We start from the raw sequence: 57671 nt of genomic DNA, 5'->3' as shown, positions 1-57671 counted from the left end.
TGTGTTAAGTCACCTTGACTGATTGTTAAAGCTTTTTCTTTTAGCTTTACAATCGGTTTTATAACGGATTTTATAATAAAGTAAACAGCTATAGCTCCTATAGCAATGGACAGCAGGATTATTAACACTGTCTTTTGTAATATTGGTAATGCGGCTTTATGGATTTCTGAGTAAACTAAATTTCCTCCTATTTTCCATCCAGTCAGTTCATTGGTGACAAAACTCATTACTTTCTTATCATCGTTTAATACATATTCAAAATTTCCTTTGTCTTGTTTATACATATTATCGTAAAAGCTTTCTGCATCACTGCCAACTTCAGATGAGGGATGCGCGATGAATTTTTTATTGGCATCTAAGAGTAGCGCATATCCTTTATCACCGATCTGCACTTGATTTATAAGCTCTTGTAAATACGTTAGTCTAATATCGATTGCCACAACTCCTGATCCATCTTGAACAGTCTGTGAAACCGTCACTACCATATTATTTGTAGTAGAAGAAATATAAGGGTCTGATATAACTACTTTTCCTTTTTGGGTCATTGCATCTTTATACCAATCTCTACTTCGAGGGTCATAATCTGATGCCATCTCGGTATTTGGTTCTTGGATAAATAATCCTTCGTCTGTACCTATATAAATTAGTTCGGTTTCAGGATGTAGCCCCATATATTGACTAAACTTTGTTCGTATTTCAGGATTTCCAGCAGTTCCGTATTGAGAGGCAGAAATATTTTTAGAAAAGATATCTACATCATGCAACTTAGATTGGATGGTATTGTCGATTGAAGCATTTAATAAGTTCAAGTTTTGCTCTATTCCATATAAAATCTCGCTTGTAACTGATTCCTTTGCAGTTGAATAAGACAGATACCCGATAAAAATTCCTGGAATTATTAATATTAATAAAAAAGAAACAAATAATTTTACTTTTAAATTTCTAAAGGGCTTAAAGAATTTTTTCATGTACTAACCTCTCAATTCATTTTTATAAGCATAAGGTTCTATTGTTGAAAAGAAAACTATGCAGCAAGTAATACTTTACTACTTAATAGAGAGGAAAAGGTTGACGATTTTGTGTACATGTTGTGAAAGTTTAATAAAATTATTGTAATTGTAAAAAAGTTTTTTGTCGTTTTTTGTTCTATTTCCCCATTTTTTTTCTTACATTGTTATAACGACATGAAAAGGGAGAAGGTCATGTATGTTAATTGATGGCGTTTTTTCAGGTGGGGGAATGAAGGGAATCGCATTAGTTGGAGCTTATCAAGTAATGGAAGAAAGAGGTTATAAATTCAAACGTGTAGCAGGAACGAGCGCTGGTGCAATTCTTGCCTGTTTTATAGCCGCCGGTTATACAGGAAAAGAAATCGAAGATATAATGTGCGAACAAGATTTTCAAACTTTACTTGATCCTAGAAAAACGATTCTACCAATTCCTTTTATGAAATGGATGAATCTTTATTGGGGACTCGGTTTATATCAAGGAAAAGCATTGGAAAATTGGTTTTTAGAAAAACTAGCAGTTAAAGGGATATATTCATTTTCAGATTTACCCTCGGGAACTTTAAAACTTGTGGCATCCGATTTAACGAATGGGAAAATGATAGTGCTACCAGATGATTTGGAGAGATACGGGGTATCTCCAGAAAGCTTTCCAGTTGCTAGAGCCTTACGTATGAGCTGTGGCATTCCTTTTTTCTTTGAACCAGTAAGACTAAGAGTTGGAACGGGGGATACAATTGTTGTAGATGGAGGGGTATTGAGCAATTTTCCAATGTGGATTTTTGATAATGGAAACAAAGAGCGACCTATTCTTGGCGTGAAGCTAAGCGGTAGTTCAGAGGAAACAAAACCTCACAAAATTAAAAACGGTTTACAACTATTTGAGGCTCTTTTTTCTACGATGAAAAATGCACATGATGAAAGATATATTTCTCGTAAACTTGAAAAGAATGTTATTTTTATCCCTGTGGATGAGTATAGCGCCACTCAGTTTGATCTTGATAGAGAGATGAAAACAAAGTTATTAGAAAAAGGGAGGAAGCGAGCTACACAATTTTTAAAAATGTGGTGATTTATCTTGACCTACAAAATAAGCAGGTTTAATTCTCTTTTGGTAAGGAATAATATGCAGGAAGTTCATTACAAAAGGAGAGAATTATTCATGGCAAAAGACGCAAAAGAGCTGGCAAAAAAGATTTTGAAAGAAAGTTTAACAGGTACAATGGCAACTATTGAACAAAATAAGCCGCACTCCCGTTATATGACTTTTTTCAACGAGGATTTCATTCTTTACACTGCAACAAATAAAAAAACACATAAAGTAGAAGAAATCAAAAAGAATCCAACTACACATATTCTTTTGGGTTACGAAGGAAATGGATTGGGTGATACATTTTTAGAGATTGAAGGCACTGTGGAAGAATCCGTTGATGAAGGTATTAAGAAAAAGGTGTGGAATAATGCATTAAAAGGATGGTTTGATGGTCCTGAAGATCCAAGCCTTGTCATTTTGAAAATTACTCCAATCCAAATAAGAGTGATGAATACAAAAGGTGAAGAGCCTCAAATTGTAGAATTTTAATTCATTGGAAGTATAAAAAAGTAGCTGGAATTAACGTAATCGTTTCCAGCTACTTTTTTTAGGAAGTAATTCTTACTATCTTTTCTTCTTAGGAGTGTTTTTTCGAAGTTCTGCAAACTCTTCGGCAAATTCTTCTTGCACATCGTTTGGTTTTATTTTTTGGTTTTTAGGTGTTTGAGGAAGTGTATCTTTATTTTTACTTTTACCTTGTTTGTTGTCTCTACCCATAAAAATTCTCCTTTCCTTATTCGTTCTATACTAATATGGCATTGGAGTTTTGTTTTAATCATGAAAAATAAAAGCACGGAGAAATAATTCTCCGTACTAATTATTTATATTAAGCTTTGTTGAAAAAAGAAACTAATTGCTTGGGGGTTGGGGCTTGGATTTTGTATGATAGCTCACGATCTCCGCTATTTTCTATACGTGGAATAATAGACTCAATAACATTAAATTTCCAAAAAGAAGGTTTACTCTTTGTGCTCTTTTCTGTTTCAGCAGTCATCATTTTTCTTTGAAAAGGATGAAGCTTTGCCATTAAAAACTTTTCTTTTATGCGAATAAGTAAATATCCTTCATCCGTTTCGGGATCATATTTTTTCATAAGTGATTCACCAAGTTCAAATGTATTGGATTTGTTTTGAACAGATGGTGAAATAACTAATATATTTCCCTTTCGAAACAGGGCGGTATTTGATACTTGTCGAAGTCCTAAATCATTAATTAAGAAATCCAGGTTAACTTGAGATGCTTCACTAGCAACTGACATATTCATACCTCCTCTACTTTTTTTAAACGTCTCTAGTATTAGTATATCCTATTTGACGCATAATAAATTCATTTAAGGGAATATCCTCTTAAGAAAGGTAAGAATTTATTGAATAAGTAGGTAAGATTATTTAGTTTTGTTAGAAACAGCGCCGATATCTTCAAGTCTTTCCATAATTCTTCTTTTACGATAAAGCATTTTACCAGCCTCACTTATATCATTTATAGCCGATCTATTAATAATAGCTCCGAAAATTAGACCTGCAATGGGAATCATTTGAAATAACTTTTTCCATCCGAATTGATCACGAAAAGTGGAAAGAACCTCACGCCAACCTTGTAGTTCCGATAAAACTTCTCGCTTTGCATGTTCATCCTGTCGATCGAACATAGTTAACTGTTTAAGAATTGTTTGCTTTCCGACTATATCGGCAGAGACAAATTGAAGACATTTTATAATAAATAATCGTTCTTTTTTGTCTTGCGGATCATAGCCGTAGCAAATTGCGATATCCTGTAAAGTTTTTAATTGTAAACCTAACAGGATGGGGATATCGATAGTTAATGTGAAAATCCCACCTATACCAGTACTGGCCCCTTGTAGTGTGGCCAAATTCTTTCTATTCCCAGTAAGTTTTTTCGCAGCTTCATCCATTTTGGAAATAGGTAGACCTTCCACATCCTCTAACGAATGTACTTCTAAATCAGGGAAATAAGAAGCAACCTTGGATGTAGAACTTAAATAGCTGCCACCCGTTTGAACATATTGACCAAGCTCGTCAACCAGGATACCAATTTTGTTCTGAATAAAATTGGGTGTCCATTTATCAATTATTTTAAATGGCAGGCGACCGAGCTTTTCCCAAAACCAAAGATCGTTTTGGTCTTTCTCCCAATCTTCCACATGTTCTAATTCCTCTATTAACCATTCTTTAGATTCATGCACTATTCGTCTCGCCTCTTTCTTTGTATACTCTTCTTACGAATGAATGTGCAAAAAGTTTCGAATGTAAATAACTTTATCTACTTTCTCAAAACTTTTTTCCATCTTGTATGTCTAATAGATAAGGACAATTGTAAAGAGGTGAAATTTTGAGCGAAAAAATATTAGTAAAGAAAGCGATTAAGGGTGACGAAGAATCATTTCTAACATTACTCCATTCATACGAAGAAGCGTTATATCGAACCGCTTTTTCGTATTTAAAAAATGAAGGAGATGCACTGGAGGCCATCCAAGAAGTAACCTATAGAGCTTATCGAAGTATAAAAACGGTGAAGGAGCCTGCCTATTTTAAAACTTGGCTTATCCGGATTATGATGAATTATTGTCAGGATGTTATTAAGAAGAACAAAAGGGAAGTTCTGGAGGAAGGAATAATAGATTTGCAAGGTGTGAGGGAAGATTTCACTTTTTTAGAAGTTGAGGAAGCCCTTTTAAATCTATCTGACTATGAAAGAGAATTGCTACATTTGAAATACTTTGAAGACGTCAAAATTAAAGATATCGCCATTATGTGGAATACTCCAGAAGGAACGATTAAAACACGACTACATAAAGCATTGCGCGCATTTAGGGAAAGTTTTGAAGAGAAAGGAGAGATTAAGCGTGTTTAAGGAGGAAAAAAAGAAATTGGAGCAGAGGAAGAAATCATTTGATAAAATCGATATGCCAAAGGACAAGCTATATTCTGCCGTACAAAGCGGATTCGAAAAAGCGAAAAAAGAACAAGTGTTAAAAAGAGCGAAGATAATAAAACGGAGTTCATGGTCAATCGTAATTGCTGCGATCCTTCTCATCTCGTTTGTTACTTCCATCTCGGTATCTCCTGTGTTCGCAAGTAAAGTTGCAGCAATACCCGGGTTGGATCGTATCGTTGCTCTCATACAGCAAGATAGAGGGCTGATTGCAGCTGTGGAAAACGACTTTTACCAGCCTATCAATAAGTCACAAGAAAAAAATGGTATTACAGTTACATTAGATGGGGTAATTGCAGACAAAAAGGGCATGGTTGTTTTTTATTCTGTTCGATCGAAAGAGAAGAATCAACCTTTAGAAATCGAATACATAAAGTTAATGGGTGAAAAATACGGCAATTTGCCCGTACATGATACTACATTTTGGGGTATGGATTCACCGATAATTGAAGAAAAAATATTTAGCTCCATGATGACACTTGAAACTATGGAAAATCACATCGTAGGTGATGGTAATCTCTTATGGACAATTGGTCTGAAGAATGGAAGTCAGGTTGAGAATTTTCAAATTCCGTTTAAGTTTACAAAGTCTAGTGTAGTAAGTAAGACGATAGATTTAAATAAGGAAGTTACAATTGAAGGACAACGAATTATCGTTGAAAAAGTTACAATCAATCCAATTCGTGCAGAAGTAAAATTAAAAATAGATCCGAATAACTCTAAAAAGATCTTTTCATTCGATAACTTGAAATTTACGAATGATATTGGTGATGAATGGATTATTAATAATATCGGAACTTTGTATAGAAATTTAGATGGAACTGAATGGACTATTACACTTCAAAGTCCTTACTTTAATAAATCCGATAATCTAAAATTAGTATTTGGAAAGATAGAAGCAATTAATAAAGATGATGCTTTTATCTTAATCGATACTGAATCAAAAAAGTTTTTAAAACAACCTGTTGAGTCAGTTTTCTCAGATCTAGAAATTGAGAAAAGTAAAGTTAGTTTTATCATGAATGTGAATGGAGATTACAAAATGTTGGTATCCTCAAGTTTTATAGATAATGAAGGAAAAGAATTTTTTATTAAGTATGATTTTACTAATCCAATGCCAGGAAAAAAATATGTAAATGGATTACTGGTGAAAACTTCAGAAAAAGGATTGAAAATGGAATTTGACCTTTCGACAGATTCGATTAAAGGTCCGTTGCGATTCGATCTAAATTCTTACCCATCCTGGATAGAAGGGGATGTGGAAATTGAAATCAATTAATAAAGATAGAGGTTCTGAAAAAAACTGCAGCTACTTGTATTTCTACAAATAGCTGCAGTTATTAAACTTCTATTTTATCTCAATCACATCTCAGTTAACTGGTGTTTCAGTACTAACTGGTGTTTGAGTATTCCCTGGAGTTTCAGTGTTCCCCGGAGTTTCAGTATTCCCTGGTTCCTCAGCATTATCTGATGAATCTAAGTATTTCCAGTTTCCATCTTTATCTTTTTCTAGAATGTAAACAGTAGTATGATCAAGTGAATCTTTTGGGTTAAAAGTTGATTTTTGATGATGAATAACGGATGCAGTACCATCCAAGATGTATTGGACTTCTAAACCTAAAGTTTCGTATTTAACATCAAAGTCCTTAAAGTTTGTAGCTAATCTTTCTTTAAGTGAAGCATAACCAGGGAAATCTAAGCTATATAAGCTAAGTGTTTCATCAAGTTTTTCTGCATTTGCATATTCTGTTGCTTTTTCGAAAAACGCGGTAATTTCTTTTTCTTGCGCTGTGAATTTCTCGTCTTCTCTAATACTGTCGTGGTAAGCATCGTATAGGTCACTAATAATTGACTCATCCTCAATTGCATCTAGTGCATCAAGGAATGCAGAAACTTGAGTTTCTACTGTTTTTTGATCTGCTTTTTTAGTGATTAATTCATCTAATTTATCTAATTCCATTTTTGCAGTGATTACATATTTAGATGATTGAAGTGCTTTTTCACCAGGTGTTTTGTATTTAGTTAAAATTGCATCGCGTGTAGATTTTCCATATACGCGATAAAGTAGAATTGCTTGTTTACGAATCTCGCTCGATAATTCGTGATAACTTTTTTCTGTTACATCAGATGTTGGGTTTTCTTTGTATAACTTGTTAAATTGATTTGCTTTGTCCACAATTTTTTTCCCAGAAGTGATTGCATCAATATATCCCATTGCACGAGTATAGTGAATACCCGCATTATCTTCTAGACGTTTTTCTAACTTAACTTTATCTTTGGCGCTTACACTTGCAATCTCTTTTTTCGCATTTAAGTAAGCGTCTTTTGTTAGGTTGAATATCTTCATATCTGGATACTTAATTTCTTTTGTAAGCTCGTATGAAATTTGCCATTTTAAAGCACCAGCATGCTCTTCTGCTTTTGTTACTAAAGTCTCTGCTTTAGTAACAGATGCAGCTTCTGCGTTAATAAAAGGTGTTAATATACTAGCTCCCACAAACCCAGTCGCTAATACGACAGATAATAATTTCTTCATTCATATTCTCCTGCATAATAATTAGTCTTATATAGTCTATCTTTACATAAGCCTCATTAAGAATATGTTAATTTGAATGGGGTTCCCGGTATTATATGTTGGTTAAATGACCATATATTGGACGCTCTAATATGAAAATATCCAAGGGAATACAATTTATTAATAGTGGATATGCTAAGTATACAAATTTTTGCCGCATTGAAAGGTCCGTGGTACTTTTGAAATTTAAAAAGTTTATAAGAACCACTAAAAGTGGTGACAATGGGAATACACTGTTAAATACAAAAAAGTTTACGAATGCAGAGATTGAAGAGACGATTGAATCGATAAAAAAGAAGACGAGTCAAATTCATGACGTTATATATAAAAAAATACCTACAAACGAAGGCATTGTAACCGTAATTTATAGCAGCTCGCTAGTAGAGAAAATGACCTTGCAGATAATGATTTACATCCCATTAGCGAATCATTTAAATCAGATTCATCAAATAGCTGAAAAAGTGGAAACAACCAATATTCCAGAAATCACGTCAAAAATTATCGCTGGTCAAACACTTTTATACTTTCAACAATCCAACCTATTATTAAGTGTAGACACATACAGTGCACCTACTCGTACAATAACAAATACCGAAACAGAGTCGACAGTTATTGGCCCACAAGATGCATTTACGGAATCATTGGAGACAAATATATCTTTAGTGAAAAGACGTATTAAAAATCCCATGCTGAAAAATGAAGAACATATTATAGGAACAGAAACAAATACGAAAATTTCGATTATGTATGTGGAAAATTTAGTGAATAAGGAGAATCTAGATAATTTAAGAAATCGAGTTGATAAACTCCATTTTCCATCATTTACAGACATCTCTATTTTAAAGCAGCTTATCGAAGATAATCCTTTATCTCCTTTCCCACAATATTATATGAGTGTAAGGCCAGATACTATTAGCTATTATCTTCTCGATGGAAGGATAGCTATTTTTATGGATAATAGTCAAGCAGCAATTGTTTGTCCTACCTCATTTTTCGAAATGTTTGTTTCAGTAGAGGATTATTATAATCGTTGGACCATGGCATCTTTGCTTCGAATGCTACGCTTTTTTGGCTTTTTCTTAACAATTATGATAACACCAATGTATATTTCAGCTTTAACGTTTCATCCAGAGCTTCTGCCTTACGAGCTTTTACTAAATTTACAGGAATCTAGAAGTAGGGTTCCTTTTCCACCGCTGTTTGAAGTTTTGTTTATAGAGCTAATCATTGAAGTACTAAGAGAAGCGGGATCACGTATGCCGGCCAAAGTAGGGCAAACTATTGGTATTGTTGGTGGTATTGTGATTGGAACAGCGGCTGTTGAAGCAGGACTTATTAGTAATATATTGATCGTCTTAGTAGCAACTTCAGCGTTGCTTTCCTTTTTACCACCAATTTTTTTAATGAGTAATACAAGTAGGTTTATCCGTTACATTTTTATCATATCTGCAGGATTATTTGGGTTGTTTGGACAAATGCTTGCATTCGCTTGGTTAATTAATCACTTATTAGTATTAAATTCATTGGGTACGCCTTTTATGACACCTGCAATCCCTCGAAAAGCCGGGGATCTTATGAACAACATTATTAGATTTCCAATTGCTTTTCTAAGAGGGAGAATGGGAATATCAAGATCTCAGAAAAAATGAAATACTGCCAGGGAGTAGAGATGATTTAAATTGGATACAAGTAAGCAAAAAGTTCTTAATAAATTTCATGTTATTTTTTTGGCACAGAGCACGATGATTGGGACTGGTATCTTATCATTACCACAAAGCATTAGTGCTCTAGGTTATAGCCAAGTGTTTATTCCTATATTATTTGGAATAATTGCGAGTTTCACACTATGGATAATGGTTTGGCTAAATTCGAAATATGAAAACGATAGTCTATTTCAGATAAACGAAAAATTATTGGGGAAATGGTTGGGAAAAGCTATTAATCTTCTTCTAGCTCTTCAATTTATTGTTTTTGTTTCGGGAATTATAAACAGTTATATGCATCTTATCCAAACCACCGCATTACCTGAACAGACTATTCCTTTACCTGTCTTCTTATTCTTATTAATACTAGTTTATATCGTGAATGGTGGTATTAAGTCTATAGCTAGATTTTGTATAATGACATTTTTCTTAACGCTACCCATGTGTTTCTTTTTAATTTGGGCTATTCAAAAAGGTGATATTAGCCATATTTTCCCTTTGTTCAATTTTAATGGCAAGGAACTTTTGGATGCGATGAAAAGAGGCTATTTATCTATTCTAGGCTATGAACTAATTATGTTTTACTTTCCATATATTGTGGATCAAAAGAAAGCATTTAAGCATTCATTAATAGGAATTTGGATAAGTATTCTATTCTGCTTTATAACAGTTTTAGTTAGTGTTATGTATTACTCTGAATGGCAGCTTGAGAATGTGGAGTATTCAGTTTTACATTTGTTTAAAGCGGGTGAGTTTTCTTTTGTAGAGAGGATTGATATTATTGGCATTACATTATGGGTATTCCTGATTTTGTCTACTGTAACCGTCTATTTTTGGGCGGCAAAGAAAGGGATAGAGTCTATTCGTAATAAAGAAAAAAAATCTTTCGGGTTTATTATTATTCTTATTATTTTCGGGCTTATTGTCATGCCTGTTTCCACGGAAACGCAAGAAAAACTATTCAAATTGAGTAATTATGCTGGTTATTTCCTATTAGTGTGGCCATTGTTTTTATGTGTTATCCATTTTTTCAAAAAGCGGGTGCAGCGATGAATAAAAATATTATACTTTTGGGTATTGTTATTTTAAGTTTATCGGGTTGTTCGTTAAAGGAAAAAAAAGTACCGTTAGATGATGTTGGAATGGTTGGAATAATGGCATTCGACTATATCGATGAAGAAGAATTGAAACTAACCGTTGCTATACCGCAATCATCTCCAGACGCAGAAAAGGATACGCAAATTTTCTCTGTTTCTACTGATTTAATTTCCAAAGGAATTGTCGATATAGAAGCACTATCAGATAAAAAAATAATATTAAATCAATTACGAGTCGTACTGTTTAACGAAGAATTCGCTCACAAAGGCAACGTGGAAAAAGCAATTCAACACTTGTATAGAAACTCGGAAGTAGGCAATAAGGTACTCATCGCAGTAGTGAAAGATAATGGGGAAGAAATGCTAAAAGAGGAGTATCCAGATAAACCGAATATTAATTTTTATTTAAATGATTTACTACAGCCCAGTATTAATACTGCTTTTAATCCAAATACAAATATTCACGATTTTGTATATACACAAACTAACCCGGTATTTGATTCGATAGTTCCGCTCTTAGAAAAAAAAGATGCGAAAATAGAAATAGAAGGAATTGCTATATTTAAGGGAAAAAGTATGGTACTAAGCTTACCGAAATATGAAGCGCTAATCATTCAGGCTTTACAAGGTCGAAAAAAACTAGCACCTCTCGCTCTCACGTTAGATGAAAAGGGGAAAAATGAAAGATTGCAACTAGATTTGATAAGTAATAAGGTGAAGATGAGGAGTAACAAAAGCTTTAAAAATCCAAAATTAACTATCCATATGAAGATACGAGGAACATTAGTTGAATATAAAGGGGAGAGGGAACAGGGTTTAAAAACTCCTGAGAGTCTAACAAAATTAGAAAAGGATATTAATGAGCAGATCGAAATAGACGTAAAGAAATTTTTAGAGGAATTAATGGAACTTCAAGTTGATCCGATCGGTTTAACAGAAAATTTTCGTATGTATTACAAGGGAAAATGGAGCGAGGAAAATAAGCTAGAGATTCTTAACAAATTGCAATTGGATATACAGGTAGAAACAAATATTATAAGTACAGGAACACTTAAATGATTGTTTAAATGGGGGTGCTCGATTAATCAATAGAGTACTCTCATGTATAGTAGAAAAATTTTATCAAGTTATTAAGTAATATTCAAAACATAGATTGATATTATTGTATAATATTAGTTAGTAGCAATAATTACATACACAATTCAACAGAAGGTAGGCAGTTAATTCTATGGGGAAAAATATGAAAATAGGTATCCGTACTAAAATTATGTCGGGCTATTTATTAGTTATAGCGATGGTTATTTTCGCGTTCTTTCTTGTAAATAATCAGTTCTCTTCTGTACAAGCCGATAAAGATTACATAATGGGTCATGATTTTGACGTAACGACATTGTCCCATGAAATAGAAAAGTATGTGCTTGATATGGTGAGAGGACAGAGGGGTTATATAATTACGGGGGAAGAAGGTTATCTACAGCCGTATTATACAGGCCAAATAGAATGGCAAAATCATTTTGATGAATTATATAGTCTGGTTGATGACCCTGCGCAACAAGAAAAGTTAATGTCAATTAAAGAAAATATTAATAAATGGATTGATACGGTTGGTGAACCGACGATCAATCAAAAGAAACAAGAAAAAAATGGCGTAACTGCTAGTTATTTAGAAAACGATCAAGGCGGGACGACGATAGATTTGCTTCGTAGTCAGTTCGATAATTTTAGGGATATTGAATTTCAGTTTAGACAGCAAAGATCGGATACATTAAACCAAAATATTGACACGTTAATCCAAGGATTAATCACATTAGGATTACTCGTGTTTATAGTGGCTATTGTTATGTCTACATTGGTATCTCGTTCAATTGTTAAAACGATGAAAGAAGTAATAGAAACGATCAAAGGTATAGCAAATTTTACAAATACGAGTGAACTAGACCTATCAAAAAGAATTAAATTGAGGTCCCGAGATGAAATAAGAGAATTAGGAAATGTGACAAATGAATTGCTATCCAATCTTGAGGAAAGAGAAATCTATCAAAGACGAATTAATAATACATTTAATTCTTACCAAGGTATTACGTCCATAGCAGACTTGAGTAAAGCGTTCATCTCTGCAATTTCGGATGAAGCGAAAGCATCTTATGGGGCTATTTATGTAAGAGACTTTAAAAATGAAAAACATCGTTTTGTGAAGAGTGCAACATTTGCAGACGAATTTGAAACAGTGGGTAGGAATTATTTCGAACTAGGACAAGGTTTAATAGGGGAATATGCCTTAAAAAAACGTATGCATATTCTAAGTGATTTGGATGATTTTCAACTGATACCTTCTGCTTTGGGAACTATCCAGCCAAAAGGAATGATTATTGCTCCGATTCTCTATGAGGAAGAAGTAATTGCGGTAATAGAAATACTTAGTTTGACAAACTTTTCTCAATCGGATCAGCAACTTATTGTGGACGTTGTGGAAAATTTTGGAATTACGTTAAACAGTGCTAAGGATCGGGAAGAGATTGAACGTTTACTTACTGAATCACAGGCGATGACCGAGGAATTACGTGTTCAATCAGATGATCTACAAACCCAGTCGGAAGAGTTGCAAATGCAATCGGAAGAGTTACAAACAATAAATGAAAAACTAGAAGAACGTTCAAAAGAGGCAGAGCTAAAATCAGCTGCTTTAAATCAGGCGAAAATAGAATTGGAAGAACAAGCGGTACAGTTAGTTTTAAGTTCCAAATATAAATCGGAGTTCCTCGCTAATATGTCCCATGAACTTCGGACTCCTTTAAACAGTATATTAATCCTTTCTGAATTGATTGCAGAAAATGCGCTAGAACAGTCGAGGGAAGAGGAAGAAAAATTCGCTAAAGTTATTCATACATCCGGTAAAGATCTTTTATCATTGATTGATGACATTCTTGACTTATCTAAGGTAGAAGCTGGGAAAATGGAAATTGTGTATAGCGAAATGAACATAAATGATCTGCCAAATTATTTAGAAACAAACTTTAATCATGTTGCCGAGCAAAAAGATCTTTTGTTTAATATCGTTATGGATTCAAGTATCCCCAATGTATTCTGTACAGATGAAAAAAGGATGCTTCAAATATTAAAAAATTTACTTTCCAATGCATTCAAATACACTGAAAAAGGGAATGTTTTAATAGAAATTAATCATGTAAAAGACGAAGAGTTACAACCTGCATTCGCAAATAAAGAAGAAGATTACTGGATTTCATTTTCTATTAAAGACACAGGAATTGGTATTCCGACAGAGAAGCATCAATTGATATTCGAAGCATTCCAACAAGCAGATGGTGCTACCATGAGAAAGTATGGTGGAACTGGTCTTGGTCTATCCATTTGCCAGGAATATGCTAAGCATTTAGGCGGTTATATTACGTTAGAGAGCAAAGAAGGGGTTGGCAGTACATTTACACTGTATCTACCAAGCCAGTCAGGAAAAGTGTTAAAAGAGAATGAAGCACTTACTTCCCCTCAAGAAGTTGCTGCAACGAGTATCGATGATGTAAATTTACCAATTGAAACACCTAAAATAGATTTACTGCAAGTAGAAAATCAAAATGTATTACAGGGGAAAAATGTATTGATCGTAGACGATGATTTACGTAATATATTTGCGTTAGAAGCGGCATTGAAACAAGAGGGAATGATTGTTTGTTCAGTGAACAATGGGGTAGAATGTCTGGAAATATTAGAAGAGCAACCGTTATTATTCGATATCATCCTAATGGATATAATGATGCCGAATATGGATGGATATGAAACGATGCAGAAAATACGTACAAACGAACAGCTGACGGATGTACCTATTATTGCTCTTACTGCAAAAGCGATGGAGAAAGACCGTAAAAATTGTTTAGAAGCAGGTGCTTCTGATTATGTAAGTAAACCTTTGAATTTAGAGCAACTATTGTCTGTTCTACGTGTATGGGTTTCTAATTAATAGAAATGGATGATCTCATGTATAGTCAAGATGAAAACTATAAAAAAGAACTTGAAGTAGACTTATTATTGGAAACGATTCACCGTTTAGCAGGCTATGACTTTAAACAATATGTACGTGCTTCTATTATAAGAAGAATCGAAAATAGAAGAAATATCGAAAATGCTCCAAATATTACGGTGCTCATTGAAAAGGCGATTCATGAACCTGGTTTTCTAAAAAAAATCATTGAAGGGTTTTCCGTCCCGGTAACAGAAATGTTTCGGGACCCTTCCTTTTTTAAAGAACTTAGAATGAATATTATTCCAATCCTCCGAAGTTATAAAGACATCCGAATTTGGCATGCTGGCTGTGCAACTGGAGAAGAAGTATTGTCTATGGCTATTCTATTGGAAGAAGAAGGGCTACTGGAAAAAACAACAATTTATGCTACAGATATGAGTGAAGTGGCTTTAGAGCAAGCAAGACGGGGAATTGTTCCGTTGAATAAAATGCAAAGTTATACGAAGAATTATCTCAAAGCTGGCGGAATGAAAGAGTTTTCAATGTATTATAAAACAAATTCACAAAACGTGTTTTTTTCGGAGAGGCTTTTAAAAAACGTTATCTTTGCACAACATAATTTAGTAACAGATCAGTCATTTAATGAGTTTCACGTAATCTTTTGTAGAAATGTCTTAATCTATTTCAATCACTCGCTTCAAAATAAGGTCCATGAATTATTTATCCAAAGCTTGGCTTCAGACGGTTTTCTTGGTTTAGGGAATAAAGAATCATTACGGGTCAGTCAATATGCGGATGCCTATGAAGAAATTTCCGACGCAGAGCCAATATATCGAAAAAAATAAGCGGAATGTCCCGATCTGTCTATAATGGAACAGGTGTAGAAAAAAGCGAGCTTTTTCTACACCTGTTTTTTTGAAAAGAGAAGAATGTTTATAAAAATGTAAGATGGAGACTTGTTCAATACTCCTAAATACTACTGATCTCTTGTTGCAGGTAGACACGTTTTGTGGGGGGAGCGATGAACCATCACGACCCCTTCGTGTCTCGAGAGATGTTTCATCTGTCTCCCTAATCCCCCCTAGAGTCGCCACCTGTAACGAAAATCAATAATGAGTAGTACTCTCCATCTTTTTATAAAATGAAAGGGACAACTGTTCTTTTCATATTAGTTCTGATCTTCCTTTGTTTTTATCATTAATAGGCAGATATCATCCTTTTGCTTGGACTGATTAATATCACTAAGTATTGTCTGAAATAGACTTTCTGTATTTTTCCATTCTTGTAGAGTGACTAATTGCAGCTTTTCAATAGTTTCCATTTCATCCACACATTCTGATTCGAGAATTCCGTCTGTGTAAAGCAATAATTGAATATCTTTCTTATAGGAAATGTTGGTTTTTTTTACATGAATCCCGTCAAACAAACCGACGGCACAAGCTCCTCTTTCCGTTGTATGGAGAACTCCATCAATTCGTAAGAACGCTGGAGGATGACCTGCATTTACATATTCTATTTCTTGTTTTTCAGTATCAATTATTAAGTAGATTGCGGTGAAATAATAATTTAAATTATTTTTATTATGTAAAGAGGTCATATAACGATTGAGTTCCTTAATAACGAGTATTGGATCTTCCAGGTTTTTTATAGCATCTCTTAATACAGAAGAGATGAACATACTGACTAAAGATGCGCTAATGCCATGCCCCATCATATCAAAGAGGATGATACCGTATCGATGACTACTAAATTTATGCCAGTGGTACATATCCCCAGAAAGGTTGTCAGAAGGACGGTGGGATACTTGTATACTTAAATGCTCGTCTACTACAGAGTCATTTAGGAGACTACCTTGAACTTGCATAGCTAACTGTAAATCTTCCTTCATCTTCGCTTCTTGTTCATTATTACGATCTTTCTCGTGTTTCAATTTTAAGGCCAGTCGAATTCTTGCCAAAAATTCTAATTTGTCAATTGGCTTAGTTACATAGTCTGTTCCTCCTACATCAAATGCTTCTACTAGATTTTTAGAATCATTTAAAGCGGTTAGAAAAATAATCGGAATCTCTTTTAATCTGTCAACTTGCTGAATTCGTCGACAGGCTTCAATTCCGTCAACTTTTGGCATCATAATATCTAAAAGTATAAGATCAACTTGTGGAACTGGTGCTTTTTCCTCGTCGATTCGCAAGTATTGAAATAGTTCTTCTGCAGAATTTAAAGGATGACACTTATCGTAACCAGCTTTTTTTAGAATGCTTTCAATAACAAATAAGTTTACTGAATTATCATCTACCATTAGGATTGTCATCTCTATATATCCTCATTTCCTATCGATCTCTATTCTTTATATGATAGAGCATTTTAAGAATAACAAGCAACTAAGGAAACCGAAAATACTGTATTTAGTAAATAGTTACTAAATTAGTTAGTGAATAGAAAGTATCATACATAATTTAATCAACTTTCGACTCAGATGGATACTTTAATGCATTCTTCAATATTTTTTGTTGCGCAGCCTCTTTTAAATCAACTTCTAAGACATTTGCAAGCTGTAATAGGTAAATTAAGACATCTGCAGCTTCATCCACAATTGCTTCCTTGTCTTTTTCAATTGCCTCTTCTGCGGAATTCCATTGAAAATGTTCTAGGAGTTCACTAGCTTCTAAAGAGATTGATATTGCAAGGCTTCGTGCATCATGATTGCCACCCCAGCCTCGCTCATTATTAAATTGGAGTATTTCTTTTGTTAATTCTTTCTTCTTGCATTCCTCACTTTGCTAAAAATGTATATGTAGCCATAGATCTAACGTCATTTTTCTTTCCAATCGTCTCTAATAAATTGATTTCTGATTGAATCAAAGCTTTAAATTTAGGCGGTAAATGATTAGCTATCTGGAGTTCTTGTTCATAATCGGCTAATGTTTGCTGGGTTTCCCATTTGCCGTCTTGAAGGTGAGAAGAGTCAATCGTTTCTTCAGCTATGAATTGCCATCCTGCTTTTTCTGCAATAATTTGAATATCCTTTGGAGTAAATAACGTTCGAATATTAGAAATGCTGTTTTCTTTAAAGCATTCATACTGCGCTTGAATCAATACGGATAAAAAGTGGGGGAGTTGATCAGCTTGCTGAATTCTTGTATCCCATTCTGCAAAGCATAACGTATTTCCCCACTTTTTAACTTTCTTCAATATTGTAAATAATTCTTCTGGAGACTTCATATACCAAGAGCTATGCGAAAGCACGATGAAGTCAAAAGCATTTTGGGGAAAGTCTATACCAGGGGAGAGAACATTCGTCTCAAACTCCACTTTTATACGACTACCTACTTCTGATTTCTGAATAAAATTCATGGAATCACCTATAGTAACTGGACTTCCATAACTAGGAGAAGCTATATCGATGGCATGAACAAAGCCGGTATCACCTACTACGTACGCCAAAGCAGCTGTCGTATCTCCTTGTCCACAGCCAATCTCCAACACTGTGCTTCCTTCTTTAATATTCCAAAATTCAATGAGTTTCCATCTATGCTCAGTTTGGACTCGTTGAATTATAGAATTTGCCCCATTTGGTGGCATACAGTCTACAATACTATTTAAAATGTGAATATTCATATAATACCTCCCTGTAAACGAATTGTACCATACACAAACTTGTACGAAACCAGTTCTTAAAATTGGAGAAGGGAGAAGGACAGAAACGGTGCTCATAACGTCCGTCATGAGCAGCATCTCTTTATAAACAATCGGTTATTATGTGGGATAGATTGTCCAGAGCACTTCGAAACGGGAGCTGGCGCTATTCTAAAGTTTATTGTTTGTCTTTGTCCGTAGTGAAATTGAAACACCTATAACAATTACAAAAGCACCTATCAATTGAAATGGTTGAATACTCATTCCTAATATAAAGAAACCGAAAACCATTGCCACGAAAGGCTCTAAATTTAATAATAATGCGGCTTTGGATGCACCAACCTTATAAATAGAGTTATTCCATAAATACGTACATAATCCGTGCATGATAATCGCGGTAACTATTAGTAACAACCAATAGTAGAAAGGAACGGATAATACCATAGAGGTCTTGTTCCAAGGCACAAAAGGAAGTAATCCTACTAAGCCAAAGACGTTGCTGTACCAGGTGATAGTAGAGGGGTGTATTGATTTTGATAATTGTTGTACAAAGACTAAAAACACTGAAAAAGATAACATTGTTAAACTGATTAACATTTCTCCTTTTCCAAAGCTTGGTACAAGGAACGACCCTTTTGAAATGACTAACCACACGCCGATTAAAGCAAAAAATGAGCCAAACCAAAACTGAAATTTCTTTCTCTCTTTAAAGTAATAAGAGGAAATTACTGCTGTGACTATAGGTGATAAAGCGAGGATTAACGCGGCTGTAACAGGCTCTGTATATTGTAAGCTGGAGTAAAAGCTCCACTGGTTTATCGTTATTCCTATAAAACCAACAATTGCTAGCTGGTCTATTCTAACATAGAATTACTTCAACCTATTAATAAGTAGGCAGCTGCCCCAAAGCTAATAGTTTGAGGCAGCATTTAAGCCATCCATCCTTAAGTATTTAAGGAGAATGGCTATAAAATCATAATATAAATATTTACTTTTGTTTACTACATTCTACTTTTAGGAATGCTTCTTTAGATGGGCATCCAACTTTTCTAATGTAGTCGTGAGATAAGAAAGTCTGCTATCTTCCATTCTGTATTCTAATTGGTAATGGTAGTTGTTAGGATCCATTTCCTTTCTCCCGACAATGGAACCGTCTAATCTTATCTCTTCTCCTAAGATTTCTGTTTTTACTTCCAAAATGATGTCTTGACTTGCAGCTAATTTGATATCTGATACAAATCTTAAACGCCGTGAGCCAATTTCTTCTATTAAAATCTCCATCATCCCAATTTCCACTTTTTTGCCACGTATTTGTGTTAGAGTCATGGCTGAACGTAGGGACTCTTTTAGTTGAATCATGAAATCTTTGCTTTGATCGAAAGATTCCTCTTCCATGAGATTCGATTCTAATGGTATTAATTTTCCTTTTCGAAGTAATTTTTCAAATTCAGTTGCTGGGACTGGACGAGAAAACAAGTATCCTTGAATTGTATTACAATTATAGTTTGTTAAAACATGAAGCTGCTCGGTTGTTTCAACGCCTTCTGCGACGACTTCCATATTCAATTGTTGTGATAATTGAATGATCAAGTTGGCAATAAAATTCGAGTCCTCGGTTTCGGAAGTAGTTAAATCATTGATAAATGTACGGTCGATTTTTAGTGTATCGATAAGGCTTTTGAATCTTTTTAAGGTAGAAAGGGAAGAATAGCCTGTACCGAAGTCGTCTAATGCTACTTTTATTCCTAAGTTTTTTAGTTTTTCCAATACAGAAAACACTACTTTTTCATTTTCAAGAAGCGAGGTTTCAGTGATTTCCACTTCCAAATATTTTGAATCTAACTTTGTTTCTTCCAATGTTTCTATCGTGCTAGTAATTAAACTTTTTTCTAAAAAACGATTTGCGGATACATTAATGGATACAGGTATTTTCGGTAAATTAGCGTCTTGCCACAATTTATTTTGCGTACAAGCAGTTCGCTTAACCCAGTTACCAATTTCAATATCAAGACCTGCTTCTTCAGCAATTGGTATAAATTCATCTGGTGAGACAAGCCCCCATTCGGGATGGTTCCACCGTATAAGTGCCTCAGCTCCGATAATATCATAAGTATTTGTACAAACTTTTGGTTGATAGTATAGCTCAAGTTGATTTAGTACGATTGCACTGCGCAGACTTGACTCTAAAGAAAATATTTTATATGTTTGCGCATTTAAAGAAGAGGAATACACTTGAAAATTGTTTTTTCCTAATTCTTTTGCTTTATATAGCGCAGAATCCGCATTTTTCATTAAAGTAAGTGAATCATCCCCGTCTTGTGGAAAGATACTAATGCCGATACTTGTAGTTACAAACAAGTTAAAGTTTTCTACTAGAAATGGTTCTTCAAGTGATTGGATGACATTTTTCGAGTGTTCCGCCGCCTGCTGCATATAAAAGTCAGGTAGAAGTATCCCAAATTCGTCTCCTCCTAAACGCGCAACTACAGCATCTATCGGAAGTGCCGCTTTTAACTTTTCTGCAATTTGGACTAATAATTTATCACCTAAAGTATGTCCAAGAGTATCGTTAATATATTTGAAGCGGTCCAAGTCCAAATACATCACAGCCACTTTTTTATTTAATGTATTGGCAATGATTATTGCTTGTTCTATATTTTCTTGAAATAGCCTCCGGTTAGGTAAGCCTGTTAAAGAGTCATAGTTGACTAAATAGGAATTTAACTTTTCCACTTTTACATAGCTGGTAATATCTTGAGCAATTCCGAAAACTCCTTGAATACTCCCTTCCAAATTGGCTGGTATCATCGTAAGATGGATATCAAGCATATGCCCGTCTTTATGGATAAACTTAGTGTTCATATTTTGAGGAACTCCAGACAGTGTCTTCTGAAATGCTTCTTGATACAGTGGGATATTGCTTGTTGGAAGTAACCGTTCTATTACGAGGTCATTGTGAAATAGATATCCGAGTGTATGCGAAAATACTTTATTTATTCTTGTGAAATTTCCTGATGTATTTATAAAATATACAATATTCGGGTTGTGTTCAAATAATGAGTGGTAGAGTAGATTACTTTTATCCATATTTTCCATTGTTCTACTCCTTTCGATTTTATTAGTATTTATGGATTAAACAGAAAATTAATTCATTAGGTACTTTCGATCACTTGATTCTATACGATATAGGTATATCTAATAATATGATATAAATCATAAAAAATATAGGGAGTAATTCCATTTTTAAATAAAATTAATTTTGATATATTTTTGATAGAAATGACAAAGGGAATAGAATCGCCTGATAAAATAAAAAAACTATTTTTACGTAGATATTATCAGGGACTTTACTCTATTTCCATAGCGAAAGATAAATAGTATATTCTTAATAACTTAACTGGAAAAGGTAGTGAATAGTTTGAAACAGAGTGTTACAGCAAAAGATGTGGCAAAATTAGCAGGTGTGTCGCAATCCTCCGTATCAAGAGTGTATTTCGAAGGGGCAACTGTTTCTAAAAAAACGCGAGAAAAAGTACTAGAAGCAGCTAAAGAGTTAGGGTATAGACCGAACGAGTTTGCTCGTAGTCTCATTACAAATAGAACAAAAATAATTGGATTAGTAATGAAAGGCATTCAAAACCCTTTTTATCCACAAGTATTAAAACAATTCACTACTGCTTTTAAAAAATTGGGATATAGTATCTTGTTTGTATATACGAACAATGATGAGATTCAAAAAGAAGATATTGAAATATTATTAAACTATAATGTTGCAGGGGTTATAATCACGGATGCTACATTATCCTTAAAAGTGACAGAAAATCTAAAAGAAAGCCGAATTCCTCTTGTACTTTTCAATCGTAAAATTGAGGAACAACAATTTTACTCTGTTTGTTGCAATAATTTAGATGCAAGTAAAAAAATTGCTCAATATTTAATCGAAAGAGGATGCTCGAACGTTGTATACATTTCTGGAAATGCAAATACATCTACAAGTAGAGAAAGGGAACAAGGTTTTACCTCTATTCTTAAAAAAAATAATATAGTTTATACGAAATATTCTTCCGATTACACATATGAAGGTGGCTATAAAACAGCGAAAATTATTATTGCAGAAAAAAAGGTACCTGCTGCTTTTTTTGTGGCAAATGATATCATGGCGCTCGGAGTTATAGATGCTTTACGAGAAAGTTCTATTATTGTCCCAAAGGAAACAAAAGTAGTTGGATTTGACAATATAGAAATGGCGTCCTGGCCAACTTATAATTTGACCACGTGGGAACAGCCGATTACTGAAATGGTTGAACGTACAGTAGATTATTTAATGACTGAAATTGATGATTATTCTGGATATGCACAAAATGTTGAAATAGACGGAGAGTTAATTGTGCGAAAAACTACATAATTTGTATTGACTTATAGTAGTTTTTCGAATACTCTTACTTGTATAGGTTTTTGCATACGTATGCAAAAATGAATGTATACGTTTTCAAAGAGAGGAAGGAATATATAATGGTAAAAATTTTAAAAGCAGGTAAATCACAAGAAGAAGTGAGTGCTAATGATTTTAAAGTATCTCAAATTGTATCTGAAGCATTGAAAGATGTAGAAGTACGAGGGGATCAAGCAGTTCGGGAATTATCTGATAAATTCGATAAATGGTCTCCAGAATCATTCAGACTAACTGAAGCTCAAATAAATGAAATCGTTTCCAACGTTCCGGCAGAAGTAATTGAAGACATTAAATTTGCTCAAAAGAATATACGAGCATTTGCAGAGGCACAACTTGCTTCCCTGCATGATGTAGAAGTTGAAAATATTCCTGGTGTTATTTTGGGACATAAGAATATCCCGGTAAATAGTGTAGGTTGCTATATTCCAGGTGGTCGTTACCCAATGGTAGCTTCTGCACATATGAGTGTGTTGACTGCGAAAGTAGCTGGAGTTAAACGTGTTATCGCATGCACACCGCCTATCAACGGGGAAATTCCTCATGCAACAATCGCTGCTATGTCTTTAGCTGGTGCAGACGAAATTTACTTATTAGGTGGAATTCAAGCGATGGCTGCGATGGCAATCGGTACCGAAACGATTGAGTCCGTCGATATGATCGTTGGACCGGGTAATGCGTTTGTAGCAGAAGCAAAACGTCAATTATATGGCCGAGTAGGAATCGATTTATTCGCTGGTCCTACAGAAACCTTGGTAGTTGCTGACCACACTGCAGATGCTGAGATGATTGCAACTGATCTTCTTGGACAAGGGGAACATGGTCCGACTTCTCCAGGAGCACTTATTACTACTTCTGAAAAATTAGCAGAAGAAACAGTAAAAGAAATTGAACGTCAATTAGAAACATTACCGACTGCAGATGTGGCACGCGTTTCCTGGGAGGATTACGGACAAATTCTTTTGGTAGATTCTATCGAAGAAGCACGTATTGAAGCGGATCGTCTAGCATTTGAACATGTGGAAATTTTAACGGAAGATCCAAATTACTTCCTTGAAAATATGACGAACTATGGTTGTCTGTTCTTAGGACCAGAAACAAACGTAGCATACGGAGACAAAGTAATTGGAACGAACCATACATTACCAACTAAAGGTGCAGCTCGCTACACTGGAGGACTATGGGTAGGTAAATTTATCAAAACAGTTACGTATCAAAAAGTAACACCAGAGGCTAGTGCTTACATTGGTGAATACGCAGCACGTCTATGTCAATTAGAGAACTTTGCAGGGCACGCAGAACAAGCATTACTTCGTGTTAGAAGATACGGAAATAAATAATTCGTTAATAGGGGTATTGGGGGAAAGATTATGTTAGGGATGATTGGTTTATTTGGCGGCTTAGCGCTATTGATTTATTTAACGATGAAGGGGATGAACTTGCTTATAGCAGCTCCTCTTATGGCTTTGTTAGTTGGAGTTTTAAATGGCTTGCCACTTTTTCCGCAGCTTGCAGAAGAAGGGGCAGCAAACTTTTTAACAAACTATATGACAGGATTTACTGGTTTCATAGCTTCCTGGTATTTGATGTTCTTAACAGGTGCTATTTTCGGTAAAGTTATGGAGGATAGTGGGGCAGCAGATAGTGTTTCTAAATGGATCGTTAGTAAAATCGGTATGAAACGTGCTGCGCTCGCTATTGTTATTGCATGTGCTTTTCTAACTTATGGTGGAGTGAGCTTATTCGTTGTAGCATTTTCTGTATATCCAATGGCATTAAGTTTATTTAAAGAAGCAGATCTACCACGACGCTTTATACCAGCGGCACTTGGTTTTGGATCTACCACTTTTACAATGACTTCAGCGGGTTCTCCAGAAATCCAAAACTGGATTCCTATTGAGTTTTTAGGAACAACTCCGTATGCTGGATGGGAAGTAAGTTTTATTGTCGCAATATTCATGATGGTATTCGGATACTGGTGGTTGAAAAAAATGATTTCCAAAGCAGTATCTAAAGGTGAGCGTTTTGTTAGTAGAGAGACGGATCCTACTATGGAAGCTCGCAAGGAATTGCCAAATCCTTTATTAAGCATGATTCCATTATTAGTAGTTTTATTAATTTCATTCTTTTTCCATAAATCACTTGGAACTTCTGCTTTAATCATAGCTTTAACTGGTGGTATTCTATCGACTTATTTAATCAACAGAAAGTACTTCCAAAACTTTGGAAAAGCACTTGGAGACGGAGCAATGGGAGCGATTATTGCTATTGCCAATACTGCGGCAGTAGTTGGGTTTGGTGGAGTAGTAAAAGCAACTCCTTCCTTTGAAGCAGCTGTTAACTTTATGACAGATATACCAGGAAGCCCACTAATTGGTGGGGCACTTGCGGTAGCGGTTATTGCTGGTCTTACTGGATCGTCTTCTGGTGGACAAGCAATTGCCTTACCACTTCTAGCACCACATTATTTAGACCTAGGGGTCAATCCAGAAGCATTGCACCGTTCTGTTGCGATTTCTTCCGGGTCACTGGATTCACTACCGCAGGGTGGGTATGTTGTAACAACAATTCGCTCCATCGCTGGTGAGACACATAAAGATGCATATCCTGCATTTGGAGCATTGACGGTAGTAGTTCCTATTTTAGGTGTTATTTTAGCTGTTATTTTGTTCTCATTTGGTTTAGGACTTTAAAAGTCATACCCAGCAAACTTTTTCTTCATTAGTTTGTTGGGTATGTTTCGTTGTACATAAAAATAAAAAAGGGATGTGGATTATATGGAAAACGTATCAATTATCGGTTGTGGAACAATGGGGCATTCGATTGCCCTATCAGCCGCTTGGGCAGGACTGACTGTCAATGTGTATGGGGTAAATGAAAAGGATTTAGAAAATGCGGATAAAGGTTTGCGTAGTAAACTAAAGGTAATGATAGACAATGAGGTTTTTACTGAATCTACTGCGGAACAAATTAAAGGAAGTATCAAGTTATCCACTTCCTTAGAAGAAACAATTGAACAGTCTACATTTATAATAGAAGTTATTCCAGAAGTGTTAGATTTGAAAAAAGAAATGTACAAAAAAATTGAAAGTATTGTCTCTAAAGAAGTAGTGATAGCAAGTAATACATCTGGTTTTAAACCAAGTCTATTAGCAGAAGAGATGCAGTATCCGAATCGTTTTATCGTAACTCATTTTTGGAATCCTGGACATCTTATTCCTTTAGTGGAAGTAGTAAAAGGCGAGCATACAGATGAACAAACAATAGAGCGAGCAATGCAAGTGATGAGAGATATGAACAAGCAACCGATTTTATTGAATAAAGAAATACCGGGTTTCATAGGTAATCGCTTGCAATATGCATTATTCCGTGAAGCACAATCTTTACTAGATGCGGGTGTGGCTACAAAAGAGGACATTGATGCAGCAGTTACGTACAGTATTGGACGTCGTTTACCGGTAACTGGACCATTAATGACGGCAGATATGGGTGGACTCGATGTATTTTCGGCAATTTCCAATTATTTATTCGAGGATTTGAGTACTGATCTGAAGTCGGGTAAGGAACTTACGAAGCTAGTAGAAGAAAATAAGTTTGGAGATAAAAGTGGAGAAGGCTTTTATACATGGGACACTGATTTTTCGGAGCAAAAAAATGCAGAGCGGGAGCAAACACTTATTCATTTTTTAAAAAATGATTTAACAAGAAATGAGGGGAAAAAGTAATGGAACCATTTTTCTCTGAACTTGCACACAAGACGGTAATTGTCACAGGGGGTAGCAAAGGGATTGGAAAAGACATAGCCATAACATTCGCCAAGTTGAATGCAAATGTAGTAATTTCTGGTCGCGACAAAGTAGCCTTGGATGAAACATTAGGTGAACTGCATGTATTTAATGACCAATGTATCGCTGTACAAGGCGATCTGAGTGACATTAAAGCTGTAAAAGACTTAATAGAAACTGCCGCAACCAAATTTGGTGCAGTAGACGTACTTGTGAACAATGCAGGAGTTAATATTGCTAAACCTGCTTTGGAAGTAACGGAACAAGACTGGGATACTGTACTTGACTTGAATTTGAAGTCTGCTTTTTTTGCTAGCCAGGCAGCGGCAAAATATATGCTAGCCCAAAAAAGTGGTAAAATTATAAATATAGCTTCCCAAATGGCTTTTGTCGGTTATTATAAGCGAGCTGCATATTGCTCTAGCAAAGGTGGGCTTGTACAGATGACGAAAGCTTTAGCTGTTGAATGGGCAAAGCATGGGATAAAAGTGAATGCAGTAGCACCAACTTTTATAGAAACAGAGTTAACTGCAAAAATGTTTGAGGATATAGATTTTAAACAAGATGTGGAAAATCGTATTCTATTAGAGGGACTTTCAAAAGCCGAAGATATTTCTGGAGCGGTATTATATTTAGCATCCGACCTAGCTAATTTTGTGACTGGGGAAACGATTAAAGTGGATGGCGGCTGGACTGCTATTTAAGGAGGATATGTAATGGAAGGAAATGTTTTATTTATAACTGGAGCAGCACGTGGGATTGGCTTTGATATTGCGAAGGCATTTTCTGATGCGGGAGCGAGCGTAGTAATTTCCGACTTATCCCAAGAAGCAATAGACGAAGCTGTTGCAAAACTTAATGGGAATGCAAAAGGAATTGTATGTGACGTAACAAAAGAAGAAGACATCCAGCAGGCAATTCAATTTACGGTAGAAACTTATGGCAAAATTGATATTTTAGTAAATAACGCAGGAATGCAACATGTATCGATGATTGAGGAATTCCCTACTGAAAAGTTCGAATTACTTGTGAAAATTATGCTGACAGCTCCTTTTATCGCTATCAAACATGCATTGCCTCATATGAAGGCACAAGGCTTCGGTCGTATTATCAATATGGCATCCATCAATGGGGTCATAGGTTTTGCAGGAAAAGCTGCGTATAACTCGGCGAAACATGGGGTAATCGGATTAACCAAAGTTGCAGCATTAGAGTGTGCGGCTGATGGTATCACGGTAAATTCTATTTGCCCAGGTTATGTAGATACGGCTCTTGTTCGAAACCAATTTGAAGATTTAGCAAAAACTCGTAATATTCAAGTGGAACAGGTGCTAGAAGAAGTACTCTATCCACTGGTCCCGCAAAAAAGATTGCTTGATATTCGAGAAATTACAGATTTAGCATTATATATTGCAAGCGAGTCAGCAAAGGGATTAACTGGACAAGCAATTATTTTAGACGGTGGCTACACTGCACAATAAACCTTGGAAAATACCCTTGAAGTTAATAACTTCAAGGGTATTTTTGTGTTAGTTAGAAAAATGTAGCTCCTAGTTGTAATTTTGGAGCTTTTAGTTGTAAAAACTATAAGTTTAGTTGTAATTCCTATAAATGTTCCTAGATTACGGCCATAAGATTACCAAGAAAAGAGATGTTGAAAAATAGGTCAGTAATATTCATCATCTCTTAAAATAATCGGTTATTATAAAGCATAAGTCTTTTCGAAAACGCTAGATACAGGTTTTGATCTTAAAGGGTGCTTGTGCTTTTCTTAAGTGCGAGCGAGTAGCATCTCCGTAGTTATTTTTATAAGAAAATATACCCCAAGCCGTTCGCACCTTAATATTTCAAGTAAAACGTGATAAACTAAGACTTCAGCAAATTTTTAACTTATTGAAGGACGTGTTTTAATGATAGGTCGTAACGATCCATGCCCATGTGGCAGCGGAAAGAAATATAAAAAGTGTTGTGAGTCTAAAGAGACTATTACAATAGAAGAAGTGCAAACAGAAGAGTTAGAACGAATTTTACAAACGTTTTATGATGAATATCCAGAAAGAAAAGATATACCGGCGTTTGCGGATCTTGTGAAAACTTGGACTGTGCCGTTAAAACAATATCTTGATGAAGAAATGATTGAAGCGATTGTGCTTGATGAATTTTTCTTTCATCATAAGCCAGAGATTTGGAATAATTACTTAGAAAAACAACAGAAGAAAATAGTGCGGCCTTCTACTTTACATGCTATCCGTCGTTGGAATGAACCGCGTGTATTTGTAGGAGAAGTGGTAGATGTTGCTGACGATTATATGACCGTTACGCATATTTTAACTAAGGAAACCATTCAGCTTAGACGAGAAAGTGAAAAACCAGTTCCTGTTGGTGTACATATGTATTGTTTCATCTTGCCAGATGGAACTACGAAAGAGAATCACTTTTTAGCAATATCTAGTCTGATTTTCTTCCCGATAGATTATAATAATGTTTTTGAAGTTTTAATAAGCCGATATGAAACGCAAAATGTATTATCTGCGGAAGAATTTCTAAAAGAAAATGGTACAATGTTGTGGAGTTTACTTGGTGAAAATGGCTATGAAGGTGGGGAATATACCCAGTTCGAAGCAGGTGTTTTACAAGTCGCGATAAAGTTCTTAGAGGAAAATAATCGTGATTATCATAAGCTATTAGAAATTGTAGAAGACTATTTAGTGGAGCAGCAGCCAAAAGCGCGGAAAGAAGTTGCAATTGCCGCAGGTGCCATTAGGTTCGGACAAGAAAGAGGATTATATGAGCCGCTAGAAATGACTATAAAAGAAATAGCGGAATGGTTTAATGTATCCACTTCGTCCTTAAATAAATACTATAACGATTTGAATGCATATTATGAACAGTTAACTAATGCAAATTAAATTACCAAACGCCAAGCAAAAATAGACTTTGCTTGGCGTTCTTTCTGAAAAAATTAATGTACACATCTAACTTTTAATTTTTTTTCGAATTATGATGTGGTATGTCCCGATGTGTTTCTTTGTTTCATCCCTCGTATAGGAGTATTGGTAAAGTTTTCAACCTGCTTTGCTATTTTGTCACGTGAGTTTTTATTTCTTAATAAATATGCAGCTCCCAATCCAAGGGCAGCTAATGCCATTTTGTTTTTGCTCATGGAAAACATCTCCTTTCGTTTTGGATTTCATTATATATAATTCCCCAATTGCATTGAAATAAACTATTTAGAATTTATAACTTCTTATATAGAAGGGATTAAAATAGATTAAATAACAAGATAAGTTTAAACTGTATGGAAATAAGAAATGGGGTGGAAAGCGTTGAGGGAATTTTGGAAAACTCCATTATTTTCACGAATGCTTAAAATATTTGTTCCAATTTTAATATTACTCGTGTTTTATTTTGAATCTAATCAGGCACTAAAAAATCTAGATTTTACCCTTTTAAAGAATAATATTAATGACTTGGCAATGAAACAAATTATTATCATAATCCTCGCCGGAATTTGCGCTGTGTTCCCAATGGTTTTATATGATTTTGTTTTGTTGCGTCATTTGCAATTGAAGGTTCGAGTTAGAGAGACAATCGTTTATTCATGGACTGCAAACACTTTATCAAACTTTATTGGGTTTGGTGGAATAGCTGGAATGATGATTCGGACTTTTTTTTATAGCAAGCATGGCTATGAGAAAAAGAAACTCGTGAAAGGAATCGGCCTAATCACTTTATTTTACTTGTCTGGAATGTCATTGATAAGTTGGTTTCCATTAATTGGAATTATTGATACGCCTATCTTTGAGGAAGTAAAATGGATCCATATAGCCATACTTGGTCTTGCCTTATACTTTCCCATCTTAATTTTTATTGTAAAACGAAAGAGAGGCGCATTCAGGCAAGAGATCATTGATAGTAAAGAGGTCTGGTCTTTAGCTGTAATTTCTCTTTTGGAGTGGAGCTTTGCCTTTATATTAATCTATATAATAACAACGCTCTTAGGAATTTCCGTGCCACTTTCTATTATGTTTGCTACATTTATCGTTGCTTCTTTCGCAGGAATTATAAGTATGCTGCCTGGCGGAATTGGTTCTTTTGATTTGATGTATTTACTTGGAATGGAAGGTGTCGGTGTTCCTACTGAAACCACTTTATTAATCTTACTGCTTTATCGTATCAGCTATTTTATCATACCCGCTTTAATGGGTGTCGTCGCTTTGTTGTTTTATTTTTGGAGAGAAATGAACCAAAAGCTAAATAAAATACCTTCTACTATTTTACAAAGTATTAGCCATTGGATTGTCACCGTTTTTGTACTAATGGCGGGAATTATTTTGTTAATATCCGCAGCTATCCCAGCTGCTCTAGAGCGTATAAAAATGGCAAATGAAATCTTAGCTTTACCAGTGATGAATATGTCGCACAAGTTTACGGTTGGTCTAGGGATTTCTCTTTTAATGTTGACGAGAGGGATACAGTATCGTGTGAAATGGGTGTATGTTTTGACACTGGTAACATTATTGTTTGCGGCAGTCATATCGTTATTCAAATGGTTTGATTATGAAGCTGCAATTTTTATCTCTATTGTATTTATTATTCTTTTGTTTTCTAAAAAGCAATTTTATCGAGAAAATATTGTTCCTACGTGGGGGAAATCATTGATAGATATCACGGGAATAACGGTTATTATTGGTGTTTTTATATTTATTGGGACCGTGAATCTACCGTCCTCCCGTATTAGTGTTCCTTGGAGACTTCAACCATATGTCATTACAGATTCGGTAGATCTATTTTCAAGTGCGTTAATAGGCGTATTACTCGCTATACTGTACATGACTCTCGGGTATTTACTTACAAGACCAAGAAACTTTCCTTTTAAAAAGTCTATCGAATATGAGGATGAAATTAAAGAGCATCTTGAAAAATATGAAGGTACTGTTGTATCACATTTAATCTTTTTACACGACAAATATATCTTTTGGAATCATTCTCATACTGTAATGCTTACTTTTCAAAAGTACTCGGATAAATTGATCGTATTAAGCGACTTAGTAGGGGAGAAAAATGATATTCTGCAAGCAATGGAAGAGTTTCATGATCGTGCAAATATTTATGGTTATACACCGGTCTATTATCAAGTTACATCTAAAATGCTCCCATATCTTCATGAGAATGGTTACGACTTTTTTAAATTGGGAGAAGAGGGAGTTGTGAACCTTCCTACTTTCGAATTAGCTGGTAAGAAAATGAAAAACTTACGTGCAAATAAAAACAAGTTAGAAAGAGAAGGATATCATTTTCAAGTAGTTCAGCCGCCTTATTCGAATGAGTTGTTTGCTAACTTAAAAAATATTTCAGATGAATGGTTGGATGGACGGAAAGAAAAAGGGTACTCTTTAGGATGGTTTAATCCTGCTTATTTGAACGAAGGACCAATTGCTTTAGTAATGAATAAAGATGGTGAAATTACTGCATTTAGCAATGTAATGCCTGCTTATGATAGAGAAAAAACGGTGTCTATAGATTTGATGCGTTATAAAGCAAATGCTGCGAATGCCACAATGGATTATATGTTTATTAAACTGTTTGAGTGGTATAAGCAACAGAATTACGAGAGATTTAACCTAGGGATGGCACCTTTGGCGAACGTAGGAATTTCCAAGTATTCATTTTTAACAGAAAAGATAGGGTATCAAATTTTCCGGTATGGTCACGCATTTTATCATTTTAAAGGATTGAAAAAATTTAAAGAAAAGTACGCGGATCAATGGGAGCCAAAATACTTGGCGATACGTAAAAAAGCTTCCTTGCCGATTACAATGGCTCAAGTTTCCTTGCTCATAGCTCGTTCCGGACCAATCATTAAAAATAAACCCGGGACAATTTTTTCTAAGTTTTTCTGATTATGCCTGAAAAGGTTTAGTAAGATGAAAACAGGTTAAACAGAAATTAATAAAATGAAAAAGGAGCGATAACTATGACAAACAAATCATCGGAAGATCGCGAACGTCAAGACATTCCAGGCAGAATTCTGGATAACCCTGATTTGGTAAAAACGGAGAAGGAAAGTATTTTTGATAGAGATGAAGAGATGAAAACCGTAGATCCTATACCCGTAGAGGAACTAAATGAAAAAGTGAAGGATGAAAAAAATAAACACCATACTAAATCTACTTCTGCAAGTGAGGAACGCTATCCCGATTAATGCCGTATGAGATTCTTCTTTTATGGATATAGCTAGTTTAGGAGTCGTATCCAATGGAAAAGGGAGGCTATATTACTAATGAAAAAGTATTCAATATTCGGCAGCATCTTTTTATCGACCGTATTATTATTAGGCGCTTGTGGAGATAAAGAGGAAGTGAAGAATGCGCCGACTGAAGATAAAATAGTAAGTGAATTTGGATTTCGTTCTTTTGACTTAGAGGTAGATACCCCGGATCATAAAGAAGCAATTGAAGCTTCTTTTGATATCGATATATCAGAAACAGAAGCGGAATATGTAAATCGTATTGAACCAAAGGATTTAAAGGGTGACAAAGCATATAAAGAGCTGGAACCCATTTTTAAAGAGTTGGGTTTAACGAAGGACATGAAAAAAGATGAAGTGATTGAAAAGGTTTCCCAAGCATTTGAAGTGGAAGATTATACAAAGTTTAATCTAGAAGTCGAATTTCCGGATGGAGACGAAAAAGAATATAAAGATGAAAAGTAAAAATCTTTTTTTAAGTCATGATTAATTTCATGGCTTTTTTTGTGTATAAAAAATTGTCCGGTAATAAAAAGTGTATTATACTCGGTATAATAATAGTGTACGACGTATAGTATAAGTAAGAGAGGTGGAGCATGAGTAAATTAATAAGTTCAATGATAACAGAATTACGGAGAGGAACATTAACGCTTGCTGTATTGAGTCAGCTTAGAACTCCACGTTATGGGTATTCTTTAGTTCAACTACTGGAAGAGTCAGGTGTCTCGATTGATCAAAGTACCTTATATCCTTTGCTCCGTCGCTTAGAAAAGCAAGAACTAGTAGAAAGCAGTTGGGACACAACGGAAAGCAGGCCAAGAAAATACTATGTACTAAGCGAATATGGAATAGCAGTTTTAGAACAGTTGAAGGAAGAATGGGAAAAAACAACAAGAGAACTACAAATATTATTGAAAGGGGATGAGGAGAATGCACCTGATTGATATTTATATACAGGAAGTAACATGCAGACTTCCTGTAAAGAACCGAGAGGACATTGCGCTAGAGTTAAGGTCAACTATTGAGGATATGCTCCCGGAGAATTATTCAGAGAAAGAAGCGAAGGAAGCACTTGTAAGTTTAGGCAACCCGGCAATGCTTGCAAGTGGATATGCAGATCGCCCGATGCATTTAATAGGACCAAGATACTTTGATATGTACGTAACTTTATTGAAGATGATCATACCGATAGTCGCAATAATCGCCTTACTGATCGTCATTTCGGAAAAAATTTTTACTTATAATGGGGATGAGGCAATACTGGTTATTATTCTAACTATTGTGGGACATGGGATTTGGGGAGTAATTAGTTCATCGATTCAGACATTTTTTTGGATTACACTCGTCTTTGCTATTTTGGACCGGACGGATAATTCAAAAGATAAATCGCCACTCACTGCCAATTGGAAAGAATGGACACCAGATGATTTGAAAAGTATACCGCACATTATGAAAGAAAAGAAAATTTCCAGAGCCGATGTATTTGGTAGCCTGCTATGGATTGCAATTTTTGTTGCCGTCTATTTCAATGCAGTTCATTTAATAGGTGTATATGAAAAGGTACAAGGGAAACTCCAGTTAATCATACCAACCTTCAATCAAGAAGTATTACATTCCTATTGGTTTAGTGTTACAGTCGCACTAATATTAGAAGTTGCTTTTGTTTTTTATAAATTTATCACATCACAATGGACTACAAAGTTGTCTATTATGAATACTGTACGAACAATCGTTTCAACACTCGTTTTTATCACGATATTAAATAGTGATAATTTGATTAACATAGAGTTCTATCAGTATTTAGAGGACTTGTTTCATTTTTCTTTTGAGCTTCAAAGCCCTGTCAAATGGGGAATTATTATATTGTGGACAGTTTTTGCTGTATTAGATGTGGTGCAAGGATTTCGAAAATCGAATATTCGTGGATAAGAAGAGAAGAAGAGAAGCTTCAGCAACTCTTCTTTTTCAATTATTACAAAGTTATTAAAATAAGATTGTAAAGGTTTTTTTGAATGAACTGCTGGGTATATCATATACATGACGTTAAACGAGGAGGAAATACGATGAACATTGAATCAAATCGACGAATTGAAATAGCTCGTTCAGAAGAAGAGATGTATGAAAAGTTGGAACTCCTGCAGGAACAAGGGTACGCGGAAAACGATATCCATGTAATATCGAAAGAAAATGCACATTTATATACATTGAATCGCCATTCCGAGGTATCAACACATGAAGCTGGAACATTTATGGATAAATTTAAATCCTGGTTTACAGGTGAGGATGCAATAACCGAAGGATTGAGAAAGCTAGATTTAAGCGAAGAGGAAACAGAACGATATGCTCAAGAAGTAGCCGGAGGAGGTATTGTTCTTTACACAGACGTTTTAACATTTAATGATGACCCGTTATATGGAAGCCATGAAAATGAGTTCAATCAAGAATATACAGACACAGTTGGTACAGATATAGTTCAAAATCGCTTTATGGAAGTAGAGGAACCGATTAGTGATTATTCCAAAAAACAAGGATTTACTCCTTCTACGAATGAATTTGTGAATGAAACGGATGGACGTTTTGACGAACCAGAAGATCGTTTTGTACGGGGAGAGACATTTGCAACTGATCCATATTTAGCTAGAGAAGAGAATCATATTGGTCACTCTATGCAGGAGGATAAGATGGTTCGTCAACAGCGTCCTACAACGATGGGAGATGGTCTAGTAGATGAGGAAGAATTTATTACACCTGAGCAATATGAGGAGAGAAGAGAGCTAAAAAATAAGGTGGATAGTATCCCACCACCCATAAATAGAATATATTAATAGTGTAGTAATATTGCCCCTCGTCATAATGCGAGGGGCTTTGTATGAGTGGTTAACTATGAGATAATGAATATATTCAATTGGACTAGGTGGGGTGAAGGATGGACTTTGTTGCAATAGATTTTGAAACAGCGAATAATGTACGATCCAGTGTTTGTTCGATCGGCATCGTAAAAGTTAAAAATGGTAAAATTCAAGAAGAACTACATACATTGATCAATCCATTAAGTGAGTTCCATTATTACAATACGAAAATTCATGGAATTACTGAATATATGGTACAAGATGCTCCGACGTTCGAAGAATTTTGGCCAAGCTTCAAGGGTTTTCTGGAAAATCAAACGATTATTGCGCACAATGCGAGCTTCGATATTGGTGTTCTTCGGGATTCTTTAAGTAGGATTCATGAAGAAGAGCCGAATTTTCAATATGGGTGCTCTTATCGAATTGCGAAAAAGGTTTGGCCAAATTTATATAATCATAAACTCTCTACTGTCTCAAATTATTTAAGTATCAGTCTAAGGCATCACGATGCGCTTGAAGATGCTCGGGCTTCTGCATTAATTACTCTAGAAGCGATGAAAAAAACAAAAGCAAATTCCCTTCAAGAGCTATTCATACTGAACAAACTTAAATTAAGTAGTCCTGGAACTAAACAAGCGTCTCGGTCAAGAAAAAGTTCTGGAGATGCTTCTTTGCTAAACATTGTGTCTGATAGTGCTATAACAAATAGAAAACATCCTTTTTATGGAGCAAATATTGTGTTCACAGGCAAGATGGTATCAATGACAAGACCGATTGCTGCACAGTATGCGGTGAATTGCGGAGCGTTTTGTAAAGGAAATGTGGATATTACGACGAACTTTTTAGTAGTTGGTGATAATGATTTGCATAAGTATGTTCAGGGGATTAAAAGTACTAAAATGAAGAAAGTGGAAGACATGATTGAGCAAGGATACCCGATTGAAATTGTGGGAGAGCAAGACTTTTTAAAGTTAGTAAGACAATCAACGAATAACTAGTAGACTCTTCTTACAGAATAGAGAAGCGAAAAGTGAAGTACACACTTTCTGCTTCTCTAAATTTTTAAGCAATTTTTTTTATGGTAATCGTTGCATTTACACCCGCTTGTGTTCCCCCACCATGTAATAACAAATCAATATGGCTTGGTATGGATGTATGATTTCTAAGCGTTAAATCAGTATTTGCCTTCAATTCGAGAATCTGGATTCCAATATTCTGAGAGTTACCATCTTCTACCCCATAAGTGGTATTTGTTGCCTCTATCCCATTGACAAATAACGTTAACTGATTCGGCTGTTTACCTGAAACGTGATAAATGATTTCGTATACTCCACCATGTTCAATTATAATATGAGCATCTCCAGCTGTATGTGAAATTCCTGAGGTTAATATACCATTCGAATCAAAAGAAATGTCCTCTTCTTGGTGGATACGCTGTTCCCCCATATTATATATATAGGCATACTCAACAATTCCACTAGTTGGTCCAGGAGGTCCTGTGGCACCAGTTTCACCCTGTGGCCCTCGTTCTCCTCTGATTCCGGGAACACCAGGAGGACCCGGATCTCCTTTAGGACCCGGCTCCCCTTTAAGCCCTTCCAATCCCATAAATCCACGAGGTCCCCTAGGTCCCCGTTCTCCCGGAGGGCCTTGTTCCCCAGGTAAACCTTGCTCTCCGGGAGGACCGGCATAACCTCGTGGACCTCTTTTGCCTCTACAGCTATGAACCTTACCACACTTACTGCATGGCTTTTTATTATCCAATTAATTTCACCTCCCCTATTCATTAAAATATTCACAAAAGAGAAGAAGAGTTGGACTTTCGCTAGTGGCATAGGTTATTTTACCTGTAATCACATTTCAGAAGGGGCTTGAATTCCGAGAAGTCTTAATGCTTCTTCTAATACAATGACAACAGATTGTACTAGAGCAATGCGATACGGTAACTTGGTGGAATCCTTCAAGATGTGTATGTTCCCATAAAACGAGTTGAAAGTTTGTGCCAAGTTCACTGCATATTTTACTACAAGGGAAGGATCATATTCAGATGCTGCTCGTTGAATAATCGACAGGAACTGTTGAAGAGTTTTTACAATTTCCCATTCGTAATCATTTACCTCGGTTACATGAAAAGCATCTTGAAAGGGAATTTTTCTTAGGATGGAACATGCTCTTGCGATAGTATATTGAACATAAGGACCAGTTTCTCCTTCTGTTTGTAGCATTTTATTTAAATCAAACTCGATGTCATGCTTGCGGTGCTGCTTTAAATCGCTGAAAATGACAGCTCCGACACCTACTATTTCCGCTACTTCTTTTTTATTGGTTAGAAGAGGATTTTTTTCTTCAATCGTCTTTAATGCTAATTGAATAGCTTCATGTAACACTTCCTCCAATAAAATAATCTTCCCTTTACGAGTCGATAACTTTTTACCATTTTTGAGTATTAACCCAAAAGGAATGTGGTGAAGTGTGTCAGCCCACTCATAACCCATTTTGTTCAATACTTTTTTAAACTGCGCAAAATGTAAGCTTTGTTCATTTCCTACTACATATAATGATTTCACAAAATTATATGTTTGATGTCGATGAATGGCAGCGGTAATATCTCTAGTGGCATACAAAGTTGCACCATCGGACTTTTTGATCAAGCAAGGTGGCAAGTCTTCACCAACGTCTACAACAAGTGCACCTTCCGATTCAATTAGCAGTTTCTTTTGTTGTAGTTCTTCCACAATCGGTTCCATTTTTTCGTTATAATAGGCTTCACCTTGAAACGAATCAAAAGATACTCTTAACAAATCGTATATCTTTTGAAACTCTTTTAATGATTCTCTTCGAAACCATTCCCATAGTGTCAGAGCCTCTGGATCACCGTCTTCTAAAGATTTGAAAGCGGCTCTTGCCTGTTCGTTTAAAGCGTCATCTTTATCCGCTTCATCATGAAAACGTATATAGAGAGCAAGTAGCGTTTGAATGGGTGCTTCTTGAACTTTCTTTTCATCTCCCCATAATTGATAAGCGACTAGTAGCTTGCCGAATTGTGTTCCCCAGTCTCCAAGGTGATTGATTTTAACAGGCTGATATCCATCTTTTTCAAGTATGAAGGCAATAGAGTTTCCGATAACGGTGGATCTTAAATGCCCCATAGAAAACGGTTTTGCGATATTAGGAGAGGACATATCAATCGTTACTATCCCTTTATCTCTTGAGGGAAATGTTCCGTATTGTTTTACTTCTTTGCATATAGTTGTTAAAACGGAATACGTATACTTCGTTCGTTTCATGAAAATATTTACATATCCATTCATCGCCTCTATTTTTTCAATATCCTCATCTTTAATCTTTTTAGCAAATTCTTCAGCTATTAAAATTGGTGATTTTCGTAGTTTTTTAGCGAATGGAAAGCAAGGCAAAGCATAGTCCCCTAAATGAGCATATGCAGGTATTTCAACCATTTTTTCTTCAATTGGCTCAGCCACGAAGCTTTGTAGAATATCTACTATTTTTTTCTTCATATAAACCCCCCCCTAAAATAAAAAAGCCCTCGTCTCATTATAAAAATGAGACGAAAGCTATAACTTCCGCGGTACCACTCAGATTGCCTATGTCGGCCACTTTCTCTATAACGGTGAGTCTCCGGCTTTTCTATTAAGCATCTCCAAAGTGCGTTTCACAATTTTTCATAACTAGGCTTCCACCTTCCCTAGCTCGCTACATAATCCCAAATTGTTACTTTTCTTTTTCTTAGATATTGTATTCGAATGTACCAAATCGGAAAGGAAATGTCAAATTGTTTTGAAAAGTCATCCTCTGGGTATAAATACTTTTAACGTTGGAAAGCTATTAGTGATTATATATGAAAAGAGGGCAACTATGGATTCTAGTATTTCATACGGTGATGATTATAAATTTATACCAGCAACTTCCATTGGCAGTGGAATCGGAATAGAGGTTCTGCCGGATATATATTGCTATACAATACAAATCGTTAATATATGTTTAGTTGGAAGGCCAGGATCAAATGAGTTTGTATTGATTGACGCAGGCATGCCACATTCGGCTGACGAGATTATATCTGTTATTGAGGAACGTTTTGGAGCAGATAGCAGACCAAGCGCGATTATTTTAACACATGGTCATTTTGATCACGTAGGAGGAATTATAGAGTTAGTGAATAAGTGGAAAGTTCCTGTCTATGCACATCCTTTGGAGTTACCATTTTTAACGGGGAAGAAAAGTTATCCAGATCCCGATACAACAGTAGAAGGTGGCATGGTTGCTAAAATGTCTTCTATATTTCCAACTGATCCGATAAACTTAGCAAATCACGTAAAAGAGTTACCTTCTGATGGAACAATACCTCATATGCCAGATTTTAAATGGATACATACGCCTGGTCATTCACCCGGACATGTCTCTTTTTTCAGAGAAGAAGATAAAGCTCTAATAGCTGGTGATGCATTTGTGACAGTCAAACAAGAGTATTTATATAAAGTATTGACACAGGAGCAGGAAATAAGCGGTCCGCCAAGGTATCTTACTACAGACTGGGTAGCAGCTAGAGAATCGGTGAAAAGACTAGCGGATTTAAAACCGAAAGTTGCAGTTACTGGTCATGGTTTGCCAATGACCGGAGACCTATTAACGAGTAGTCTGCATCTTCTCTTAAAAGATTTTGATGAGATAGCAAAGCCAGATTTCGGAAAATATGTAGATTAACTATTTTAAACTAAATTTTTGCTCAAAACCCGATTCTCTAGGATGGAGAATCGGGTTTGTTAGTATTTCGATTTACGATAAAATAATTGACTCTTTTAAATAATTAAACTATGTTTATACAAATAGTCATGGGGATGAGGAGGACATTGAGCGTATTATTAGCTTTTCCTTTTTCCTTATTTAAAGAGAGGGGTAAAATGATGACATTTTCTATCGTTGGGTTTGATCCGAAAACAAATGAGTTAGGGGTGGCAGTAGCATCTAAGTTTTTAAGTGTAGGTGCAGTTGTTCCTTTTGCAAAAGCAGGTGTCGGGGCAATAGCAACGCAGTCATGGGCGAATTTAGATTATGGCAGTCTTGGCTTGGATATGTTGGAAAAAGGATATACACCAGAGCAGGTAATAACAGAACTTACGCAAAATGATGAGCGTGCGGCTTATAGACAAGTTGGGATAGTAGATGGAAAAGGACAGAGCAAGACCTTTACAGGAGCAAGTTGTTATGATTGGGCGGGTGGCTATGCGGAAGAAAACTTTGCGGTACAAGGAAATATATTAGTAGATCATCGCACAGTAGAAGTAATGAAAACATCATTTATGCAAAGTGAAGGATCTTTAGCTGAAAGACTTTTAGCTGCTCTACAGGCTGGAGAAAGTGCAGGGGGAGATAGCAGAGGGAAGCAATCAGCAGCTCTACTAGTCGTAAAAGAAAACGGTAGCTATGGTGGTTTTAATGATCGATATATTGATCTTCGTGTGGATGATCATAAAGAACCAGTTTATGAATTAGCTCGATTGTTGAAATTGCATCAGCTTTATTTTGAGGCGACGTTGGCAGAAGATATAATTGAGATTAAGGGGGAGCTGGAGACCGAGATACAAAACCTATTGTACGAAAATGGCTTTTTGGATAGAGGACTTACGGAGCGGGATGATTTACTAGACGCAGTTCAGTCTTATCATCTGATTGAGAATTTTGATGAGCGAGTGCAAGAAAGAGGATATATTGATCAAAAGGTTCTGGATTATATGCGAATAAAATAAACATTTTAAAAGATCCAATCAGCATTCTTGATTGGATCTTTTGAATGAAAAGTTATCTTAAATAACGAATAAAAATACTTTCTTGTACTGAAAAAGTACTTTAAATACATAAAAAACATGAACAGATATAAACAAAGGTTGTTATATGACGATAATTATAAAGGGAAGTTTTTCGTCATCTATGTCTATTGAAGACAAAAATATTTTAAAGAAGAATTTGGTTTTTGAATTAATGGCGAAACTCTATATTTAGATATTAATAAGGAAGTGTTTTTAAAATTATGGCTGAAGGCATGTACACGATGAATGTAAATACTGTAAATAAAACAGTTGATATGACGGTGAGTGGAACTTTTACTCCTGAGAAGGCTCAACAGTTTATCAATGATTATCAGCAAAAATTATCTTCTATTAATGCTAGCGAATTTATTTTAGAATTCGATTGCAGAGATTTAGATGTAGTAACTAAAGAAATGATACCCGATCTTGAACAGTGTTTAACACTTTACAAGTCCTCTGGTTTTAAGAAAGTAGAAGTAGGTATTAAGAAAAGTGCCCTAATCTCTATGCAATTAAAACGCTTGGCTAACAACGTAGGACTAACTAATTTTGAGGTAAATCAAAAGTATTGATCTTCACAAAAAGGTATGGAGCTATTACAGGGTCCTACCTTTTTTATTTGTCATTTAAAATTTTATTGAGAGGTTTATTACAATTATGACTAACATTAGAATTAAAGCAGTGGATGTTTACCATGCAAAAAAACAAATAAACAATGATGTGTATTTTGAACACTTTGAAGAACAAGGAAAAGATATTACAAATTTCTTGAATATTATGGGCAGAAAAAAGCGTTATGTCATTGATAATTCGGAAGAAAATACGATTACTATGGCGATTGAAGCTACAAATAGGGTGTTAAAAAAGGCAGGATTAGAAGGTAAGGATATAGATATGATTGTTTTCTCTACTCAAATACCTGAAGTGACCGTCCCTACTAACGCTATGTTCATTCACAATGCCATTCAAGCAAGAAAAGGAACAGTTATTTTTGACATGAATGCAAATTGTGCTGGTATGACAATAGCGGTAGAACAGGCATCACGATATATGAAGTCCAATCCACATGTAAATAATGCACTTGTTGTAGGCTCTGATTATCTTTCATTAGTGGCTAATCCAAAAGATGCCATGACTTTTGCCAATTTTGGTGATGCTTCTTCTGCAATTATTTTAGAAAAGACGGAGAAGGATACTGGATTTATCGATGCAATGTGTGAAGTAGACTCAAGTAACCGGAATAATATTTTATATCCTCAAAAGGGATTATCTCAAACGAATAAAGCTGGTGAAAGTGAAGAGTTCATGCTTTGGCTTCCATTCGATGGAGCTATGGCACTTCCTTATACATATGAAATGTTTGAAGCTATTTTAGAAAGAAATCAACTTAAAATGGATGATATAGACGTATTCTGCTTATCTCAATTTGCGAAAGTTAATATTGATAAAATCCAAGAACAATTTGATATACCGGAAGAAAAAATTATTTATATAGGTGACAGGTATGGATATACTGGTACAAGCAGTCCTTTTATTGCCCTCCATGAGGGTATCGAAACTGGCAAGATAAAGCGTGGAGATTTAATTTTATTTTGGACAATCGGTGGGGGACATGAGTTCGTTACTATGTTATTCAGATATTAAGCAATGAAAAGGTGGATCTATCCGCTTAAAGCGGACAAAAGGACGGAAGTGGTTTGTCACTTCCGTCCTTTTTAAGAGAAACAATATAAAAATGTCCAATGAACTCTGGGTTATTGCTACTTTTAGGGGAGTAGTACTACTGATTTTCGTTTCAGGTGGAGTAAAGAAATAGTTAGTGTTTACCAACTAAAGAACGAAATAGCGAACGATATGGTATTTTCAAGAGCTTACTCCATGAACTAGAACGTATCTTTTCTTTCCTTACATAAAATGTACGAAAGCATGAGCTGCATCTCTTTAGATAGATACAGATTTTTAAGCAATTTCTATATCTAATATTTTAGTAGAAGAGTCATTTGTTGTTCCATCATGTTCATTGATAATCCAATTAATGGAGAGAAGTTGTCTCAAGGCGGGAATACTGAGTGTTTCAATTTCTAAATGCTGAATTCCTGTATCAGTGACCTGAAAATCTTGTTCGGCAATTTTATTGAACTTCATTTGTAAAAGATTTTTTAACCCATTCATCGTCAGGAACTTTACAGTATATCCGTCTAGAAGTACGGATTTAAACATATCTTTATCTAACTCGTATAATTTGATAAGCTCGTGGAAATTAAATGTTGAATTTATATTCTCTAGACTACCAATATCTTTTTTCTCAAGAAGTGTAATAACTTCATCATTAGAGATTCCATTACTACGCAAGGTTTCAATCATATAAGATTCCATCAGTGAAATTTTGTTGTCTTCCATTTCTATTCCCCCAAATAAAAAATGATAATTACTACTGACTAGTATAACAAAACTCCTTTAACCTTTTGTGAGAATAAATAAAATACTTCGACTAAGCGTATCCTTAGTCGAAGTATAATTGGTTATTTACTCATTTTCTCGAATTTCCATTTCTTTGATTTAGCATCGTAATAAGCACCTTCCACTGTAGGTTTCTTGCCTTCTGTAATAATAATAAAATAATCTTTAAATCCTGTAGTTATTTGCTTTTGATTGCTATCTAAGAAAGCTAAGTCTTTCAATTTCAGATTATCTTTTATTTTATCCTTATTCTTTTCCTTCAATAGACCTGGTGGCACATGGTAATTTAGGTGAAGTGTAAATTCTCCACTCTTAGAAAGTACATTGAAGTTATTTGCAGTGATAGTGAATGTGCCCGTTACAAGGTTTATTTCAACATCTTTGTTAGCTAAGTCGATTTTCTTGGTTGCTGTATTTGTGAAACGAATATATATATTTCCTGCGTCATGCAGCACAGAACCATCAACTGTAATGATAGATTTAGAAGTATCTATTTCATCTGCGGTAATTACTGCTTCTCCAGGTTTGACAGACTGAACAGTGACATTAATCGTTACTGTATTATCGCCATATGTTGCAGTTATTGCTGTTTTGCCATCTGACTTTGCAATAATGACACCTTTTGCAACAGAAACGATTTTCGAATCAAAGCTACTATAAGTTGCTTCTGTTGTTACGTCTTTCGTTGTAGTAGTACCGTCTTGTTTTGTAGTGACTTCTGTTAATTTAATTTGCTCCGTTTGACCAGCTTCTAATTCTATAGATGTTTTATCGGCTTTTAGAGTGTAGGTTTCTTGTTCTTTAAATTCCACTTGGACTAAAACTGGATCATGATCAGATGCACGTCCGTGAATATCCATGTAGTTCGCGTTAATATGAATCATATCTACAGCCGTTGTATCTGCTAAGTTATTCGTCACTAAAATATGATCTAAAACTTGGTTGTTCCCTTGATAGTAATAAGAAAAACGTTCACTAACAGGTACTTTTTCAACCATATTAGTTAATATTCCACCTTTAAGTGCTGCGAGTGTTGGAGTGAACTCGAAATCGTTCATATCACCAGCGACGATTACTTTTAAATCTGGATCTTTTACTTGACCAGCCTTGATGAAGTTATTTATCATCGTTGCTAACTCAATTCGTTCAGCTTCTGAACCTAAGAAAGGTGGTTGATGTTTCCCAAATAAAGGCTGATCTCCACCTTTGGAATTCAAATGTGCTCCTATAACGACGACTTTTTCCCCTTGGAAGTCAAATTGAGCAGCAAGAGGTTTACGCGTGTTAGCTTGTGGTAAGTCAAGAATACGGCCTGGATTTAAAGTTAAGTTGCCATGCGCATCCCACGCTACTTTCTCGGTTGAGCTGCCTTTTGTTCCTTCTACCAAAGTGACGCGTTCTGGATTATACAGATAACCAACCCTAATATTTCCTCCTGGTTGTCCTCCATCTTGATCGTATTCAGGGGCAATATCTGTCCATTTGTATACAGGACCGCCTGCTGAGACAATTGCAGCAATCAGGCGTTCATAACTTGCCGAAGCATCCGTGTTTCCAGAAGCAGTTGGTCCGTCATTATCTTGAACTTCAACTAATGTAATAATATCTGGAGATTTCATATTCTCCACAAATGACTTCGCAATTCTTACTACTTTTTCATCTGGTGTATTTTCTTTATTTGTTGAGAAGTTTTCAACATTGTATGATGCTACTGTCAGTTTATCCTTACTAGGTTTAATATCTGTAATTACAACCGGTTTCTCTATGCGAGTAATTGGTGGAAGGGAAGCTTGTTCTGTCCAAAGCTTGAAATTTCCGAAGCCAAAGCCCATTACACCAACGATATCCCCTGTATAAAAGTCTCCAGATTTTGCATCATAGTTTTCATTATCAACATCTACTAATATTCTTTCAGGATTGTAGTCATTTGGTGAAATATTAATCCCACCTAGCACGTTGAATTCTGTATGGGTAGAATTGCCTGCCACTACCACAACCTCTCCATATTGTTGAGGCCCGACTACTTTTGCATTTGGAATAGCGAGTCGCATTAATTCAACAGATTCCCAGAAATCAATACCATCTTCTTGCGGATCAAATGAGGTTAATTTATCATTGTCGATTAGTTCAGTTGGTGGGAAAATGTCCTCCCCGATTACTAAAGGAGCAGGAAGTGTTGCAGTTCCAGTTTTTGTAGCAGTTGTCGAGCGAATTCTTGTGATTGGTAAATCATTTGCCTTCATATCTGAATAGCCTTCGTAATACCATTCCTCCACTGTACCTGCAACTGTTACTAAATCACCCACTTTAAATCCGTTGGAAGCTTTATTTACAATGATTGCTTCTGAAGTTGTATTATCTTCATCCGGGTTAATATCTTGAATGACAAAGTTTGCTGAGTTATACAAGTACGTCACGACACCTGTGATATTTTGTACGGTCGCACCTTCGTAATCGGAGAAATGACCTTTTCCTTGTATGTCACGTATCGCAAGGTCATTTGATTTCAATACGTTGTATGTGAAAGTAAAGACATCAGAAGTAGTGTCGCTTACCGCAATTGCTTTGATAGTTGTGTTTGTCGTCAGCACAATTGGTGTTGAATATTTTTTACTTGCCTCAGTAGGTGTAGTTCCATCAATCGTGTAGTAGATAGTTGCACCTTCAATTGGTGTAACTAATGAAATCGCTGTTCCTTCAGTTACTGTTCCAGGAGTTATGTCTGTATAAACAGCGGGCTTGTTTACTAAGTCAAAGCTTTCTAAACCAAGAGTTTTTACTTGATAGATTGTGTTGAATTTGGAAGAAATACCAGAGAGATGGATTAAATCTCCCTCTTTATACTTCTTCAAGAATGTATCGTAGTCTAATCCATTTCGGTTATCATTACGAATAAGGACAGACTCTCCATTTTCATGGGTTGCAGTGAATTCAAATGTTCCGAAATCATTTGTCTTTACTAAATTAGAGATGGTGACATTGTTCAATTGAATACGTTCACCTTGTGTCTCTTCATTTACTCCAACGGGTGTAATTTCTTGGGCTGATGGCAATGTATTACCCGTAGAGATTTTTGTGATGTTAGTCGGTTGGATTTGAAGTTCTCCACTGTAGGGACTTACTTTTCCTTCTAGTTCAACCATGTCACCAGGATTTACGTCTGCTGAAGTAGCAAAAACGTATATTCCCGCAGTTTCATCTTGAATGTAGAAAGCTTTTCCTCCCCAAAAACCAGTGCCTGTTGTTACTGTTCCTTGTACTTTCACTAATTTATTTACATCCGTTATAGCACGAGCCGCAGCAATATTTTCTAACTCTTCTATATTAGGAGGTGTTGGTTCTTCTCCATTGGAAATAATCGTAAATGCACTTGCACTTCTTAAACCTGGAACGCTGAAATAAGCGGAAAGTGAGCCAGTGATGGTTACTTCACCTTTGAAAAGAGTGGGGTTGTCCACTAAGTTCAAACCAGCGCGTACTGAACCGGTCGGTAATTGAACCGGTAAAATTTTAGATGCATCCGTCTCATTTGGAGAATCTGCAAGGCCTATATTTGTAGCTACTGAAAAAGGTGCTTCTTGATCGTAAGAGGTACCGGAGCTTGCAGTTCCTACTATGAAACCTTTTACAGTTGCAACTCCCGAATTATTTGCAATAGCTTCGCCAACTGAAATTGGTTCTGCAGCTTGCGCTTTTGGTGCGATGATAAAAGGTACAAACATGGATAATACTAACAAGAAAGATAGTGCTACTTTACTGAAAGCATAAATCCAAATACTTTTCTTGGTCATCCAATTCACTCCTCGAAATTTGTTTTGTGTTGCTCATAGATTATAGCAAAAGAAAATTAGTAAATTGATGAGATATTGTAAAATTAGAAAGATTAAAACAAAAACAGGAGGGAAGTAGTGAGGAATGGGAATCTTGCTGTGAAAATATGATTATAGAGTAGTGAATACAAAGTTTTAAACAAATAGGAAAAACATGTTAGTAATATATTGGAACGTTCTAAATAAAAAAATACTCAGCCTAGAACGATGACTGAGTATACATGAAATATTCTCTTGAAATGATTTCCTGGAAATTCTATTAAATACCGAATAATGTCATCATAATCCAAGTAGAAGCGTAGAAAATCATAAACTGAACTCCTGCACCGATTCCAAGAATACGATTCAAAAGACCTCCAACAGCGGCCACTGTAAACGTTAGGACAATCCCGGCAAGCTGTGCTTCGTGGAAGGCAAGTAAGCAAGCAAGACCGATGAACATGGCTACGATGGCTTCTTGACTAATAAACTTCATAACTAAAACAGAAGCTTTTCTTGCGTAGTTCATAGAGAAAGGGTAGGCGATTAGGGCAGCTACAACAAGCCCGATAGCTCCATACAGAAAAAACTCCCATGAAGTTAGATAGGTATGTAGGTTATTAATAGGATCTACAGAAAAAACTGGTGGTGCATTAAACAATGGTGAACCGGGACCTAAAGCCACAGGACTCAAAGGAATACCAAAAGCGATTAAAGGAATAATAACTTCTGCGATATATGTAGACTCAGTTACACCATTCATCACTGCTAAGCTCGTAGTAGATTTCTTATAAGCTCCTTTTGTTCGTGATCCTACGATTTCTCCCATAAGAGAAGTCATACCAACAGGGCTGAAAACAAATGTAAGCGATGAGATAAACGTAGTGATTGAAGTAAATAGTTGCTGTCTGCCTGTCAATATTTTAAAAGGATTAGGAAAATATCCTTTCCAAGATTTAGTTTCAGGTGCCAAATGATATTCTTTTGGTTGATCTCTTTCAATAGTTTTTCTCCCACTAGAGGAAGTAGCAAATAATATATCACAAAAAATTGGACCGATTGCAATTCCTAAAAAGAAGCTAATAGATAAATGCTTGTCCAAAATATTAAAGCTCATTAAATCTAGGCTTTTAATAAAGAATGCAAAAGGAATAATCATTAAAACGCTTACCCATTTACCTTTAGAGAAAAAGGCGATTAGTATTGCAGCAAGTGTAAAGATAATTCCAGTGGAAGATTTAAAGAAGTCAGCAAACTGTCCTAGAAATTGTCCCAAAAGCACTGCAGTAGGCAAAGCAATAAATGCTCCAATGATACCTCCAGATATCATTTTTCTTAGGGCAATATGAGGCATCCCCATTCTTCTTAGAGTAGTAGCATGATCGATTAATGGAACGGCAGTTGTATCACCAGGAATACCCATTAAAGCAGTAGGGACAGCGTGAGTGAGATGTTTTGCTAAAACTGCCGCCATGAAAAATGCAAAGACAGCGGCTGGTGGTGCTCCCAATAAAATAACTAACAAAGTAAGGGGAACCATAATGGCTGTCTCATCGGTACCAGAGATTAGACCAATTAAAGAAAAAACGATTGCTCCAATTAATGCAAATAAAATAGCTGTGATTAGTAAACTCATTGCTTGTGCTCACCTCCAAGTTCTCTAAAACTATTTAGTACACCTAACTCTTCCAATTCTTTTTTAGTAATTGGATCGTTTTCGATCAATTCTAATTCCTCTACAGGATTCAATTGTAAATCCTCAAAAACCTGTTTCATACTTTCAGAAGAAGTTTCTTCTTCAATTAAGATTCGCTTAGGTTTAAATATAATAGAACAAATAACTAGGGAAATGACACTTCCTAAGATACCGATCAGTAAGGAATAGGAAGCTACCATACCTTCACTCGCAATAGAAGGGAGTAGCCAAAGGCCAATATTGTAACCTCCTAAACTAATGGCTACGCTTAATAGAATTGCCAGTAGCAGCTGATTCGGTAAAATAGTATCTCCTAGAATTTCTAAGTATGTTTTTTTCTTTTTAGAATAATTGTTCAAATCAGCTGATGATGATTCAGGTTTTTTCGACATCTTATTCACCTCTTTGAATAGCTTTAGTAATCTCTAGAATACGATCGTATCTAAGGTCTTTTTCTTTTATAGCTTGTGCCACTATTTTGTCTATGTCGGACTTAGTTGCACCAGCCATTACTGCTAAATTTCTTGCATGAAGAGACATATGACCTCTTTGAATTCCTTCCGCAGATAAAGCGCGTAAAGCTGCCGCATTTTGTGCCAAACCTGCTGCAGCTATACTACCCGCAAGTTCTTCTGCGGAGCTAACTCCCATTATTTTAAGAGCTGCTTGTGCTACAGGATGTGTTTTAGTTGCACCACCGACGATACCGACCGCCATAGGAAGTTCAATTGATCCTGATAAATTACCGTCTACATTAATTTCCCACTTAGTTAAAGATTTATAATGACCAGAAATAGACGCATAAGCATGAGCACCTGCTTCTACTGCACGCGTGTCATTTCCAGTTGCCAATACTACAGCTGAAATTCCATTCATAATTCCTTTATTATGAGTAGCAGCACGATATGGATCGAAGTCTGCAAATTCGAAAGCGCTTACAATGTTTTCGACTACTTCTTTCCCACCAAGTGCCTCAGTTGAAAATACGGCTCTGGCACGAACTAATCGTCGATCTGCAAGATTAGAAATGATTCGAAGTACAACCTTTCCGCCTGTAATCGTTTCAATAGTTGGAGTAACTGCTTCTGCCATCGTATTGACCGCATTTGCTCCCATTGCATCTTTTGTATCAACAATAAGATGAATAACAAGCATGATCTGATTTGTAGTAGGGATAATATTAACCTCTAAATCTTTTGCCCCTCCACCTAAAGAAACTAACGTAGGGTCTTTTTCATTACAATATTCTAAAATCTCTTCTTTATGTTCAAATATCTTTGCTCTTGCTGCGTAAGGATCCGCGACATTTAGTACTTGAATTTGCCCGCGCATGATTGTTCCACTCATGGAAGTAAAAAATCCACCAAGCTCGTACGTTGCTTTTGCCGCGTTACTAGCTGCAGCCACAACAGAAGGCTCTTCCGTAGCCATAGGAATGAAAATATCTTTTCCATTTATTTTAAAGTTGGTAGCAATTCCAACTGGAATCCCAATCTGACCTATGACATTTTCAATCATAGAATCTGCAAGATCCATAGAAAGCGGCTGTTCTCCAGAAAGAATATTTATTTCATTTTCTGTTAAACCGCATCCCTTTGTAACAATATCAAACCTTTCTTTTGTAGATAAGCGATAAAAACCTGAAACTTTTGAGTTAGTCATAAAGTACACCCCTTGTTTTTGTATAATATAATTCAACTTTGTTGAATGCTATTACACAAAGGTACAATAATTATTATTAGTTGTAAATACTTAATATAGAATTTATTCAGAATATAATAAGTCCTTAACAATAGTAACAAGGTTTGAAAGAGAATGTTTCATAGTGGAGTTTTTATACTACGAAGGTAAAAAAGGGGGAGCTACTGCTGATTTTTATGGCCGGAAAGACAAATCAAATCAGCAATATAGAATTATTAAAGTGTATTTCCTTGGATAAATAACGTTAAAACTTTTGCCTCTGTATCTTTATCGGCTGAAAGAAAAATATGCGGCACACTTCCTTCAAAATAAGCGCTGTCTCCTTGTTCTAAAAAATGTAATTCGCTATCATAATATAAATTTATTGATCCAGATAAAATATATATAAATTCGTCTTCTACATGAGTAAAGGGCTCTACTAAGTCTGCCTCAGGCAATACAGTAACAACGACTGGCTCGATTTTGCTGAACTGGTCGCGATTTGCTAGCGCTTCATACGTATAACCAATTTCTTTATTTCCAAGCTTAACTTTTTTTTCATTGTTCTTTACGATAGATAACTTACTTTGGTTATTTGCCTCTAGAAACCAAGATAAGGGTGCGTTTAATTCTTGAGCAATCTTCGAGAGAGTTGCGACAGCTGGAGCTGCTTGTCCATTCTCGATTTTTGAAATATGACTCTTTGTTAAATTGCATCTTTCTGCTAATTCTTGTTGAGTAAAAGATTTATTTAATCTGGCTTCTTTTACTTTTTTACCGATATGATGAAGGTAAATGTTACTCTCCCCCTGTTTAATTTCCTTTTGATTGATACTCAAATAATACTATTATTTTTACTAGTTTGTAAGTGATTATAGAAAAGTTCACCTTTTTTAATCATGTCTTGTAAATTTATTGTGAATAATTGTTATAATAGAATTAGTAAAAGTGTGGTATAAGTATTAGTCAAATGACTTAATAATGGGAAGTGTAAGCGATGTTAACTGCATTTAAATCTAGAAAAGAAGATATTGAGCAATTTAAACAAAAAATAGATGAGCTGAATGCAAAATTAGATGAAAAGGAAAATAGTTTTCAAATTTTTTTAAATGAATTGCACAAGGAGTTAATTTCTACGATTGATCAACATGATTTAGTAAATAGCCAACATGCTGTTTTAGGAAAAATGGTCGGTCAGATTTTAGAAGAATTTAATAAAGTAGAAGAAAGTACAATTAAATCGAATGATATTTCTGATCATGCGCTTTTAAAAGGAAAATCTTTGATTTCTTCTTCAGACGAAATGGTGACACTATCTGTTAAAAGTAAGCAGGCAGTAAATGCAGTAGAAAAACTTATTGATAACCTTGGGGAACAGTCGAGAAGAACCTCGTTTAGTATGAATCAGCTTAGTGAGCGTTCAAAACAGATAGAAGAAATTGTAAAAGTAATTAGTGACATTTCTAGTCAGACAAATCTTCTTGCATTAAATGCATCTATTGAAGCTGCACGAGCTGGAGAACATGGAAAAGGGTTTTCAGTAGTAGCTGACGAGGTAAGAAAACTTGCTGAAAATACAAACGCAAGCACTGCAGATATAGCTGATTTAACAAAAAAAATACAAGAACAGATTTTAATGGCTTATGAAGACAATCAAAATAATATGCGGCTGGTAAATGAAGGAGTTCAAACAAGTTCTGAAACATCTGAACAAATAAACGAATTACTTCATATTATTAAAAACGTTCAAAGTGAAGTAAATGAATTATTAAATTACATCAAAAATCAAAAAGTATCCAACGAAGACGTAATTAATAAATTCCAAACTACTACGGCATTGTTTGATGATACGAACCAGGTGCTGATAAATCATATTGATGAGTCGGAAGTAGTCACTGTAAAACTGCTAGATGCTATAGATAAAGTAAAAGAGTTTTCTACAAAAACAGAATAAACAATAAAACAGAGTTTAAAACAATAGATTGTTTTGAACTCTGTTTTATTATCCTTAACCTGTAACAATTAAAAAGGCGAAGGATTATTTATTCAATTTCCATACAGCGTAATTAAGGCCAAGTGCAAATGCAACCCAACCAATATACGGTACCATAAGTGCTCCGGCAGTATTATCAACTTTTTGAAACTCATATGCAGTTAAAGCTATCAATGCAAGCAGAGCAGTCATTTCTATCAATGCTGTTCCACGCAAACCCCAGCGAAAAAATAGGAATGACCATAAAAAGTTTAGTCCAAGTTGTAATTCATAAAAGGGAATAGGCTTCGTGTTTTCTCTATTATGACTAGTCTTTTCATCTGCTCGATATTTTGCTATACCCATTATGGTGTAAAGTGATGTCCAAACGATTGGAAAGATAGGGGCTGGAGGGGCAAAAGAAGGTTGTTTAAGTTTTTTATATTTACTCTGCGCGTTTCGGTTTGCTAACCATCCAGTTATAGAGCCTCCCAAAACTGGTACTAGGATACTAAGTGCTAAACGTTTCTTGTTGACATGTCCATCAACTTTTAATAATTCCATACTATTTACCTCCTAAAGAATTTGTTATTCCTACTATTCCCTATTTCTCGAAGGAAAACCAAAAAGTTGGTTGTTATATCTATTTTCTTTTTTCGTAGAATAATCAGAACATGGTAGAATGAAGAAAAACTATATTATTTGGAGGACTCCATGAAATTAAAAATTCTACATACAAATGATGTGCATAGCAACTTCGACAATTTTGCAAAAGTAGCGACCCTCATTAAACAGCATAAAGATGAGAATACGATTGTATTGGAAGGTGGCGACTTTGCAGATTTTAGAAGCATTGAGCTACAAGGCACAAAGGGAATGGCTGCGATTGAGCTATTAGATTCTCTAGGCTATGATGCGCTTACTATTGGAAATAATGAAATGTTTAATGGGGTGGATACGCTTGAACATATGGCGAGCAATAGCCCTTTTCCTTTTATCAGTAATAATCTATTCAAAAAAGATAAGACAGAGATTAATGGAGTCAGTAAAAGTGTCATTCTTAAAAAAAATGGTCTACGCATCCTCATTACTGGTTCTTCTCCTAATATGGGAGTATTCAATGAGGGTCTAGGTATTTACATGACTGACTATAAAAAGGAAATACTAGAAGAAATAAATAAAAATGAAGGAAACTACGATATTTGCATTCTACTAAGTCATATTGGAACATTCGCGGATGAACCACTTGCTTTGGAAATTCCTGAAATAGACATAATAATTTCAGCCCATGATCATAAACTCTTTACCGAAGCTAAAGTGATAAACAATACAATCATAAATAGCGCAGGAAATTATGGAGAGCATTTAGGAATTGTGGAACTCGAAATTAATGAAGGGAAAGTGAAATTACTTCATTCAGCGACTATTTCCTCCAAAGATGTAGATAAAGATGAACAGATTTTATCCCTATTGAAAATAAATAAAGAAAAGGCGATTGAGGTATTGAGTGAGCCTCTATACAAGCTTCCCAAAGCTCTATGGCATGATGTTATGGAAGAAAATCCTTTAACGAATTTAATAGCGGAAGGGTTAAAGGATATACTGAGCTGTGATATTGGGCTTATTAATAGTGGGATTTGTAATGCTGGAATTTTTCATGAAATGACGAAGAAAAAACTGATAGAAGTCTGTCCATCCCCATTAAATCCAACTTCTTTCGATATTCAAGGAAAGTTTATAAGGGAGGCTTTGGAACAATCTTTAGATGCACAAGTATGCTTGGCAGACGGAAGAGGACCTGGCTTCAGAGGAAAGTTTGCGGGTAGACTGCATATAGCGGGAGCAGAAATAGTGCATGATGGAAAAAAAGTGCATGCCATTTATGTGAACGATATACCTTTAGAGGATGAGAAGTGGTATTCGGTGGCTAGCTCTGACTTTTTACAAAGAGGGTCCATTTATGAAGGTCTTGCAAACAATCGAAATGAAAAGTACCTTGCGGAAGAAATCAAGGATGTCATTCGTTTATATGCAAATAAAGAGGAATTTATAGAAAGAGCATCTATGAATAGATGGAAAGAATTATCCACGGTGGAGGAACTAGTTTGAGACAAAAGGGGCCGCAAAAAATAAGGCAAAGAGGAATCGTAATTGGACGTTTACCTGTTGGAGAAAAGAATTGTATCACCGATGTGTTGGGCGTCCAAGTTGGTCATGTGACACTAGACTATCCCTTAGAGGAGGGGGAATATGCTTGTACTGGAGTAACTGCTATTTTGCCACACGAGGGTAATTTATTTCAGCAAAAAGTAGTTGGTGCAAGTTATGTACTGAATGGGTTTGGGAAAACTACTGGTCTAGTGCAGGTGGATGAACTAGGTCTGATTGAGTCTCCGATTATGCTGACGAATACATTTGCAGTTCCTGCAGTTACACAAGGTACATTGGAATATATGCTAGAAGCTAATCCAGAGATTGGAGATACAACTGGCACGATTAATATAGTTGTAGGTGAGTGTAATGACAGTAGGTTAAATTCGATTAGGAAATTGCCAATTGAGCCGAAGCATGCGAGAGAATGCATACTTAATGCTTCATCAAAAGTTTCTGCTGAAGGTGCGGTAGGCGCAGGAAAAGGAATGATCTGTTTTGGCTACAAAGGCGGCATTGGATCTTCATCTCGTATTGTTGGGAAATATTCAATCGGTTGTCTAGTCCTTAGTAATTTTGGGAAATCAGAGGAGTTTCAAAGTGAGCGCTATAAAGTGAACGAAACGATTTCCGTTCCAACTTTTCCGAAGCCGGCTGATGGTTCTATCATGATTGTTTTGGCAACAGATGCCCCGCTTAGTAGCAGACAGCTAAAGAGATTAGCAAAGAGGTGTGGTATAGGGCTTAGTAGAACAGGTAATCATTTTAGTAATGGCAGTGGAGATGTTGTCATTGCTTTCTCTCCAGCTAATAAAGTGGAACACTTCGCTGGGGAAAGTGTAGAAACTAGGAGTCAATTGAGGGACGATCATCCAGTTATGAATGAGCTTTTTCAAGGAGCGGCTGAAGTAACAGAGGAAGCGATATTGAATTCATTGTCCCAAGCAGTCACTACGGAGGGGCGGGGAGGAAATACTGCCTATGCTTATCCATTTGTAAATTAGTTTATCCAATCGCCAAAAAATCTAGTAACAGGGATAAAGGCAAGGAGGAACAGGCTGCTCATGGGCAGCCTGTAATTATAGGGCTATCGTTTGCACATTGCAGGACTTATTTATGATAGATAATGGGAAGGTATGCATACTGTTTATGTTTTAAGCGCGAATAATGAGCAGAGAAAAAGGGGTGAACACTTGGATGGTTCCAATAAAAATAGAACCCACCATAAAAATAAGAGAAATAGGTGTCGAATCCTTCGTTGATTGGTTAGAGGAGCACCAACAATCGTTCTATATACTTTGCCGGTGTTATATTAGTAATCCGCTACAAATAGAAGAGCTTTTTTACGAGACTATTTTAAAAGTTCAAAAGGAATTACCTAGATTAAAAAATAAATCTTTATTTAAAACATGGATTACATCCATATTCATACATAGCTGCCGAGAGTTTTCTCGTGACAAAATGTTGCAAGTTTCGGATGGAAGGGAACGACATCAAAGTATATTTAACGCACTTGATCAATTGCAACAGACTGAAAAAGAATCGCTAGTACTTACATATATACTAGTATTTTCTACGGAAGAAGCTGCATATCTTCTCCAAATTTCAGTGGCAAAAATGAAAGAGTTATTGTTTTCCGGGATGCAGTCACTTAGAAATGAACTATGGTCGGAATCAACCTTTCATGGCTGTTTGGAATATCAACAGGATTATCTCGATTATTTAGGACAAACAATCGATCGATCGAAAAAGATTGATTTAGAAGTACATATTTATCAATGTGAGGCATGTCAGGAGGAGCTGGCTACCTTTCAAGAGGTTATATCGACAAAGTTGAATCTTACTAAGGGAATAGAAGATTTCCATATGCCGTCCGATTTTATGATGAATGTTAAAGAAAAGGTGATAGAAAACGAGAGGCATAGACAGCTAAAAGAGAAGAAACGTAAAAGAGTAGGACTTATTATTGGAAGTGTACTAGTATTGTTAATCGGTATAGGTTTCTTTACAGGGACAGTTAGCTATCTTTACTATTCATGGACAGAAGAAGATCCGCAATTACGTCCTTTTCTACAACAGGGAATTGGTCAAAGGCTGAACTTAGAAGCAGAAAATAACGGAGTGAAAATTAAGATTAAGAGCGTAATTGCTGATGATATTCAGACGCTGGTTTTTTATGAAATTGAAGATACAGTTGAAGACAGCCAATATATGATGAATTATGATGATGGGATTATCGTGGAGAATGAATATGAAATCATGAGCCATACAGCGTTTACAAAGTATTATCCTCCTGATCTGGAATCAGAACTAAATAGTAAAGAAAAGAGCGTATATCATGGCATGGTGAGTCTATTACCACTTACAACAGAGAAGGGATCAATCAAACTCAAAATTATAAAACTTCATAAATTGATGCGTGACTCCTCTGAGCCACAAAGATTTTGGGATTACCGGAGTATAGAAAACAAAACAGGGGAATGGAACTTTGAGATACCTGTAAAAAAACAGCCATCCACCGAATATGTTTTGCATGATGAGATAAAAATAGAGGGTATTCCAATTCGATTTGAAAAACTAATAATCGCGCCAACAGTGTCAATTATTCACTATGGTATTAATAATGCACAGCCAGAGAAACAAATGGGATCTCTCAATTTCAACAACCTGGAAGTGAATAATACAAAATTAAAAGCTGATCTGTA

49 protein-coding genes, 3 pseudogenes and 1 other annotated feature (2 of these 53 cut by a window edge) are annotated in these 57671 nt (G+C 35.6%); of the genes and pseudogenes, 31 read left to right on the top strand and 21 right to left on the bottom strand.

Annotated elements, in window-relative coordinates:
• Nucleotides 1-968: pseudogene (locus tag FS486_RS20660) on the bottom strand (HAMP domain-containing protein); its annotated part reaches 64 nt to the left of the window's first position; the annotation flags it as partial.
• Nucleotides 969-1206: 238 nt separating this feature from the next.
• On the opposite strand from FS486_RS20660, the gene FS486_RS05470 reads away from it, so the two are divergent.
• Nucleotides 1207-2079 (top strand): patatin-like phospholipase family protein, encoded by an 873-nt coding sequence (locus FS486_RS05470; RefSeq protein WP_144510318.1) that lies wholly within the window; start codon nucleotides 1207-1209, stop codon nucleotides 2077-2079.
• Nucleotides 2080-2169: 90 nt separating this feature from the next.
• On the top strand, nucleotides 2170-2589 hold the full coding sequence (locus FS486_RS05465) for a pyridoxamine 5'-phosphate oxidase family protein (protein ID WP_144510317.1): 420 nt from the start codon (nucleotides 2170-2172) through the stop codon (nucleotides 2587-2589).
• Between the two features lie 75 nt (nucleotides 2590-2664).
• Here FS486_RS05465 and FS486_RS05460 read toward each other — a convergent pair whose 3' ends face one another.
• The 3 genes from FS486_RS05460 to FS486_RS05450 all read right to left on the bottom strand — a co-directional run bounded on the left by FS486_RS05460 (nucleotide 2665) and on the right by FS486_RS05450 (nucleotide 4306).
• The gene (locus tag FS486_RS05460; protein ID WP_144510316.1) at nucleotides 2665-2817 is read right to left on the bottom strand and encodes a YfhD family protein; all 153 of its coding nucleotides are present in this window, start codon (nucleotides 2815-2817) and stop codon (nucleotides 2665-2667) included.
• Nucleotides 2818-2926: 109 nt separating this feature from the next.
• Nucleotides 2927-3358 carry a hypothetical protein gene (locus tag FS486_RS05455; protein ID WP_144510315.1) on the bottom strand — a complete coding sequence of 144 codons (432 nt, stop codon included), beginning with the start codon at nucleotides 3356-3358 and terminating at the stop codon, nucleotides 2927-2929.
• A gap of 126 nt (nucleotides 3359-3484) precedes the next feature.
• Nucleotides 3485-4306, bottom strand: a complete 822-nt coding sequence (locus FS486_RS05450; protein ID WP_260858046.1) for an EcsC family protein — start codon at nucleotides 4304-4306, stop codon at nucleotides 3485-3487.
• Nucleotides 4307-4449: 143 nt separating this feature from the next.
• On the opposite strand from FS486_RS05450, the gene FS486_RS05445 reads away from it, so the two are divergent.
• Complete coding sequence (locus FS486_RS05445; protein WP_144510313.1) at nucleotides 4450-4971, top strand: sigma-70 family RNA polymerase sigma factor; 522 nt, start codon at nucleotides 4450-4452, stop codon at nucleotides 4969-4971.
• Nucleotides 4964-6331 carry a DUF4179 domain-containing protein gene (locus FS486_RS05440; protein WP_144510312.1) on the top strand — a complete coding sequence of 456 codons (1368 nt, stop codon included), beginning with the start codon at nucleotides 4964-4966 and terminating at the stop codon, nucleotides 6329-6331. Before FS486_RS05445 ends, FS486_RS05440 begins: the two co-directional genes overlap by 8 nt.
• Before the next feature lie 90 nt (nucleotides 6332-6421).
• Here FS486_RS05440 and FS486_RS05435 read toward each other — a convergent pair whose 3' ends face one another.
• Complete coding sequence (locus tag FS486_RS05435; protein ID WP_144510311.1) at nucleotides 6422-7588, bottom strand: hypothetical protein; 1167 nt, start codon at nucleotides 7586-7588, stop codon at nucleotides 6422-6424.
• 131 nt (nucleotides 7589-7719) lie between these two features.
• On the opposite strand from FS486_RS05435, the gene FS486_RS05430 reads away from it, so the two are divergent.
• The 5 genes from FS486_RS05430 to FS486_RS05410 all read left to right on the top strand — a co-directional run bounded on the left by FS486_RS05430 (nucleotide 7720) and on the right by FS486_RS05410 (nucleotide 15248).
• Complete coding sequence (locus tag FS486_RS05430) at nucleotides 7720-9276, top strand: spore germination protein (protein ID WP_144510310.1); 1557 nt, start codon at nucleotides 7720-7722, stop codon at nucleotides 9274-9276.
• 30 nt (nucleotides 9277-9306) lie between these two features.
• Nucleotides 9307-10383 (top strand): GerAB/ArcD/ProY family transporter, encoded by a 1077-nt coding sequence (locus FS486_RS05425; protein WP_144510309.1) that lies wholly within the window; start codon nucleotides 9307-9309, stop codon nucleotides 10381-10383.
• Nucleotides 10380-11486 carry a Ger(x)C family spore germination protein gene (locus tag FS486_RS05420; protein WP_144510308.1) on the top strand — a complete coding sequence of 369 codons (1107 nt, stop codon included), beginning with the start codon at nucleotides 10380-10382 and terminating at the stop codon, nucleotides 11484-11486. Before FS486_RS05425 ends, FS486_RS05420 begins: the two co-directional genes overlap by 4 nt.
• 181 nt (nucleotides 11487-11667) lie before the next feature.
• Nucleotides 11668-14400 (top strand): response regulator, encoded by a 2733-nt coding sequence (locus tag FS486_RS05415; RefSeq protein ID WP_260858028.1) that lies wholly within the window; start codon nucleotides 11668-11670, stop codon nucleotides 14398-14400.
• Nucleotides 14401-14417: 17 nt separating this feature from the next.
• Nucleotides 14418-15248 carry a CheR family methyltransferase gene (locus tag FS486_RS05410; RefSeq protein WP_395940834.1) on the top strand — a complete coding sequence of 277 codons (831 nt, stop codon included), beginning with the start codon at nucleotides 14418-14420 and terminating at the stop codon, nucleotides 15246-15248.
• Nucleotides 15249-15571: 323 nt separating this feature from the next.
• Here the strand turns inward: FS486_RS05410 and FS486_RS05405 are convergent, their stop codons facing one another.
• From FS486_RS05405 to FS486_RS05380, 6 genes and pseudogenes are all read right to left on the bottom strand, one after another.
• Nucleotides 15572-16714, bottom strand: coding sequence for a SpoIIE family protein phosphatase (locus FS486_RS05405; protein WP_144510305.1), 1143 nt, complete (start codon nucleotides 16712-16714; stop codon nucleotides 15572-15574).
• Between the two features lie 145 nt (nucleotides 16715-16859).
• Nucleotides 16860-17144, bottom strand: coding sequence for a nucleotide pyrophosphohydrolase (locus FS486_RS05400; protein ID WP_144510304.1), 285 nt, complete (start codon nucleotides 17142-17144; stop codon nucleotides 16860-16862).
• Between the two features lie 31 nt (nucleotides 17145-17175).
• A complete protein-coding gene (locus tag FS486_RS05395) occupies nucleotides 17176-18021 on the bottom strand; it encodes a class I SAM-dependent methyltransferase (protein WP_144510303.1) in 846 nt (281 codons plus the stop codon).
• A gap of 189 nt (nucleotides 18022-18210) precedes the next feature.
• A complete protein-coding gene (locus tag FS486_RS05390) occupies nucleotides 18211-18636 on the bottom strand; it encodes a DMT family transporter (RefSeq protein WP_144510302.1) in 426 nt (141 codons plus the stop codon).
• A 54-nt stretch (nucleotides 18637-18690) separates the two neighbouring features.
• Nucleotides 18691-18882 (bottom strand): annotated as a pseudogene (locus FS486_RS20655) (EamA family transporter); the annotation flags it as partial.
• 171 nt (nucleotides 18883-19053) lie between these two features.
• Entirely contained in the window at nucleotides 19054-21135 is a 2082-nt protein-coding gene (locus FS486_RS05380) for a sensor domain-containing protein (protein ID WP_144510301.1), read from the bottom strand.
• 322 nt (nucleotides 21136-21457) lie between these two features.
• On the opposite strand from FS486_RS05380, the gene FS486_RS05375 reads away from it, so the two are divergent.
• The 7 genes from FS486_RS05375 to FS486_RS05345 all read left to right on the top strand — a co-directional run bounded on the left by FS486_RS05375 (nucleotide 21458) and on the right by FS486_RS05345 (nucleotide 29183).
• The gene (locus FS486_RS05375) at nucleotides 21458-22444 is read left to right on the top strand and encodes a LacI family DNA-binding transcriptional regulator (protein ID WP_144510300.1); all 987 of its coding nucleotides are present in this window, start codon (nucleotides 21458-21460) and stop codon (nucleotides 22442-22444) included.
• A 107-nt stretch (nucleotides 22445-22551) separates the two neighbouring features.
• On the top strand, nucleotides 22552-23829 hold the full coding sequence (gene hisD, locus FS486_RS05370; protein ID WP_144510299.1) for a histidinol dehydrogenase: 1278 nt from the start codon (nucleotides 22552-22554) through the stop codon (nucleotides 23827-23829).
• 30 nt (nucleotides 23830-23859) lie between these two features.
• Entirely contained in the window at nucleotides 23860-25182 is a 1323-nt protein-coding gene (locus tag FS486_RS05365) for a GntP family permease (protein WP_144510298.1), read from the top strand.
• Nucleotides 25183-25266: 84 nt separating this feature from the next.
• Nucleotides 25267-26214, top strand: coding sequence for a 3-hydroxyacyl-CoA dehydrogenase family protein (locus FS486_RS05360; RefSeq protein WP_144510297.1), 948 nt, complete (start codon nucleotides 25267-25269; stop codon nucleotides 26212-26214).
• Nucleotides 26214-26978 carry an SDR family NAD(P)-dependent oxidoreductase gene (locus FS486_RS05355; protein ID WP_144510296.1) on the top strand — a complete coding sequence of 255 codons (765 nt, stop codon included), beginning with the start codon at nucleotides 26214-26216 and terminating at the stop codon, nucleotides 26976-26978. Before FS486_RS05360 ends, FS486_RS05355 begins: the two co-directional genes overlap by 1 nt.
• A 12-nt stretch (nucleotides 26979-26990) precedes the next feature.
• A complete protein-coding gene (locus FS486_RS05350; protein ID WP_144510295.1) occupies nucleotides 26991-27755 on the top strand; it encodes a 3-hydroxybutyrate dehydrogenase in 765 nt (254 codons plus the stop codon).
• A gap of 429 nt (nucleotides 27756-28184) precedes the next feature.
• Nucleotides 28185-29183, top strand: coding sequence for a YecA family protein (locus FS486_RS05345; protein ID WP_144510294.1), 999 nt, complete (start codon nucleotides 28185-28187; stop codon nucleotides 29181-29183).
• An 89-nt stretch (nucleotides 29184-29272) separates the two neighbouring features.
• Here FS486_RS05345 and FS486_RS20065 read toward each other — a convergent pair whose 3' ends face one another.
• On the bottom strand, nucleotides 29273-29437 hold the full coding sequence (locus tag FS486_RS20065; RefSeq protein ID WP_186321369.1) for a hypothetical protein: 165 nt from the start codon (nucleotides 29435-29437) through the stop codon (nucleotides 29273-29275).
• Between the two features lie 163 nt (nucleotides 29438-29600).
• Between FS486_RS20065 and mprF the strand changes: the two genes are divergently transcribed.
• The 7 genes from mprF (at nucleotide 29601) to FS486_RS05310 (ending at nucleotide 36371) form a co-directional block, all read left to right on the top strand.
• On the top strand, nucleotides 29601-32177 hold the full coding sequence (gene mprF / locus FS486_RS05340; RefSeq protein ID WP_186321368.1) for a bifunctional lysylphosphatidylglycerol flippase/synthetase MprF: 2577 nt from the start codon (nucleotides 29601-29603) through the stop codon (nucleotides 32175-32177).
• A 74-nt stretch (nucleotides 32178-32251) separates the two neighbouring features.
• On the top strand, nucleotides 32252-32479 hold the full coding sequence (locus tag FS486_RS05335) for a hypothetical protein (protein ID WP_144510292.1): 228 nt from the start codon (nucleotides 32252-32254) through the stop codon (nucleotides 32477-32479).
• Nucleotides 32480-32557: 78 nt separating this feature from the next.
• A complete protein-coding gene (locus FS486_RS05330) occupies nucleotides 32558-32989 on the top strand; it encodes a YusW family protein (RefSeq protein WP_144510291.1) in 432 nt (143 codons plus the stop codon).
• A 131-nt stretch (nucleotides 32990-33120) separates the two neighbouring features.
• Nucleotides 33121-33468: a PadR family transcriptional regulator gene (locus FS486_RS05325; RefSeq protein ID WP_144510290.1), complete on the top strand. Its 348-nt coding sequence runs from the start codon at nucleotides 33121-33123 to the stop codon at nucleotides 33466-33468.
• Nucleotides 33455-34453, top strand: coding sequence for a hypothetical protein (locus FS486_RS05320; RefSeq protein ID WP_144510289.1), 999 nt, complete (start codon nucleotides 33455-33457; stop codon nucleotides 34451-34453). The genes FS486_RS05325 and FS486_RS05320 overlap by 14 nt, the downstream gene beginning before the upstream one ends.
• Before the next feature lie 134 nt (nucleotides 34454-34587).
• Complete coding sequence (locus FS486_RS05315; RefSeq protein WP_186321367.1) at nucleotides 34588-35349, top strand: YflT domain-containing protein; 762 nt, start codon at nucleotides 34588-34590, stop codon at nucleotides 35347-35349.
• Between the two features lie 101 nt (nucleotides 35350-35450).
• Nucleotides 35451-36371, top strand: a complete 921-nt coding sequence (locus FS486_RS05310) for an exonuclease domain-containing protein (RefSeq protein WP_144510287.1) — start codon at nucleotides 35451-35453, stop codon at nucleotides 36369-36371.
• 64 nt (nucleotides 36372-36435) lie between these two features.
• Here the strand turns inward: FS486_RS05310 and FS486_RS05305 are convergent, their stop codons facing one another.
• Both FS486_RS05305 and argS read right to left on the bottom strand, forming a co-directional pair.
• Nucleotides 36436-37137, bottom strand: a complete 702-nt coding sequence (locus FS486_RS05305) for a collagen-like protein (protein WP_144510286.1) — start codon at nucleotides 37135-37137, stop codon at nucleotides 36436-36438.
• Nucleotides 37138-37226: 89 nt separating this feature from the next.
• Nucleotides 37227-38891, bottom strand: coding sequence for an arginine--tRNA ligase (argS, locus tag FS486_RS05300; RefSeq protein ID WP_144510285.1), 1665 nt, complete (start codon nucleotides 38889-38891; stop codon nucleotides 37227-37229).
• 43 nt (nucleotides 38892-38934) lie between these two features.
• Nucleotides 38935-39131: a binding site (T-box leader), on the bottom strand.
• A 118-nt stretch (nucleotides 39132-39249) separates the two neighbouring features.
• On the opposite strand from argS, the gene FS486_RS05295 reads away from it, so the two are divergent.
• The 4 genes from FS486_RS05295 to FS486_RS05280 all read left to right on the top strand — a co-directional run bounded on the left by FS486_RS05295 (nucleotide 39250) and on the right by FS486_RS05280 (nucleotide 42842).
• Nucleotides 39250-40095, top strand: coding sequence for an MBL fold metallo-hydrolase (locus FS486_RS05295; protein WP_144510284.1), 846 nt, complete (start codon nucleotides 39250-39252; stop codon nucleotides 40093-40095).
• Nucleotides 40096-40295: 200 nt separating this feature from the next.
• The gene (locus FS486_RS05290; protein WP_144510602.1) at nucleotides 40296-41138 is read left to right on the top strand and encodes a DUF1028 domain-containing protein; all 843 of its coding nucleotides are present in this window, start codon (nucleotides 40296-40298) and stop codon (nucleotides 41136-41138) included.
• 281 nt (nucleotides 41139-41419) lie between these two features.
• Nucleotides 41420-41770, top strand: a complete 351-nt coding sequence (locus FS486_RS05285; protein WP_144510283.1) for a hypothetical protein — start codon at nucleotides 41420-41422, stop codon at nucleotides 41768-41770.
• 85 nt (nucleotides 41771-41855) lie between these two features.
• Entirely contained in the window at nucleotides 41856-42842 is a 987-nt protein-coding gene (locus FS486_RS05280; RefSeq protein ID WP_144510282.1) for a ketoacyl-ACP synthase III, read from the top strand.
• 315 nt (nucleotides 42843-43157) lie between these two features.
• Here the strand turns inward: FS486_RS05280 and FS486_RS05275 are convergent, their stop codons facing one another.
• The 6 genes from FS486_RS05275 to FS486_RS05250 all read right to left on the bottom strand — a co-directional run bounded on the left by FS486_RS05275 (nucleotide 43158) and on the right by FS486_RS05250 (nucleotide 51682).
• Nucleotides 43158-43598 carry a hypothetical protein gene (locus FS486_RS05275; RefSeq protein ID WP_144510281.1) on the bottom strand — a complete coding sequence of 147 codons (441 nt, stop codon included), beginning with the start codon at nucleotides 43596-43598 and terminating at the stop codon, nucleotides 43158-43160.
• Nucleotides 43599-43720: 122 nt separating this feature from the next.
• A complete protein-coding gene (locus FS486_RS05270) occupies nucleotides 43721-47449 on the bottom strand; it encodes a DUF6359 domain-containing protein (RefSeq protein WP_144510280.1) in 3729 nt (1242 codons plus the stop codon).
• Between the two features lie 298 nt (nucleotides 47450-47747).
• A complete protein-coding gene (locus FS486_RS05265; RefSeq protein WP_144510279.1) occupies nucleotides 47748-49103 on the bottom strand; it encodes a tripartite tricarboxylate transporter permease in 1356 nt (451 codons plus the stop codon).
• Nucleotides 49100-49555 carry a hypothetical protein gene (locus tag FS486_RS05260; protein ID WP_144510278.1) on the bottom strand — a complete coding sequence of 152 codons (456 nt, stop codon included), beginning with the start codon at nucleotides 49553-49555 and terminating at the stop codon, nucleotides 49100-49102. The genes FS486_RS05265 and FS486_RS05260 overlap by 4 nt, the downstream gene beginning before the upstream one ends.
• A 1-nt stretch (nucleotide 49556) precedes the next feature.
• Nucleotides 49557-50825, bottom strand: a complete 1269-nt coding sequence (locus FS486_RS05255) for a hydroxymethylglutaryl-CoA reductase, degradative (RefSeq protein WP_144510277.1) — start codon at nucleotides 50823-50825, stop codon at nucleotides 49557-49559.
• Between the two features lie 254 nt (nucleotides 50826-51079).
• Nucleotides 51080-51682, bottom strand: coding sequence for a helix-turn-helix domain-containing protein (locus tag FS486_RS05250; protein WP_260858027.1), 603 nt, complete (start codon nucleotides 51680-51682; stop codon nucleotides 51080-51082).
• Between the two features lie 584 nt (nucleotides 51683-52266).
• On the opposite strand from FS486_RS05250, the pseudogene FS486_RS20650 reads away from it, so the two are divergent.
• Nucleotides 52267-52797: pseudogene (locus tag FS486_RS20650) on the top strand (methyl-accepting chemotaxis protein); the annotation flags it as partial.
• Nucleotides 52798-52881: 84 nt separating this feature from the next.
• Here the strand turns inward: FS486_RS20650 and FS486_RS05240 are convergent.
• Nucleotides 52882-53379, bottom strand: a complete 498-nt coding sequence (locus FS486_RS05240) for a TspO/MBR family protein (protein WP_144510275.1) — start codon at nucleotides 53377-53379, stop codon at nucleotides 52882-52884.
• A gap of 150 nt (nucleotides 53380-53529) precedes the next feature.
• Here FS486_RS05240 and FS486_RS05235 point away from each other — a divergent pair, with 150 nt between their 5' ends.
• From FS486_RS05235 to FS486_RS05225, 3 genes are all read left to right on the top strand, one after another.
• Nucleotides 53530-54924, top strand: a complete 1395-nt coding sequence (locus FS486_RS05235; protein ID WP_144510274.1) for a bifunctional metallophosphatase/5'-nucleotidase — start codon at nucleotides 53530-53532, stop codon at nucleotides 54922-54924.
• Nucleotides 54888-55970 (top strand): DmpA family aminopeptidase, encoded by a 1083-nt coding sequence (locus tag FS486_RS05230; RefSeq protein WP_144510273.1) that lies wholly within the window; start codon nucleotides 54888-54890, stop codon nucleotides 55968-55970. Before FS486_RS05235 ends, FS486_RS05230 begins: the two co-directional genes overlap by 37 nt.
• 193 nt (nucleotides 55971-56163) lie before the next feature.
• Nucleotides 56164-57671, top strand: partial view of a DUF4179 domain-containing protein gene (locus FS486_RS05225; protein ID WP_144510272.1) — the 5' portion only. 547 nt of this gene lie beyond the right edge of the window; 1508 of the gene's 2055 nt are visible here — the first part of the coding sequence; the start codon lies at nucleotides 56164-56166; its stop codon lies beyond the right edge, outside the window.

This window comes from Bacillus sp. FJAT-22090 (assembly GCF_007676755.1).
Classification (GTDB): Bacteria; Bacillota; Bacilli; order Bacillales_A; family Planococcaceae; genus Psychrobacillus.
The sequence above is the reverse complement of the archived record's forward strand: the minus strand, read 5'-3'. Positions and strand labels throughout refer to the sequence as shown.

Excerpts from the sequence above, each read along its gene's own strand:
- FS486_RS05470 (WP_144510318.1), top strand. The coding sequence starts at position 1,207 with ATGTTAATTGATGGCGTTTTTTCAGGTGGGGGAATGAAGGGAATCGCA.
- FS486_RS05465 (WP_144510317.1), top strand. The coding sequence starts at position 2,170 with ATGGCAAAAGACGCAAAAGAGCTGGCAAAAAAGATTTTGAAAGAAAGT.
- FS486_RS05460 (WP_144510316.1), bottom strand. The coding sequence starts at position 2,817 with ATGGGTAGAGACAACAAACAAGGTAAAAGTAAAAATAAAGATACACTT.
- FS486_RS05455 (WP_144510315.1), bottom strand. The coding sequence starts at position 3,358 with ATGTCAGTTGCTAGTGAAGCATCTCAAGTTAACCTGGATTTCTTAATT.
- FS486_RS05435 (WP_144510311.1), bottom strand. The coding sequence starts at position 7,588 with ATGAAGAAATTATTATCTGTCGTATTAGCGACTGGGTTTGTGGGAGCT.
- FS486_RS05430 (WP_144510310.1), top strand. The coding sequence starts at position 7,720 with ATGAAAATATCCAAGGGAATACAATTTATTAATAGTGGATATGCTAAG.
- FS486_RS05420 (WP_144510308.1), top strand. The coding sequence starts at position 10,380 with ATGAATAAAAATATTATACTTTTGGGTATTGTTATTTTAAGTTTATCG.
- FS486_RS05415 (WP_260858028.1), top strand. The coding sequence starts at position 11,668 with ATGAAAATAGGTATCCGTACTAAAATTATGTCGGGCTATTTATTAGTT.
- FS486_RS05410 (WP_395940834.1), top strand. The coding sequence starts at position 14,418 with ATGTATAGTCAAGATGAAAACTATAAAAAAGAACTTGAAGTAGACTTA.
- FS486_RS05405 (WP_144510305.1), bottom strand. The coding sequence starts at position 16,714 with ATGACAATCCTAATGGTAGATGATAATTCAGTAAACTTATTTGTTATT.
- FS486_RS05395 (WP_144510303.1), bottom strand. The coding sequence starts at position 18,021 with ATGAATATTCACATTTTAAATAGTATTGTAGACTGTATGCCACCAAAT.
- FS486_RS05390 (WP_144510302.1), bottom strand. The coding sequence starts at position 18,636 with ATGTTAATCAGTTTAACAATGTTATCTTTTTCAGTGTTTTTAGTCTTT.
- FS486_RS05380 (WP_144510301.1), bottom strand. The coding sequence starts at position 21,135 with ATGGAAAATATGGATAAAAGTAATCTACTCTACCACTCATTATTTGAA.
- hisD (WP_144510299.1), top strand. The coding sequence starts at position 22,552 with ATGGTAAAAATTTTAAAAGCAGGTAAATCACAAGAAGAAGTGAGTGCT.
- FS486_RS05365 (WP_144510298.1), top strand. The coding sequence starts at position 23,860 with ATGTTAGGGATGATTGGTTTATTTGGCGGCTTAGCGCTATTGATTTAT.
- FS486_RS05360 (WP_144510297.1), top strand. The coding sequence starts at position 25,267 with ATGGAAAACGTATCAATTATCGGTTGTGGAACAATGGGGCATTCGATT.
- FS486_RS05355 (WP_144510296.1), top strand. The coding sequence starts at position 26,214 with ATGGAACCATTTTTCTCTGAACTTGCACACAAGACGGTAATTGTCACA.
- FS486_RS05350 (WP_144510295.1), top strand. The coding sequence starts at position 26,991 with ATGGAAGGAAATGTTTTATTTATAACTGGAGCAGCACGTGGGATTGGC.
- FS486_RS05345 (WP_144510294.1), top strand. The coding sequence starts at position 28,185 with ATGATAGGTCGTAACGATCCATGCCCATGTGGCAGCGGAAAGAAATAT.
- FS486_RS20065 (WP_186321369.1), bottom strand. The coding sequence starts at position 29,437 with ATGAGCAAAAACAAAATGGCATTAGCTGCCCTTGGATTGGGAGCTGCA.
- FS486_RS05335 (WP_144510292.1), top strand. The coding sequence starts at position 32,252 with ATGACAAACAAATCATCGGAAGATCGCGAACGTCAAGACATTCCAGGC.
- FS486_RS05330 (WP_144510291.1), top strand. The coding sequence starts at position 32,558 with ATGAAAAAGTATTCAATATTCGGCAGCATCTTTTTATCGACCGTATTA.
- FS486_RS05325 (WP_144510290.1), top strand. The coding sequence starts at position 33,121 with ATGAGTAAATTAATAAGTTCAATGATAACAGAATTACGGAGAGGAACA.
- FS486_RS05320 (WP_144510289.1), top strand. The coding sequence starts at position 33,455 with ATGCACCTGATTGATATTTATATACAGGAAGTAACATGCAGACTTCCT.
- FS486_RS05315 (WP_186321367.1), top strand. The coding sequence starts at position 34,588 with ATGAACATTGAATCAAATCGACGAATTGAAATAGCTCGTTCAGAAGAA.
- FS486_RS05310 (WP_144510287.1), top strand. The coding sequence starts at position 35,451 with ATGGACTTTGTTGCAATAGATTTTGAAACAGCGAATAATGTACGATCC.
- argS (WP_144510285.1), bottom strand. The coding sequence starts at position 38,891 with ATGAAGAAAAAAATAGTAGATATTCTACAAAGCTTCGTGGCTGAGCCA.
- FS486_RS05295 (WP_144510284.1), top strand. The coding sequence starts at position 39,250 with ATGGATTCTAGTATTTCATACGGTGATGATTATAAATTTATACCAGCA.
- FS486_RS05290 (WP_144510602.1), top strand. The coding sequence starts at position 40,296 with ATGACATTTTCTATCGTTGGGTTTGATCCGAAAACAAATGAGTTAGGG.
- FS486_RS05285 (WP_144510283.1), top strand. The coding sequence starts at position 41,420 with ATGGCTGAAGGCATGTACACGATGAATGTAAATACTGTAAATAAAACA.
- FS486_RS05280 (WP_144510282.1), top strand. The coding sequence starts at position 41,856 with ATGACTAACATTAGAATTAAAGCAGTGGATGTTTACCATGCAAAAAAA.
- FS486_RS05275 (WP_144510281.1), bottom strand. The coding sequence starts at position 43,598 with ATGGAAGACAACAAAATTTCACTGATGGAATCTTATATGATTGAAACC.
- FS486_RS05270 (WP_144510280.1), bottom strand. The coding sequence starts at position 47,449 with ATGACCAAGAAAAGTATTTGGATTTATGCTTTCAGTAAAGTAGCACTA.
- FS486_RS05265 (WP_144510279.1), bottom strand. The coding sequence starts at position 49,103 with ATGAGTTTACTAATCACAGCTATTTTATTTGCATTAATTGGAGCAATC.
- FS486_RS05260 (WP_144510278.1), bottom strand. The coding sequence starts at position 49,555 with ATGTCGAAAAAACCTGAATCATCATCAGCTGATTTGAACAATTATTCT.
- FS486_RS05255 (WP_144510277.1), bottom strand. The coding sequence starts at position 50,825 with ATGACTAACTCAAAAGTTTCAGGTTTTTATCGCTTATCTACAAAAGAA.
- FS486_RS05240 (WP_144510275.1), bottom strand. The coding sequence starts at position 53,379 with ATGGAATTATTAAAAGTTGATGGACATGTCAACAAGAAACGTTTAGCA.
- FS486_RS05235 (WP_144510274.1), top strand. The coding sequence starts at position 53,530 with ATGAAATTAAAAATTCTACATACAAATGATGTGCATAGCAACTTCGAC.
- FS486_RS05230 (WP_144510273.1), top strand. The coding sequence starts at position 54,888 with ATGGAAAGAATTATCCACGGTGGAGGAACTAGTTTGAGACAAAAGGGG.